The 54,252-nt window shown below is 69.2% G+C and carries 56 protein-coding genes (2 of these 56 only partly in view); 37 read left to right on the top strand and 19 right to left on the bottom strand.

The genetic code is table 11. The annotated features are described in order from the left end of the window. From hypB to DD542_RS11865, 17 genes are all read left to right on the top strand, one after another. Positions 1-702: the 3' portion of a hydrogenase nickel incorporation protein HypB gene (gene hypB / locus DD542_RS11945; protein ID WP_127805822.1), read on the top strand. 288 nt of this gene lie to the left of the window's left edge; 702 of the gene's 990 nt are visible here — the last part of the coding sequence; the start codon falls outside the window, past its left edge; its stop codon occupies positions 700-702. A 12-nt stretch (positions 703-714) separates the two neighbouring features. Continuing rightward, on the top strand, positions 715-1,854 hold the full coding sequence (locus DD542_RS11940) for a carbamoyltransferase HypF (RefSeq protein ID WP_127805821.1): 1,140 nt from the start codon (positions 715-717) through the stop codon (positions 1,852-1,854). Continuing rightward, complete coding sequence (locus tag DD542_RS11935) at positions 1,845-2,084, top strand: HypC/HybG/HupF family hydrogenase formation chaperone (protein ID WP_079366475.1); 240 nt, start codon at positions 1,845-1,847, stop codon at positions 2,082-2,084. Before DD542_RS11940 ends, DD542_RS11935 begins: the two co-directional genes overlap by 10 nt. Continuing rightward, positions 2,081-3,241 carry a hydrogenase formation protein HypD gene (gene hypD, locus DD542_RS11930; protein WP_127805820.1) on the top strand — a complete coding sequence of 387 codons (1,161 nt, stop codon included), beginning with the start codon at positions 2,081-2,083 and terminating at the stop codon, positions 3,239-3,241. The genes DD542_RS11935 and hypD overlap by 4 nt, the downstream gene beginning before the upstream one ends. Further along, complete coding sequence (hypE, locus tag DD542_RS11925) at positions 3,238-4,350, top strand: hydrogenase expression/formation protein HypE (RefSeq protein WP_277750648.1); 1,113 nt, start codon at positions 3,238-3,240, stop codon at positions 4,348-4,350. Before hypD ends, hypE begins: the two co-directional genes overlap by 4 nt. A gap of 165 nt (positions 4,351-4,515) precedes the next feature. Then, positions 4,516-5,022: a hypothetical protein gene (locus DD542_RS11920; RefSeq protein WP_066159887.1), complete on the top strand. Its 507-nt coding sequence runs from the start codon at positions 4,516-4,518 to the stop codon at positions 5,020-5,022. A 19-nt stretch (positions 5,023-5,041) separates the two neighbouring features. Further along, positions 5,042-6,850, top strand: a complete 1,809-nt coding sequence (locus DD542_RS11915) for an enoyl-CoA hydratase-related protein (protein WP_127805819.1) — start codon at positions 5,042-5,044, stop codon at positions 6,848-6,850. Next, the gene (locus DD542_RS11910; RefSeq protein WP_127805818.1) at positions 6,847-8,307 is read left to right on the top strand and encodes a sigma-54 dependent transcriptional regulator; all 1,461 of its coding nucleotides are present in this window, start codon (positions 6,847-6,849) and stop codon (positions 8,305-8,307) included. Before DD542_RS11915 ends, DD542_RS11910 begins: the two co-directional genes overlap by 4 nt. After that, entirely contained in the window at positions 8,304-10,133 is a 1,830-nt protein-coding gene (locus DD542_RS11905; protein WP_127805817.1) for an NAD(P)H-dependent oxidoreductase subunit E, read from the top strand. The genes DD542_RS11910 and DD542_RS11905 overlap by 4 nt, the downstream gene beginning before the upstream one ends. Further along, positions 10,130-10,813: a 2Fe-2S iron-sulfur cluster-binding protein gene (locus tag DD542_RS11900; protein WP_127805816.1), complete on the top strand. Its 684-nt coding sequence runs from the start codon at positions 10,130-10,132 to the stop codon at positions 10,811-10,813. Before DD542_RS11905 ends, DD542_RS11900 begins: the two co-directional genes overlap by 4 nt. Next, a complete protein-coding gene (locus tag DD542_RS11895; RefSeq protein WP_127805815.1) occupies positions 10,810-11,340 on the top strand; it encodes an NADP oxidoreductase in 531 nt (176 codons plus the stop codon). The genes DD542_RS11900 and DD542_RS11895 overlap by 4 nt, the downstream gene beginning before the upstream one ends. After that, positions 11,333-12,859, top strand: coding sequence for a Ni/Fe hydrogenase subunit alpha (locus DD542_RS11890; RefSeq protein WP_127805814.1), 1,527 nt, complete (start codon positions 11,333-11,335; stop codon positions 12,857-12,859). Before DD542_RS11895 ends, DD542_RS11890 begins: the two co-directional genes overlap by 8 nt. Further along, the gene (locus DD542_RS11885; RefSeq protein WP_127805813.1) at positions 12,856-13,347 is read left to right on the top strand and encodes a hydrogenase maturation protease; all 492 of its coding nucleotides are present in this window, start codon (positions 12,856-12,858) and stop codon (positions 13,345-13,347) included. Before DD542_RS11890 ends, DD542_RS11885 begins: the two co-directional genes overlap by 4 nt. After that, positions 13,344-14,339, top strand: a complete 996-nt coding sequence (locus tag DD542_RS11880; RefSeq protein WP_127805812.1) for a HupU protein — start codon at positions 13,344-13,346, stop codon at positions 14,337-14,339. The genes DD542_RS11885 and DD542_RS11880 overlap by 4 nt, the downstream gene beginning before the upstream one ends. Next, a complete protein-coding gene (locus tag DD542_RS11875; RefSeq protein WP_127805811.1) occupies positions 14,336-15,796 on the top strand; it encodes a nickel-dependent hydrogenase large subunit in 1,461 nt (486 codons plus the stop codon). The genes DD542_RS11880 and DD542_RS11875 overlap by 4 nt, the downstream gene beginning before the upstream one ends. A 1-nt stretch (position 15,797) precedes the next feature. Further along, positions 15,798-17,144, top strand: a complete 1,347-nt coding sequence (locus DD542_RS11870; RefSeq protein WP_127805810.1) for an ATP-binding protein — start codon at positions 15,798-15,800, stop codon at positions 17,142-17,144. Positions 17,145-17,169: 25 nt separating this feature from the next. Further along, on the top strand, positions 17,170-17,928 hold the full coding sequence (locus DD542_RS11865) for a TSUP family transporter (protein ID WP_066159918.1): 759 nt from the start codon (positions 17,170-17,172) through the stop codon (positions 17,926-17,928). Positions 17,929-17,932: 4 nt separating this feature from the next. Here the strand turns inward: DD542_RS11865 and mrdA are convergent, their stop codons facing one another. The 4 genes from mrdA to DD542_RS11845 are packed head-to-tail and all read right to left on the bottom strand — an operon-like array spanning position 17,933 to position 22,444. Further along, complete coding sequence (gene mrdA / locus DD542_RS11860) at positions 17,933-19,882, bottom strand: penicillin-binding protein 2 (RefSeq protein WP_127805809.1); 1,950 nt, start codon at positions 19,880-19,882, stop codon at positions 17,933-17,935. A 1-nt stretch (position 19,883) separates the two neighbouring features. Further along, the gene (gene mreD / locus DD542_RS11855; protein WP_066159924.1) at positions 19,884-20,414 is read right to left on the bottom strand and encodes a rod shape-determining protein MreD; all 531 of its coding nucleotides are present in this window, start codon (positions 20,412-20,414) and stop codon (positions 19,884-19,886) included. Beyond that, the gene (gene mreC, locus DD542_RS11850; RefSeq protein WP_066159927.1) at positions 20,411-21,358 is read right to left on the bottom strand and encodes a rod shape-determining protein MreC; all 948 of its coding nucleotides are present in this window, start codon (positions 21,356-21,358) and stop codon (positions 20,411-20,413) included. Before mreC ends, mreD begins: the two co-directional genes overlap by 4 nt. A gap of 42 nt (positions 21,359-21,400) precedes the next feature. Further along, positions 21,401-22,444, bottom strand: a complete 1,044-nt coding sequence (locus DD542_RS11845) for a rod shape-determining protein (protein ID WP_066159930.1) — start codon at positions 22,442-22,444, stop codon at positions 21,401-21,403. A 266-nt stretch (positions 22,445-22,710) separates the two neighbouring features. Here DD542_RS11845 and gatC point away from each other — a divergent pair, with 266 nt between their 5' ends. The 3 genes from gatC to gatB are packed head-to-tail and all read left to right on the top strand — an operon-like array spanning position 22,711 to position 25,966. Then, positions 22,711-23,010, top strand: coding sequence for an Asp-tRNA(Asn)/Glu-tRNA(Gln) amidotransferase subunit GatC (gene gatC, locus DD542_RS11840; protein ID WP_127805808.1), 300 nt, complete (start codon positions 22,711-22,713; stop codon positions 23,008-23,010). Beyond that, entirely contained in the window at positions 23,007-24,503 is a 1,497-nt protein-coding gene (gene gatA / locus DD542_RS11835) for an Asp-tRNA(Asn)/Glu-tRNA(Gln) amidotransferase subunit GatA (RefSeq protein WP_127805807.1), read from the top strand. The genes gatC and gatA overlap by 4 nt, the downstream gene beginning before the upstream one ends. A gap of 2 nt (positions 24,504-24,505) precedes the next feature. Then, on the top strand, positions 24,506-25,966 hold the full coding sequence (gene gatB, locus DD542_RS11830) for an Asp-tRNA(Asn)/Glu-tRNA(Gln) amidotransferase subunit GatB (RefSeq protein ID WP_127805806.1): 1,461 nt from the start codon (positions 24,506-24,508) through the stop codon (positions 25,964-25,966). Between the two features lie 136 nt (positions 25,967-26,102). Here the strand turns inward: gatB and DD542_RS11825 are convergent, their stop codons facing one another. Together DD542_RS11825 and pyrE are read right to left on the bottom strand one after the other, a co-directional pair. Further along, positions 26,103-26,708, bottom strand: a complete 606-nt coding sequence (locus tag DD542_RS11825; protein WP_066159942.1) for a hypothetical protein — start codon at positions 26,706-26,708, stop codon at positions 26,103-26,105. A 69-nt stretch (positions 26,709-26,777) separates the two neighbouring features. Then, entirely contained in the window at positions 26,778-27,494 is a 717-nt protein-coding gene (gene pyrE, locus DD542_RS11820) for an orotate phosphoribosyltransferase (protein ID WP_127805805.1), read from the bottom strand. Positions 27,495-27,504: 10 nt separating this feature from the next. On the opposite strand from pyrE, the gene DD542_RS11815 reads away from it, so the two are divergent. The 3 genes from DD542_RS11815 (at position 27,505) to DD542_RS11805 (ending at position 30,144) form a co-directional block, all read left to right on the top strand. Next, complete coding sequence (locus tag DD542_RS11815; protein WP_127805804.1) at positions 27,505-28,296, top strand: exodeoxyribonuclease III; 792 nt, start codon at positions 27,505-27,507, stop codon at positions 28,294-28,296. 203 nt (positions 28,297-28,499) lie between these two features. Beyond that, the gene (locus tag DD542_RS11810; protein ID WP_127805803.1) at positions 28,500-29,441 is read left to right on the top strand and encodes a LysR substrate-binding domain-containing protein; all 942 of its coding nucleotides are present in this window, start codon (positions 28,500-28,502) and stop codon (positions 29,439-29,441) included. A gap of 64 nt (positions 29,442-29,505) precedes the next feature. Further along, positions 29,506-30,144 carry an MBL fold metallo-hydrolase gene (locus DD542_RS11805; protein ID WP_127805802.1) on the top strand — a complete coding sequence of 213 codons (639 nt, stop codon included), beginning with the start codon at positions 29,506-29,508 and terminating at the stop codon, positions 30,142-30,144. A 24-nt stretch (positions 30,145-30,168) separates the two neighbouring features. Here DD542_RS11805 and DD542_RS11800 read toward each other — a convergent pair whose 3' ends face one another. Together DD542_RS11800 and DD542_RS11795 are read right to left on the bottom strand one after the other, a co-directional pair. Continuing rightward, on the bottom strand, positions 30,169-30,405 hold the full coding sequence (locus tag DD542_RS11800; protein WP_127805801.1) for a hypothetical protein: 237 nt from the start codon (positions 30,403-30,405) through the stop codon (positions 30,169-30,171). Positions 30,406-30,452: 47 nt separating this feature from the next. Beyond that, on the bottom strand, positions 30,453-31,307 hold the full coding sequence (locus tag DD542_RS11795) for a M48 family metallopeptidase (protein ID WP_127805800.1): 855 nt from the start codon (positions 31,305-31,307) through the stop codon (positions 30,453-30,455). Positions 31,308-31,377: 70 nt separating this feature from the next. On the opposite strand from DD542_RS11795, the gene DD542_RS11790 reads away from it, so the two are divergent. Beyond that, positions 31,378-32,793 carry an MFS transporter gene (locus DD542_RS11790; RefSeq protein ID WP_127805799.1) on the top strand — a complete coding sequence of 472 codons (1,416 nt, stop codon included), beginning with the start codon at positions 31,378-31,380 and terminating at the stop codon, positions 32,791-32,793. On the opposite strand, the gene DD542_RS11785 is transcribed toward DD542_RS11790, so the two are convergent. Beyond that, positions 32,759-34,306 carry an AMP-binding protein gene (locus DD542_RS11785; RefSeq protein WP_127805798.1) on the bottom strand — a complete coding sequence of 516 codons (1,548 nt, stop codon included), beginning with the start codon at positions 34,304-34,306 and terminating at the stop codon, positions 32,759-32,761. The genes DD542_RS11790 and DD542_RS11785 overlap by 35 nt on opposite strands. An 80-nt stretch (positions 34,307-34,386) precedes the next feature. On the opposite strand from DD542_RS11785, the gene DD542_RS11780 reads away from it, so the two are divergent. Both DD542_RS11780 and DD542_RS11775 read left to right on the top strand, forming a co-directional pair. Beyond that, positions 34,387-35,118 carry a response regulator transcription factor gene (locus DD542_RS11780; protein WP_066159968.1) on the top strand — a complete coding sequence of 244 codons (732 nt, stop codon included), beginning with the start codon at positions 34,387-34,389 and terminating at the stop codon, positions 35,116-35,118. Beyond that, the gene (locus DD542_RS11775; protein ID WP_206610663.1) at positions 35,118-36,371 is read left to right on the top strand and encodes an ATP-binding protein; all 1,254 of its coding nucleotides are present in this window, start codon (positions 35,118-35,120) and stop codon (positions 36,369-36,371) included. The genes DD542_RS11780 and DD542_RS11775 overlap by 1 nt, the downstream gene beginning before the upstream one ends. 312 nt (positions 36,372-36,683) lie before the next feature. Here DD542_RS11775 and DD542_RS11770 read toward each other — a convergent pair whose 3' ends face one another. The 5 genes from DD542_RS11770 to radA form a co-directional block, all read right to left on the bottom strand. Then, a complete protein-coding gene (locus DD542_RS11770; protein WP_127805797.1) occupies positions 36,684-37,514 on the bottom strand; it encodes a glycosyltransferase in 831 nt (276 codons plus the stop codon). 2 nt (positions 37,515-37,516) lie between these two features. Then, complete coding sequence (locus DD542_RS11765; RefSeq protein WP_079366497.1) at positions 37,517-37,726, bottom strand: zinc-finger domain-containing protein; 210 nt, start codon at positions 37,724-37,726, stop codon at positions 37,517-37,519. Positions 37,727-37,736: 10 nt separating this feature from the next. Then, entirely contained in the window at positions 37,737-38,678 is a 942-nt protein-coding gene (locus DD542_RS11760) for a branched-chain amino acid transaminase (RefSeq protein ID WP_127805796.1), read from the bottom strand. A gap of 95 nt (positions 38,679-38,773) precedes the next feature. Beyond that, entirely contained in the window at positions 38,774-39,172 is a 399-nt protein-coding gene (locus DD542_RS11755) for a glycerate kinase (RefSeq protein WP_127805795.1), read from the bottom strand. Between the two features lie 60 nt (positions 39,173-39,232). Beyond that, entirely contained in the window at positions 39,233-40,609 is a 1,377-nt protein-coding gene (gene radA / locus DD542_RS11750; RefSeq protein WP_127805794.1) for a DNA repair protein RadA, read from the bottom strand. Between the two features lie 66 nt (positions 40,610-40,675). Between radA and DD542_RS23575 the strand changes: the two genes are divergently transcribed. After that, a complete protein-coding gene (locus DD542_RS23575; RefSeq protein ID WP_164868386.1) occupies positions 40,676-41,827 on the top strand; it encodes a hypothetical protein in 1,152 nt (383 codons plus the stop codon). On the opposite strand, the gene DD542_RS11740 is transcribed toward DD542_RS23575, so the two are convergent. Next, a complete protein-coding gene (locus DD542_RS11740; RefSeq protein ID WP_127805793.1) occupies positions 41,818-42,123 on the bottom strand; it encodes an antibiotic biosynthesis monooxygenase in 306 nt (101 codons plus the stop codon). The genes DD542_RS23575 and DD542_RS11740 overlap by 10 nt on opposite strands. 2 nt (positions 42,124-42,125) lie before the next feature. Beyond that, a complete protein-coding gene (locus tag DD542_RS11735) occupies positions 42,126-43,166 on the bottom strand; it encodes a nitronate monooxygenase (protein WP_127805792.1) in 1,041 nt (346 codons plus the stop codon). A gap of 96 nt (positions 43,167-43,262) precedes the next feature. Between DD542_RS11735 and hpaR the strand changes: the two genes are divergently transcribed. The 10 genes from hpaR to hpaI all read left to right on the top strand — a co-directional run bounded on the left by hpaR (position 43,263) and on the right by hpaI (position 51,823). Beyond that, positions 43,263-43,751 (top strand): homoprotocatechuate degradation operon regulator HpaR, encoded by a 489-nt coding sequence (hpaR, locus tag DD542_RS11730; protein WP_127805791.1) that lies wholly within the window; start codon positions 43,263-43,265, stop codon positions 43,749-43,751. A 4-nt stretch (positions 43,752-43,755) separates the two neighbouring features. Continuing rightward, on the top strand, positions 43,756-44,400 hold the full coding sequence (locus DD542_RS11725) for a fumarylacetoacetate hydrolase family protein (protein ID WP_127805790.1): 645 nt from the start codon (positions 43,756-43,758) through the stop codon (positions 44,398-44,400). Continuing rightward, positions 44,397-45,170 carry a fumarylacetoacetate hydrolase family protein gene (locus DD542_RS11720; protein WP_127805789.1) on the top strand — a complete coding sequence of 258 codons (774 nt, stop codon included), beginning with the start codon at positions 44,397-44,399 and terminating at the stop codon, positions 45,168-45,170. The genes DD542_RS11725 and DD542_RS11720 overlap by 4 nt, the downstream gene beginning before the upstream one ends. After that, positions 45,167-46,642: a 5-carboxymethyl-2-hydroxymuconate semialdehyde dehydrogenase gene (gene hpaE / locus DD542_RS11715; RefSeq protein ID WP_127805788.1), complete on the top strand. Its 1,476-nt coding sequence runs from the start codon at positions 45,167-45,169 to the stop codon at positions 46,640-46,642. The genes DD542_RS11720 and hpaE overlap by 4 nt, the downstream gene beginning before the upstream one ends. Positions 46,643-46,984: 342 nt before the next feature. Then, entirely contained in the window at positions 46,985-47,911 is a 927-nt protein-coding gene (hpaD, locus tag DD542_RS11710) for a 3,4-dihydroxyphenylacetate 2,3-dioxygenase (protein ID WP_127805787.1), read from the top strand. A gap of 13 nt (positions 47,912-47,924) precedes the next feature. Beyond that, on the top strand, positions 47,925-48,371 hold the full coding sequence (locus DD542_RS11705; RefSeq protein ID WP_127805786.1) for a 5-carboxymethyl-2-hydroxymuconate Delta-isomerase: 447 nt from the start codon (positions 47,925-47,927) through the stop codon (positions 48,369-48,371). Between the two features lie 7 nt (positions 48,372-48,378). Then, a complete protein-coding gene (hpaH, locus tag DD542_RS11700; RefSeq protein ID WP_127805785.1) occupies positions 48,379-49,206 on the top strand; it encodes a 2-oxo-hept-4-ene-1,7-dioate hydratase in 828 nt (275 codons plus the stop codon). 18 nt (positions 49,207-49,224) lie between these two features. Beyond that, positions 49,225-49,986 (top strand): class II aldolase/adducin family protein, encoded by a 762-nt coding sequence (locus DD542_RS11695; RefSeq protein ID WP_127805784.1) that lies wholly within the window; start codon positions 49,225-49,227, stop codon positions 49,984-49,986. Continuing rightward, positions 49,983-51,017, top strand: a complete 1,035-nt coding sequence (locus DD542_RS11690) for a 2-dehydropantoate 2-reductase (protein WP_127805783.1) — start codon at positions 49,983-49,985, stop codon at positions 51,015-51,017. The genes DD542_RS11695 and DD542_RS11690 overlap by 4 nt, the downstream gene beginning before the upstream one ends. Next, a complete protein-coding gene (hpaI, locus tag DD542_RS11685; protein WP_127805782.1) occupies positions 51,014-51,823 on the top strand; it encodes a 4-hydroxy-2-oxoheptanedioate aldolase in 810 nt (269 codons plus the stop codon). Before DD542_RS11690 ends, hpaI begins: the two co-directional genes overlap by 4 nt. 74 nt (positions 51,824-51,897) lie before the next feature. On the opposite strand, the gene DD542_RS11680 is transcribed toward hpaI, so the two are convergent. The 3 genes in view from DD542_RS11680 to DD542_RS11670 are tightly spaced (at most 17 nt apart) and all read right to left on the bottom strand, a layout consistent with a single transcriptional unit that may run on beyond the window. Beyond that, the gene (locus tag DD542_RS11680) at positions 51,898-52,932 is read right to left on the bottom strand and encodes a TRAP transporter substrate-binding protein (RefSeq protein ID WP_127805781.1); all 1,035 of its coding nucleotides are present in this window, start codon (positions 52,930-52,932) and stop codon (positions 51,898-51,900) included. 17 nt (positions 52,933-52,949) lie between these two features. Further along, on the bottom strand, positions 52,950-53,636 hold the full coding sequence (locus DD542_RS11675) for a class II aldolase/adducin family protein (RefSeq protein WP_127805780.1): 687 nt from the start codon (positions 53,634-53,636) through the stop codon (positions 52,950-52,952). Then, a protein-coding gene (locus DD542_RS11670; protein WP_127805779.1) for a VOC family protein crosses the window boundary here: on the bottom strand, positions 53,636-54,252 show its 3' portion. Its footprint extends 244 nt past the window's final position; the window shows 617 of its 861 coding nt (coding positions 245-861); its start codon lies off the right edge, out of view; the stop codon is at positions 53,636-53,638. Before DD542_RS11670 ends, DD542_RS11675 begins: the two co-directional genes overlap by 1 nt.

The following is a 54,252-nucleotide window of genomic DNA, read 5'->3' as shown; positions in this document are numbered from 1 at the left end:
AAGACCACGCTGCTGTGCGCCACCATCGAGGCGCTCAAGGCGCGCAAGCCCGGCCTGCACGTGGCCGTGATCGAGGGCGACCAGCAGACCAGCTTCGACGCCGACCGCATCCGCGCCACCGGCGCGCCCGCGATCCAGGTCAACACCGGCAAGGGCTGCCACCTCGACGCGCCCATGGTGGCCGAGGCGTTTGCGCAGCTGCACACACACCACCACTCGCACGACCACACCCACGGTCACGATCACGGGCATCACCACCACCACCACGGCGACGACCACAGCCTGCTGTTCATCGAGAACGTGGGCAACCTGGTCTGCCCCGCCGTGTGGGACCTGGGCGAGGCCGCCAAGGTGGCCATCCTCTCGGTGACCGAGGGCGAGGACAAGCCGCTGAAGTACCCCGACATGTTCGCGGCCTCGCAGCTGATGATCCTGAACAAGACCGACCTGCTGCCGCACGTGAAGTTCGACGTCGCGCGCTGCATCGACCTGGCGCGGCGCGTGAACCCGGCCATCGAGGTGATCCAGCTGTCCGCCACCACCGGCGAGGGCATGGACGCCTGGCTGCACTGGCTGGAGCACGCCATGGGTCATGACCATCACCACCACGAAGCTCCGGATGCCGAAGCTGCGCTGCGTCAGCGCGTGCAGCAGCTGGAGGCCGAACTGGCCCGCGCCAAAGCTGCCTTGTCGGCCAACTGACGGACTGGCGCCATGTCCACCTCCGTGCTCGCCGTCGGCGCCTGGCTCAAGAACGCGGCCTGCCTCGTGCTGGACGGCCGCGCGCACTGGTCGCCGGTGCATGGCGACCTCAGCGACCCGGCGGCCTGCGACGCGCTGGAGCGCTCGGTGCAGGCGCTGGCGCGGCAGGCGGAAGCCGCCGGTGCGCCGGTGCAGGCCATCGCACACGACCTGCACCCCGACTTCTTCAGCACCCAGCTGGCCATCGCCACCGCCGATGCGCTGGGCGTGCCGGCCATCGGCGTGCAGCATCACCACGCGCACCTCGCGGCGGTGGTCGCCGAACACGGCATCGAAGGCCAGGTGGTCGGGCTCGCGCTGGATGGTGTCGGCCTGGGAACGGACGGCATGCCCTGGGGCGGCGAACTGCTGTGGCTCGACGGGCCGCGCTGGCAGCGCCTGGGCCATTTGCAGCCGCTGGCGCTGCCTGGCGGCGACCGGGCGGCGCGCGAGCCCTGGCGCATGGCCGCGAGCGCGCTGCATGCGCTGGGCCGTGCCGACGAGATCGTGCCGCGCTTCGCACCGGTGGTGGGCGAGGCCGTGGCGGCGGGCGTGCGCCAGATGCTGGACAAGCACCTGAACTGCCCGCTGACCAGCAGCGCCGGCCGCTGGTTCGACGCCGTCGCGGGTGCGCTCGGCCTGTGTCACCACCAGCAGGACGAAGCCCAGGCGGCCATCGCGCTGGAGCAGGCCGCGACCCGCGCCATCTCGGCGCTGCCCGATCTGCCGCCGCTGGCCGGTGCGGTGCGCCACGACGACGGCCGCATCGACCTGCGCGCCGTGCTGGCGCAACTGTTCGACGCACCCGATGCCGACGCGGCCGCCGCGGGCTTCCACCTGGCCTTGGCCGACGCGTTGGCCGAGGCACTGATCACTGCCGCGCGCGGGCGCGGCGCCCGCACCGCCGCCCTGGGCGGTGGCTGCTTCTTCAACCGCATCCTGCGCGAGCGCACGGTGCAGCGCCTGCAGGCCGCCGGCCTGCGGGTGTGCCAGCCCGGCGACAAGGGCTGTGGCGACGCCGGGCTGGCCATCGGCCAGGCCTGGGTGGCGGCGCAGCAGCTTCAGACATCACAGACAACATTCCCCGTTGAGGAGAGCACCCCATGTGCCTAGCCATTCCCGCGCGCCTCGTCGAGAAGCGCGACCACGACCAGGCGGTGGTCGACCTGGGCGGCATCCGCAAGCCCATTTCCATCGCCCTGGTGCCCGAGGCCGAGGTCGGCGACTACGTGATCGTGCACGTGGGCCACGCCATCGGCATGATCGACCCGGAGGAAGCGGAGAAGACCCTCGCCTTGTTCGCCGAGATGCAGGCCATGACCGGCGCGGAGGTGCAGTCGTGAAATACATCGACGAGTTCCGCGATGGCGAACTGGCCCAGCAGATCGGCGCACGCATCCGCGCAGAGGCCGACCCGCAGCGGTCGTACAGCTTCATGGAGTTCTGCGGCGGCCACACCCACGCCATCAGCCGCTACGGCGTGCTGGAGTTGCTGCCGTCCAACGTGCGCATGGTCCACGGCCCGGGCTGCCCGGTGTGTGTGCTGCCCATTGGCCGCATCGACCTGGCGATCCGCCTGGCGCTGGAGCGCGACGCCATCGTCTGCACCTACGGCGACACCATGCGCGTGCCGGCCAGCGACAGCCTCTCGCTGATCAAGGCCAAGGCGCGCGGCGGTGACATCCGCATGGTCTATTCGGCCGCCGACGCGCTGGCCATCGCCCGCGCGAACCCGCAGCGCGAGGTGGTGTTCTTCGCCATCGGCTTCGAGACCACCACGCCGCCCACGGCACTGGCCATCCGCGACGCGCAGCGCGAAGGCCTGAGCAACTTCAGCGTCCTGTGCTGCCACGTGCTCACGCCCTCGGCCATCACCCACATCCTCGAATCGCCCGAGGTGCGCCAGTTCGGCACCGTGCCCATCGACGGCTTCGTCGGCCCCGCCCACGTCAGCATCGTGATCGGCTCCGCGCCCTACGACCATTTCGCCGAGGAGTACCGCAAGCCGGTGGTCATCGCCGGCTTCGAACCGCTGGATGTGATGCAGGCCATCCTGATGCTGGTGCGCCAGGTCAACCGCGGCGCCGCCCATGTGGAAAACGAATTCACCCGCGCCGTCACGCCCGAGGGCAACCTGCGCGCGCAGGCCCTGGTGTCCGAGGTGTTCGAGCTGCGGCCCAGCTTTGAGTGGCGCGGCCTGGGCGAGGTGCCCTACAGCGCGCTCAAGATCCGCGAGGCCTTCGCGGCCTTCGACGCCGAGCGCCGCTTCGACCTGGCCTACCAGTCGGTGCCCGACAACAAGGCCTGCGAGTGCGGCGCCATCCTGCGTGGCGTGAAGCGGCCGACCGACTGCAAGATCTTCGGCACCGTCTGCACGCCCGAGAACCCGGTCGGCTCCTGCATGGTGTCCAGCGAAGGCGCCTGTGCCGCGCACTACACCTACGGGCGCTTCCGCGACATCCCCATCGTGCCGGCACCCGTTGAGGAGACCACGCCATGAGAACCGAACACGACCAGGCCGGCGCCGGCGAGGCGCCCGCCCCCAAGCCCGTGAAGAAAAACTACATCCGCCCGCTGGACATCAAACACGGCCGCATCGACATGGGCCACGGCGCGGGCGGCAAGGCCGCAGCGCAGCTGATCGAGGAGCTGTTCCTGGCCGCTTTTGACAATGAGTTCCTGCGCCAGGGCGACGACGGCGCGGTGCTGGCGCTGCCGGCCTTCGACCCCGTCGAGGGGCGGCTGGTAATGGCGACCGACGGCCACGTGATCTCGCCGCTGTTCTTCCCCGGTGGTGACATCGGCTGCCTGTCGGTGCACGGCACGGTCAACGACGTGGCCATGTCGGGCGCGCGGCCGCTGTACCTGAGCGCCAGCTTCATCATCGAAGAAGGCTTCCCGCTGATCGACCTGCAGCGCATCGTGAAGTCCATGGCCGCGGCATCTCGCGAGGCCGGCGTGCCGGTGGTCACCGGCGACACCAAGGTGGTGGAGCAGGGCAAGGGCGACGGCGTGTTCATCAGCACCACCGGCGTCGGCGTGCTGCCGCCGGGCGTGTCCATCAGCGGCCGCAACGCCCGGCCGGGCGACGTGGTGCTGGTCTCGGGCAGCATCGGCGACCACGGCGTGGCCGTGCTCTCGCAGCGCGAGTCGCTGGCCTTCGAGACCACGATCGAAAGCGACACCGCTGCGCTGCACACCCTGGTGGCCGCCATGCTCGCGGCCGCGCCGGGCGCGGTGCGCGTGCTGCGCGACCCGACGCGCGGTGGCCTGGCGACCACGCTCAACGAGGTCGCGCGCCAGTCGGGCGTGGGCATGCTGCTGCAGGAGGCCGCCATCCCGGTCAAGCCGCAGGTGGACGCCGCCTGCGAGCTGCTGGGCCTGGACCCGCTCTACGTGGCCAACGAGGGCAAGCTGATCGCAGTGGTCGCGCCCGAGGCGGCCGAGGCCGTGCTGGCCGCCATGCGCGCCCACCCGCTGGGGCAGGACGCGGCCCGCATCGGCGAGGTCACCACCGACCCGCACCACTTCGTGCAGATGGCCACGCGCTTCGGCGGGCGGCGGGTGGTGGACTGGCTGAGTGGGGAGCAGCTGCCGAGGATTTGTTGACACCCCCCTGCGCCGCTGCGCGGCTTCCCCCCGCTCTGGCGCGCCTTCGGCGCTGGGCAGGGGGACGGCACCTGAGGCCCGGCGGAGCCGGTTCCTCGGTGCCCCTCGAAGGGGCACCTCGCTCGGGGCGGGGTCTGATGAAAACAAGAGACGAGGAGACGTGGGATGTCGAGTCTGGTGTTTCGCAAGACCGAAAGCGGCAAGGCCGAGATCGCGCAGCGGCAGGCCGGGCTGGCGCCGGCCACGCGGCAGCTGCTGATCCTGGTGAACGGCGTGGACAGTGTGCAGGCCCTGCTGGCCAAGGGGTTGGGCGATGTGCGCGGGCACCTGGACACGCTGCTGTCATTGCGCCTGATCGAGCCGGTGCCTGCAGCGCCCAGGGTCGCTCCATCACCACCACCTGCCGCGGCGGCACCCGTCCCATCAACTGATCCGTCGCCCGCCCCCGTGGTCGAAGCGGACGACCCGCAGCGCCTGCTGGCCCTGCAGCGCCGCGCCTGGCAGACCTTGCAGCCGCACTTCGGCCCCGACACGCCCACCGTGGCGCAGGACCTGCTGGCCGCGCGCAGCATCGCGCAGTACCTCGCGTCGCTGGACGGCATCCAGGCCAAGCTGGCCATTTACATGGGACGCAAGCAGGCCGAGCGCGAGATCGACGCCCTGCGCCGCTGAACACACGCACCACCACACCATGTCCCTGCGCATCCTGCTGCTCTGCCACAGCTTCAACAGCCTCAGCCAGCGCCTGTACGCCGAGCTGCGCGCGCGCGGCCACCAGCTCAGTGTCGAGCTGGACATCGCCGACAGCGTGACCGAGGAGGCCGTGGCGATGGCCCAGCCCGACCTGGTGCTGGCGCCGTTCCTCAAGCGCCGCATCCCGGCCTCGGTCTGGCAGCGCGTGCCCTGTTTCGTGGTGCACCCCGGCCCGCCCGGCGACCAGGGGCCGAGCGCGCTGGACTGGGCGGTGCGCGACCGCCAGCCGCACTGGGGCGTGACCGTGCTGCAGGCCGACGGTGAGTTCGACGCCGGCCCGGTCTGGGCCCACGCGTCGTTCGACATGCGCCCGGCCACCAAGGGCAGCCTGTACCGGCGCGAGGTCACGCGCGCCGCGCTGCAGGCCACGCTGGCCGCGGTGGATCGCTTCGCGGGCGGCGAGCGTGAGGCGCCCGCAGAACGATTCGCCGCCGGGCCGCCCCAAGGCGAATCAGCCCCCTCGGGGGGCAGCGACCCGCGCAGCGGCGGAGCGTGGGGGCGTGGCTGGAAGCCCTTGATGAAGCAAGCCGACCGAGCGGTGGATTGGTCGCGCGACGATACCGCGACCGTGCTGGCGAAGCTGCGCTGCGCGGACGGCCAGCCCGGCGTGCTGGACGCGCTCTGGGGCCAGGCCTGTTACCTCGGCGATGCCCACGCCGCCAGCGCCGCGACCCTGGCCGAATTCGCCGGCCGCGCACCCGGCGATCTGCTGGCGGTGCGCGACGGCGCGCTGCTGCGCCGCACGGTGGATGGCGGCGTGTGGATCGGCCAGGCCCGGCTCGCCGACCCGCCCGGCACCGCGCCGGGCCAGGGCCATTTCAAACAGGCGGCGGCCGAGCTGTTCGCCACCGAAGCGGCGGCGCTGCCGCAGCGCCCCGCGCCGCTGGTGCGGCCCGACGACGAATGGGCCGAGCTGCGCTACACCGAGCACGGCCCCGAGGGCGCGCGCGTGGGCTGCCTGAGCTTCGACTTCTGCAACGGCGCCATGGGCACCGAGCGCTGCGAGCGCCTGCGCGCGGCCCTGCTGGATGTGCGCGAGCGCCCGACGCAGGTGCTGCTGCTGATGGGCGGCGAGGGCTTCTTCAGCAACGGCATCGACCTCAACCGCATCGAGGCCGCCGCGCACCGCCCTGGCGACAGCGCGGCCGACGAATCCTGGCGCAACATCCAGGCCATGGACGACGTGGCGCTGGCCGTGCTGGAGACCACCGACCGCCTCACGGTCAGCGTGATGCGCGGCAACGCGGGCGCGGGTGGCGTGTTCCTCGCACTCGCGGCCGACCAGGTCTGGGCGCACGAGGGCGTGGTGCTCAACCCGCACTACAAGAACATGGGCAACCTCTACGGCTCGGAGTACTGGACCTACCTGCTGCCGCGCCGCCTGGGCGAGGCCGGCGCGCGCGAGCTGATGGCGGGCCGCCTGCCGCTGCGCGCCGCCGACGCGTTGCGCATCGGCCTCATCGACGCCTGCGACGAAGGCCCGCGCGAGGGCTATGAAAACCGCGCCATTCAACGCGCGCTGGCGCTGGCCGGCTCCTACAATCATCGCGAACAGGTGGCGGCCAAACAGGCCCGGCGCGCCGCCGACGAGGTGCACTGCCCGCTGGCCCGCTACCGCGAACAGGAACTGGCGCGCATGCACCGCAACTTCTACGGCTTCGACCCGAGCTACCACGTGGCCCGGCACCACTTCGTGCACAAGCTGCCGCACGCCTGGACACCGCGCCACCTCGCCACCCACCGATGACCCCACCCCCGTTCCACGACCTCTTGCCCACCGTTCTGGTGGTCGACGACGAGGTGCGTTCGCAGGACGCGCTGCGCCGCACGCTGGACGAGGACTTCACCGTGTTCACCGCCAGCAGCGCCGACGAGGCGCGCGGCCTGCTGCAGCGCCAGCCGGTCAGCGTGATCCTGTGCGACCAGCGCATGCCCGGCATGACCGGCGTGAACTTCCTCAAGGAAGTGCGCGAGCAGTGGCCCGACATCGTGCGCATCGTCCTCTCGGGCTACACCGACAGCGAAGACATCATCGCCGGCATCAACGAGGCCGGCATCTACCAGTACATCCTCAAGCCCTGGTCGCCCGACCACCTGCTCGACGCGGTGCGCAACGCGGTGGAGGCCCAGGTGCTGCAGCAGCAGACCAGCCGGCTCGACCTGGAGCTGCGCACCAGCACCCGCGTGCTGCGCCAGCGCACCGCGAGCCAGATGGCGCAGGCCAAGAGCCATTTCGGGTTCGAGCGCATCGTGCGCGCGCCGGGCAGCCCGCTGGACCTGCTCTGCCGCATGGCCGAACGCGCGGCGCGCTACGACATCCCGGTGCTGGTGCTGGGCGAGTCGGGCACCGGCAAGGAGCTGTTGGCGCGCGCCATCCACTACGCCAGCCCGCGGCTGACCGGCCCCTTCGTGGTGGAGAACTGCGCCGCCATCCCCGACACCCTGCTCGAATCCGAACTGTTCGGCCACAAGCGCGGCGCCTTCACCGGGGCCTTTGAAGACCACGCCGGCCTGTTCCAACGCGCCGACGGCGGCACCGTCTTCCTCGACGAAATCGGCGAGACATCGCCGGCCTTCCAGGTCAAGCTGCTGCGCGTGCTGCAGGAGGGCGAGGTGCGGCCCGTGGGCGCGGCGCGGCCGGTGCCGGTGGACGTGCGCATCATCGCCGCCACCCACCGCAACCTCGAACAGCGGGTGCGCGAGGGCCTGTTCCGCGAAGACCTCTACTACCGGCTCTCGGCCGTGACGCTCACGGTGCCGCCGCTGCGCGAGCGCGTGGCCGACATCCCGCCCATCGCACGCCAGATCGTGCAGGACGTGGCGGGCGAACTCGGCCACCCGGGCGCCGCACTCACCGACGAGACCCTGGCCTGCCTGCTGGCCTACCCCTGGCCCGGCAACATCCGCGAGCTGCGCAACGAGATCGGCCGCGCGCTGGCGCTGCACGAGGGCACCGAGCTGCCGCCCGAGGCGTTCTCGCCGCGCGTGCTGCAGGGCCGTGCGGCCGGCGGCGGTGGTGATCTCACCGCGGCCCTGCCGGCCAGCGGCAGCCTGACCGAGCGCCTGGACGTGATCGAGGCCATGGTGCTGCGCGAGACACTGTTGCGCCACCGCTGGAACAAGACGAAGGCGGCGGCAGAGCTGGGCCTCTCCCGCGTGGGCCTGCGGGCCAAGATGCAACGCTTCGGCCTGGACAAACCATGACCGTCTTTGACCAACCCGGCAGCTTCCACGTCGCCGACGCGGTGCTGGCGCGCTGGCACCACGACCCGCACGCGCTGGTGCAGGTGCTGCGCGAGACCCAGGCGCAGACCCACTGGCTGCCGCGCGAACTGCTGGCCCACATCGGGCGCGCGCTGGGCCTGACCCTGGCCCATGTCGAAGGCGTGGCCAGCTTCTACCGCTTCTTCCACCTGCGGCCCGTGGGTCGCGTGCGCGTGCTGTTCTCGGACAACATCACCGACCGCATGGCGGGCAGCGACGCGCTGATGCAGCGGCTGTGCGAGCGCCTGGGCGTGGCGCCCGGCCAGGTCGATGCGCAGGGCCGCTTCAGCGTCGACCGCTGTTCCTGCACCGGCCTGTGCGACCAGGGGCCGGCCCTGCTGGTCAACCACCACCAGGTGGTGACGCGGCTGGACGCCGGGCGCATGGACCAGCTGGCCGAGCGGCTGCTGGCCGGCGTGCCGCCCGAGGACTGGCCGGTCGACTGGTTCGCGGTGGAAGACCACGTCCGGCGCGCCGACGTGCTGCTGCAGGGCCTGCCCGCCGATGCCCCGTCGCTGCCCGCCGTGTTGTCCCGCACACCCGCCGAACTGCTGGCCGAGGTCGAACGTTCGGGCCTGCGTGGCCGCGGTGGCGCCGGTTTCCCGACCGCGCGCAAGTGGCGCGCCTGTGCCGAGGCCGATGCGCCCGACGGCCAGCGCTGCGTGGTCTGCAACGCCGACGAGGGCGAGCCCGGCACCTTCAAGGACCGCGTGCTGCTGAGCCGCCACGCCGACGAACTGTTCGACGGCATGACGCTGGCCGCGCGCGCCATCGGCGCGCAGACCGGTCTGGTCTACCTGCGCGGCGAGTACCGCTTCCTGCTGCCGCAGCTCGAAGCCGTGCTGCAGCGCCGCCGTGCGAACGGCCTGCTGGGGCGCAATGCCGGTGGTGTGGCCGGGTTCGATTTCGACATCGCCATCCACCTCGGCGCGGGCGCCTACGTCTGCGGCGAGGAGTCGGCGCTGATCGAATCGCTCGAAGGCCAACGTGGCACGCCGCGCATCCGCCCGCCCTTCCCGGTGCAGCATGGCTACCTCGGCCGACCGACCGTGGTCAACAACGTCGAGACCCTGGTGGCGGTGGCCCACATCGCGCGCCGCGGCGGCGCCTGGTGGGCCGGGCTCGGCACACCGGCCTCCACCGGTACCAAGATCCATTCGGTCTCGGGCGACTGCGAGCGCCCCGGCCTCTACGAATATCCGCTGGGCACGCCGCTGGCGCAGATCCTGGCCGACTGCGGCGCGCGCGACCCGCAGGCGGTGCAGGTGGGTGGTCCCTCGGGCAGCTGCGTGCCGGCCAGCGGCTTCGGTCGCGTCATCGGGTTTGAAGACCTGCCCAGCGCCGGTGCCCTGATGGTGTTCGACCACACCCGCGACCTTTTCGAGGTAGCGCGGCACTTCGCGCGCTTCTTCGCCCACGAAAGCTGCGGCCTGTGCACGCCGTGCCGCGTCGGCACCGAGCTGGTGGTGCGCCGGCTCGACAAGCTGGCCCACGAACGCGGAGCCGGCCGCGGCTCGGCCTTCGACGTCGCGCGTCTGCACGAACTGGACGCGCTGCTGCACAGCGGCACCCACTGCGGCCTGGGCGTCTCGGCCTGCAACCCGCTGCGCGATACCCTGGCCCACTTCGGCCAGGCTTATGCGCAGCGCAGCATGGCGGCGCAGTTCCAGCCCGAGATCGACCTCGACGCCGAGCTCTCATCGGCCCGCCGCGCGACCGGGCGGACCGACCCGGGCGCGCACCTTTCCACGGACCATTCGGTATGAGCAGCACCTTCGACTTCGACGGCCAGCCCGTCCCGCTGCAACCCGGCGACACCATCCTCCAGGCCGCGCAGCGCGCCGGCCACGAGGTGCCGCGCCTGTGCTGGCACGAAGGCGTGTCGGCCAGCGCTTCGTGCCGGCTGTGCACCGTGGTGGCCGACGGCCGGCCCGTGGCCGCCTGCGTCACGCCCGCGGTGGCGGGGCAGCGGGTGGAGTGCCACACCGAAGCCCTGAAGGCGCGGCGCCTGCACCTGCTGCAGATGCTGTTCGTCGAGGGCAACCACTTCTGCCCCGGCTGCGAAAAAAGCGGCAACTGCCAGCTGCAGCACCAGGCCGAACGCGCCGGCATGACCGACCTGCACTACGAGCCGCTGCACCCCGAGCGCCCGGTGGACGCCAGCCACCCCGACGTCTGGTTCGAGCCCAACCGCTGCATCCTGTGCCAGCTCTGCGTGCGCGCCAGCGACGAACTCGATGGCAAGCGCGTGTTCGCCATCGGCGGCCACGGCATCGGTGCGAAGCTGCTGATCGACAGTGAGAGTGGCCGGCTCGGCGACAGCCAGTTGTCGGTGGAGGACCGCGCGGCCCACATCTGCCCGGTGGGCGCGCTGCTGCCCAAGCGCGTCGGCTTTGCCCAGCCCTACGGACAGCGGACCTTCGACGATGCGGAGACGCGCGGATGAACACCGACAGCACCCCCCGCAAGTGGCGCGTGGCCACGGTCTCGCTGGCCGGCTGCTTCGGTTGCCACATGTCCTTTCTCGACATCGACGAACGCCTGTTCGGGCTGATCGAGCATGTGGAATTCGACCGCTCGCCACTGACCGACATCAAGACCGTCGGCCCCTGTGACATCGGCCTGATCGAAGGCGGCCTGTGCAACGCCGAGAACGTGGAGGTGCTGCGCGCCTTCCGCGACCAGTGCCGGGTGCTGGTGGCCGTGGGCGCCTGCGCCATCACCGGTGGCCTGCCGGCGCTGCGCAACCACCTGGACGTGGGCGAGATGATGAAGGCGGTCTACGGTGAGGTGCCCAACGACCCCGAGCTGCCGCTGCCGCTCAACCGCGTGCGGCCGATCCACGAAGTCGTGCAGATCGACCACGCGCTGCCCGGCTGCCCGCCGCCGGCCGATGCCTTCTGGCAGCTGCTGCAGGATCTGATGGCCGGGCGCGAACCTGCATTGAAAAAAGGCCTGATCCGTTATGACTGACGCCGCCCGCCCGCTCGAAACCGCGGCCGATCCGCAGAGCCTGCGCCGCATCGTCATCGACCCGGTCTCGCGCGTCGAAGGCCATGGCAAGGTCACGCTGCTGCTCGACGACCAGCAGCGTTTGCAGCAGGTGCGCCTGCACATCGTCGAGTTCCGCGGCTTCGAGCAGTTCATCGTCGGCAGGCCCTACTGGGAGGTGCCGGTGATGGTGCAGCGCCTGTGCGGCATCTGCCCGGTCTCGCACCACCTGGCCGCGTCCAAGGCGCTGGACCGCGTGGTCGGCGGCTGGCCGGTGCCCGAGGCTGCCGACCGCATCCGCCGGCTGATGCATTACGGCCAGATCGTTCAGAGCCACGCGCTGCACTTCTTCCACCTGTCCTCGCCCGACCTGCTGTTCGGCTTTGGTGCCGACGTCGCGCAGCGCAACATCGTCGGCGTGGCGGTGGCCCACCCCGAGGCCGCGCGCCAGGGCGTGATGCTGCGCAAGTTCGGCCAGGAGGTGATCCGCATCACCTCGGGCAAGCGGGTGCACGGCACCGGCTCGGTGCCCGGCGGCATGAACCGCGCGGTGGCGCGCGAAGACCGCGACCTGCTGCGCGCGCAATTGCCTGAGGTGCTGGCCTGGGCCGAGGCGGCGGTGGACCTGGCGCAGCGCCTGCACACCGGCCTGCCACCCGCCTACGAGCACTTCGGCGAAACGCCCGCGGCCATGATGTCGCTCATCGGCCCCGGCGGCGCGATGGAGCTGTACGACGGCGCGCTGCGCTTGCGCGAGGCCGATGGCCGCATCGCGGTGGACGGCTTCGAGGACCAGCGCTACCGCGAGCTGATCGACGAGGCCGTCAAGCCCTGGACCTACATGAAGTTCCCCTACCGCCGCGCGCTCGGGCCCGAGGCCGGCTGGTACCGCGTCGGCCCGCTGGCGCGGCTGCAGAACTGCGACCACATCCCCACGCCGCGCGCCGAAGCGCGGCGTCAGGCCTTTGTGGCCGCGCACGGCGGTCGGCCGGTGCACGCGGTGCTGGCCACGCACTGGGCGCGCATGATCGAGCTGCTGCACGGCGTGGAGGTGATTGCGCAGCTGCTGGACGACCCGGTCATCCTCGGCGGGCCGCTGCAGGCCACGGGCGATCGCCAGCGCAGCGGCGTCGGCATCATCGAGGCGCCACGAGGCACGCTGCTCCACGAATACGAAGTGGGCGACGACGACCTGGTGACGCGCTGCAACCTGATCGTCTCGACCACACACAACAACCAGGCGATGAACGAAGCGGTGCGTTCGGTCGCGCTGCAGTACCTCGACGGCCAGACCATCACCGAGCCGCTGCTCAACCACCTCGAAGTCGCCATCCGCGCCTACGACCCCTGCCTGTCCTGCGCCACCCACGCGCTGGGCCAGATGCCGCTGTCGGTGACGCTGCGCGATGCGAAAGGTGAGGTGCTGGACCACGTGCTGCGCTCGTCCAGCGGCGAGACGCAGCGCGGCGCCACGCCGCACCCGATGGAGCGCGCGCAATGAACGAGCCGGTGGCGCCGCTGCTGGTGCTGGCCTGGGGCAACCCCAGCCGCGGCGACGACGCGCTCGGGCCGCTGCTGGCCGAACGCCTGCTGGCCCATGCCGAGGCGGCTTCTCTCGCCGGCCGCGTCGAGGTGCTGACCGATTTCCAGTTGCAGGTGGAGCACGCGCTGGACCTGGTGGGCCGGGAGCGCGTGCTGTTCGTCGATGCCGCGCTGGACCTCGCAGAGCCGTTCACCGTGCGCCCGCTGCAGGCCGCGCGCGGCGGCGGCATCGGCAGCCATGCGCTCGCGCCCGAGGCGGTGCTGCAGGTGTACGAGGACCTGCATGGCCACGCGCCACCGGCCTCGACCCTGCTGGCCATTCGCGCGTCCGCTTTTGAACTGGGTGCCGCGCCGAGCGTCCAAGCGTTGAAGGACCTGGACCAGGCCGTCGCCTGGGTCTGCCGCTGGCTGACTGGCGAACTCGTTACGGAAGAGGTCCCCGCATGAACGTCCTGTGGTTGCAATCCGGTGGCTGCGGCGGCTGCAGCATGTCGCTGCTGTGCGCCGACACGACCGACTTCCAGGGCCACCTGCGCGACGCGGGCATCCACATGCTCTGGCACCCCTCGCTCTCGCTGGCCAGCGGTGAGGACGTGCTGGCGCTGCTGCAGTCGGTCATGGACGGGGGCACGCGGCTGGACGCGCTCTGCGTCGAAGGCTCGCTGCTGCGCGGCCCCAACGGCACCGGCCGCTTCCACATGCTCGCCGGCACCGGCCTGCCCATGATCCACTGGGTGCGCGAGCTGGCGGCGAAGGCGCGCCACGTGCTGGCGGTGGGCAGCTGCGCAGCCTGGGGCGGCGTCACGGCCGGCGGTGACAACCCCACCGACGCCTGCGGCCTGCAGTACGAGGACGACCGCCCCGGCGGTCTGCTGGGGGCGGATTTCCGCAGTGGCAGCGGCCTGCCGGTGATCAACATCGCCGGCTGCCCCACGCACCCGAGCTGGGTCATCGACACGCTGATGGCGCTGGCGTCCGACGCCTTCAACGCCGACGACCTCGATCCGCTGGCTCGCCCGCGCTTCTACGCCGACCAGCTGGTGCACCACGGCTGCACGCGCAACGAGTACTACGAGTTCAAGGCCAGCGCCGAGAAGCCGTCCGACCTGGGCTGCATGATGGAGCACATGGGCTGCAAGGGCACGCAGGTGCACGCCGACTGCAACATCCGGCCCTGGAACGGCGAGGGCAGCTGCACCCGCGGCGGCTACGCCTGCATCGCCTGCACCGAGCCGGGCTTCCAGGAGCCCGGCCACCCCTTCCACCAGACGCCCAAGATCGCCGGCATCCCGGTGGGGCTGCCGACCGACATGCCCAAGGCCTGGTTCGTGGCGCTGGCCTCGCTGTCCAAGAGCGCCACGCCGAAGCGGGTGAAACACAACGCCACCGCGGACCACCTGGTGGAAAAGCCCGCCATCCGGAGAACCCGTCTCAAATGAGCTCCCGCCTGCTCGTCGGCCCCTTCAACCGCGTCGAGGGTGATCTCGAAGTCGCGCTCACCATCGAGGGCGGGCGCGTGCGCGAGGCGCGCGTCAACGCCACCATGTACCGCGGCTTCGAGCAGATCCTGCAGGGCAAGGCGCCGCACGACGCGTTGGTCTACGTGCCGCGCATCTGCGGCATCTGCTCGGTCTCGCAGTCGGTCGCGTCGGCGCGTGCGCTGGCCGACCTCGGGGGCATCGTGATGCCACCCAACGGGCAGCACGCGACCAACCTGATCCTGGCGACCGAGAACCTGGCCGACCACCTGACCCACTTCTACCTGTTCTTCATGCCCGACTTCGTGCGCCCGGTGTACGCCGACCGGCCCTGGCACGCCGAGGCGGTGCGCCGCTTCGCGCCCGACACGGGGGAACAGGTGCGCGCGGCGACGGCGGCGCGCCAGCGCTGGTTCACGCTGCTGGGCACGCTGGGCGGCAAGTGGCCGCACACGCAGTCGGTCGAGCCGGGCGGCTCCACTCGCCCGATCGACGCGGCCGAGCGCGTGCGCCTGCTGGCCAAGCTGCGCGAGTTTCGCGGCTTCCTGGAACGGCAGCTGATCGGCGACGCGCTCGAAACCTTCACCGCGCTGGACAGCGAAGACGCGCTCTGGGCCTGGCATGCGCGCGATCCGCTGGGCAGCGACCTGCGCTTCTTCCTCACCCTGGTGCAGGACCTGTCGCTGCAGACGCTGGGCCCGGGGCCGGGGCGCTACCTCAGCTACGGCGCCTACGTGCAGCCGGATGGCTCCCATGCGCTGGCGCAAGGTCTGTGGCGCGGCGATGCGCAGCGCCTGGACCCGGTGGACGCGCACGCCATCACCGAAGACGCCACGCACGCCTGGCTGGCGCAGCCGCGCGAACCGCTGCATCCCCTGCACGGTCTCACCCGGCCCGAGCCCGACAAGGCCGGCGCCTACACCTGGAACAAGGCGCCGCGACTGGGCGGAGAGGTGGTCGAGACGGGGGCCATCGCGCGCCAGCTCGCCAGCGGCCACCCGCTGCTGCGCGATGCGGTGGCGCGCCACGGCGGCACCGTGTTCACGCGCGTGCTGGCGCGCGTGCTCGAACTCGCGCGCGTGCTGCCGATGATGGAAGACTGGCTGCAGGCCATCCGTCCGACAGAGGCCTTCTGTGTGCCGACCGAGCTGCCCGACGAAGGCCACGGTGTCGGCCTGTCCGAGGCCGCGCGCGGCGCGCTGGGCCACTGGCTGGTGGTGCGCGGCGGGCGCCTCGCGAATTACCAGATCGTCGCGCCCACGAGCTGGAACTTTTCGCCCCGCGACGCGCAGGGCACACCCGGCGCGCTGGAGCAGGCGCTGGTGGATGCGCCGGTGCGCGAGGGCGAAAAGACGCCGGTGGCGGTCCAGCACATCGTCCGCTCCTTCGACCCCTGCATGGTTTGTACTGTTCATTGAGATGAGCAAGGCCCGCGCCCCCAGCCCGCTGCCCACCGCGCCCATGGAGGGGGTGGACGAAACGACCTGGCTGGACGTGATCCAGAAGATGGACGAGGTCTACACCCGGCTCATCGACGACGAGGTCGAGCTGGAGAAAAAGAACAGCGAACTGGAGCAGTCGCAGCAGTTCATCTTCAGCGTGCTCAGCGCCATGTCGGACGTGCTCATCGTCTGCGACGAGCGCGGCCTGATCGAGCAGACCAACGCCGCGCTGTGCGAGCTGGTGGGCCGGCGCGAGGAGCAGCTGCGCGGCAGCGGCCTGGCCGATCTGCTGGCCGATGAGGCCAGCGTGCAGGCGGCGCGCGCCGCCATGGACCGCGGCGAGGCGCCGCACGGCGGCCAGGGCATCGAGCTCAACCTGCTGGACCGCCAGGGCCAGCCGGTGCCGGTGGATGCGAACTGCACGCCGCGCATCGGCGCCAACGGCAAGCGCCTGGGCACGGTCTGGGTCGGGCGGCCGACGGCCGAGCTCAAACGCGCTTACCACGAGATGCGCGCCGCGCACGAGGCCCTCAAGCGCACGCAGCAGCAGCTGCTGCATTCGGAAAAGATGGCCTCGCTGGGCCAGCTGGTGGCGGGCGTGGCACACGAGCTGAACAACCCGATCAGCTTCGTGCTGGGCAACGTGCATGCGCTCAACAAGTACAGCCAGCGCCTGCGCAGCTACATCGCCGCCTTTCACGCCCACGAGCCCGAAGCCGTGCTGCGGCAGCAGCGCGAGAAGCTGCGCATCGACCACCTGCTGGCCGACCTGCCGTCGCTGATCGACGGCACGCTCGAAGGCGCGCAGCGCACCGCCGACATCGTGCACGGGCTCAAGCGCTTCTCGGCCATGGACCCGGAGGAGCGCAAGCCGGTGAACCTGGTCGAAGTGATCGAGCGCGCTATCCACTGGGTGCAGAAGGGCCGTGCGGTGCCCGTGCCGGTGCGCTGGGCACCGCTGCAGGCCTGCACCGTGCTGGGCAGCGCCGGCCAGTTGCAGCAGGTGATGATGAACCTGCTGCAGAACGCCTTCGACGCGCTGTCGTCGGTGCCCGAGCCCATGGTCCGGGTGGAGATGGGTTGCCCCGGCGAAGCGGACCCGCCCACGGTGCGGGTGACGGTGCGCGACAACGGCCCTGGCATCCCGCCCGAGCACCTGCTGCGCATCTTCGACCCCTTCTTCACCACCAAGCCGGTGGGCAAGGGCACCGGTCTGGGCCTGTCGATCAGCTACGGCATCGTCGAGCAGCACGGCGGGAGCCTGACCGCGCGCAACGCCGAGGGCGGCGGGGCCGAGTTCGTGCTCGAGTTGCCGCGGGCCTGATCGGACCGGCGGCGACAATCGCCGCATGGAGATCTTTCTTGTTTCGCTGGCCTCGCTGTTCGCCGGCTTCGTCGATTCGATCGTGGGCGGTGGTGGCCTGATCCTCACGCCCACTCTGTTCGCGATCTTTCCCACCACCCACCCGGCCACGCTGTTCGGCGTCAACAAGAGCGCGTCGATCTGGGGCACGGCGGCCGCCGCCGCGCAGTACGCGCAGCGCGTGCAGATGCCCTGGCATGCGCTGCTGCCCGCGGTGGCCGTGTGTTTTGCCGGGGCCATGGCGGGCGCCTGGACGGTGACGGTGATCTCGCCGGAGTTCCTGCGCAAGGCGCTGCCGCTGATCCTGCTGCTGGTGCTGGGCTACACCCTGATGCGCAAGGACCTGGGGCGTCACCACACGCCGCGCTTCACGGCGCGCGGCGAGATGCTGGCGGCCTGTACGCTGGGCCTGCTGATCGGTTTCTACGATGGCTTCTTCGGCCCGGGCACCGGCAGCTTCTTCGTCTTCCTGTTCGTGCGCTGGCTGGGCTACGACTTCCTGCACGCCAGCGCCAGCGCCAAGCTGCTCAACACCGCGTCCAACCTCGCGGCGCTGATCCTGTTCTCGCTCAAGGGCCACATCTGGTGGCACTACGTGCTGCCGCTGGCGGCGGCCAACGTGATCGGCAGCCTGCTGGGCACGCGGCTGGCGCTCAAGCACGGCAGCGGCTTCGTGCGCGTGGCCTTCATCGTGGTGGTCAGCGCGCTGATCCTCAAGACCAGCTACGACGCCTGGCTCCGCTGAAGCCTCAGGGGCTGTCCCAGGGCACCTCGCTGGCCTTGAGCGGCGTGCCGATGGGCGGGCCGGCTTCTCCCTTCTGCACCGCGGCCAGGTCCTGCGGGTTCGGGTACTGGTCCATCAGCAGGTAGTCGAACACGCGCCGCGCGATCGGCGCCGCAGCGGCCGCGCCGAAGCCTGCGTTCTCGACCACCACGGCCAGCGCCACGGTGGGGTTCTCCAGGGGCGCGAAGGCCAGGTAGAGCGAGTGGTCGCGCTGGTGTTCTTCGAGTTTGCGGGCGTCGTAGCGGTCCTTCTGGCCAATGGTCACCGCCTGGGCCGTGCCGGTCTTGCCACCGCTGAGGTAGCCGGCACCGGCGAACACCCGCGTCGACGTGCCTTCGACAGTGACACCGTGCATGGCGCGCAGCACGGTGTCGATGTTCTGGCGCTTGAACCCCAGGTTGACTTCGGCGGGCGTGGGCAGGGGCGTGCGCTCGCGCGTCAGCACGTTCTCGGTGGCCAGCGTCAGGTGGGGCGTGCGCTTGATGCCGCCGCCCGCCAGCGTGGCCATGGCGTGGGCCAGCTGCAGCATGGTGAAGTTGTTGTAGCCCTGGCCGATGCCCAGCGAGATGGTTTCGCCCGGGTACCACTTCTGCTGCTCGGGCCGCTTGTAGGTCTTGCGCTTCCACTCCTGGTTGGGCAGCACGCCGCGCACCTCGCCCTTGAGGTCGATGCCGGTGATCTGGCCGAAGCCCAGCGGCGCCATGAAGTCGTGCATGGCCTCCACGCCCATCTCGTTGGCCAGCGAGTAGTAGTAGACGTTGCTTGATTTGACGATGCTGCGGTGCATGTCGACCGCGCCCAGGCCGCCGTCGCCGTGGCTGCGGAAGCGGTGGTTGCCGAACATCCAGTAGCCCGGGTCGTTGATGACGGAGCTCGCGCTGCGGGTGCCGGTTTCCAGAGCGCCCAGGGCCATGAAGGGCTTGTAGGTGGAGCCGGGCGGGTAGGTGCCGCGCAGGGCGCGGTTGAGCAGGGGCTTGTCCAGCGACTCGTTGAGCGCTTTCCAGCTTTCCGAGTCGATGCCTTCGACGAACAGGTTGGGGTCGAAGGTCGGTTTGGAGACGAAGGCCAGCACCTCGCCGTTGCGCGGGTCGATGGCCACCAGCGCGCCACGGCGCTCGCCGAACATGTCCTCCACCAGCTTCTGCAGCTTGATGTCGATCGACAGGACCACAGTGTTGCCCGGGGTGGCCGGCGTGTTGGCCAGCGAGCGCACCGCGCGGCCCCCGGCCGAGGTCTCGACGCGGTCGAAACCGGTGACGCCGTGCAGCTCGCGCTCGTACTGCTGCTCGGTGCCCAGCTTGCCGATGTGGTCGGTGCCGCGGTAGTTGGCCTGGTCCTCTTCCGGCCATTCATCGATGCTTTCCTTCTCCCGCTGGTTGATGCGGCCGATGTAGCCGATCACATGGCTGGCGACCTCGCCATGGGGGTAGTGGCGGATCAGGCGAGCGCGCACATCCACCCCGGGAAAACGGTAGCGCTGTGCGGTGAAGCGGGCGACCTCGTCGTCGGTCAGGCGGGTGCGGATGGGCAGCGAATCGAAGCGCCGCGATTCTTCGAGCAGCTTGCGGAAGCGCCGCTTGTCGCGCGGCTGGATGTCGACCAGCTCGCCCAGCGCCTCGATCGTGCTGTCCAGGTCCTCGACCTTGGAAGGGGTGATCTCCAGTGTGTAGGCCGAGAAGTTGGTGGCCAGCACGCGGCCGTGCCGGTCCAGGATTTGCCCGCGGTTGGGCACCACCGGCAGCACCGCGGTGCGGTTGCTCTCGGCCTGGGCGTCGAGCTCGTCGTGGCGCAGCACCTGCAGGTAGACCATGCGCGCGGCCAGCAGGCCGAACGCAAACAGCACCGCCAGCCCCGCCACCACCACCCGGGTGCGGAACTGCGCCAGGTCGGCTTCGACATTGCGAAGTTCGGTCATGTCAGAGGGGGCGGTTATCGTCCGGGTCCGGTGCGCGGCGCTGTGGCGCCAGCAGCAGCACCGAGGCCACTGGCCACAGCGCGGCTTCGATCACCGGCGCCAGCAGGTGGCTCCAGCTCGGAAAGCCGTCGCCGGCGATCAGCCGCACCAGCCACTCCAGCGCGTGCACCGCGAAGAACAGCGGCAGCACCTGCACCGCCTGCGTCGGCACGTCGAACCACAGCAGGCGCCGGTGCATGAACACCGCGAAGTAGCCGAGCACGGTGTAGGCCAGGGCGTGCTGGCCCAGCAGGGCGCCCTGGTGCACGTCGATCACCAGACCGAAGAAGAAGGCCGTGCCCACACCGATGCGCAGCGGCTGGTGCACGCTCCAGAACACCAGGGCCACGACCAGCAGGTCCGGCGTCCAGGCGGCGCGGCCCCACAGGCCCATGTTCATGAGGATGTTGATCAGCAGCGCACCGATCAGGCTGCTCCAGATGAACACCGGGTTGGCCGGCAGCAGCAGCTGCTGCCCGGGGCGCATGATCATGGCGACCTCCCGCGGTCGGATGGGGTGGCCGCGACCGGGGGCGCTCCCTTGCCGGCAGCGGCCGGGCCTGCTGGCGGCGCGGGCAGCGACTGCCCCACGGGCGTGAGCACCAGCACATGCAGCACCCCCTGCATGCGGGCCACCGGCGCGCAGTTGATGCGGGTGAACGAGGACTCGGCGCGGCGTTCGACCTTGGTGATGCGCCCCACCGGCAGGCCCGCCGGGTAGACCCCGTCGACGCCGCTGGTGGTCAGGAGGTCGCCCTCGTTGATGTCGGCGTTGGCCAGCGTGTAGCGCAGCTCCAGCCCATCGCCGTCTTCGCCGGGCTGACCATAGACCACACTGCGCACACCAGTGCGGGTGTTGAGCACCGGGATGGCCTGGTCGCGGTCGATCAGCATCGTGACCTCGGACACCAGGGGGTACACACGTGTGACCTGGCCCAGCACGCCGCTGTCGTCGATCACGGGCGAGCCCGGCACGATGCCATGGGTCTGGCCGCGGTCGATGACCACCTTGCGCGAATAGGGGTCGGCGGCGTCGTAGAGCACCTGTGCGCCGGTGGCGGGCGTGGTGATGCGCTCGCGCATCACCAGCAGTTCGCGCAGGCGCTGGTTCTCCAGGGTCAGTTGCTCGACCTGCAGCGCTCGCTCGGCCTGGGTCGCGAGTTGCGTGCGCGCGTCGGACGCCACCTGCTCGGCGGCGTGCAGGCTGGTGAAGTAGCCGCCGGCCTGGCGGGCGGCGTCCACCGGCTGCATCACCAGCCACTGCACCGGGTACAGGGCCGTGGCGAGCGCCGCGCGCAGCGGCATGGTGATCTGGAAACGGGTGTCCGCGACCATCAGGAACAGCGCGACCGCGCTGAACACCATGAGCTTGGACAGGGCCGACGGCCCCTGTTTGAAAAACGGGGGCGGGGTGCGGTCCAGGGTGCCCAGTGGCATGGCGGTATGGGCTCTCGATGGGGCCGGTGATCCGGCGCGCGCTTATTCGCTAGTGAAGATGGTGCCCAGGCGCTCCATGCGCTCCAGCGCCATGCCGCAGCCGCGCACCACGCAGGTCAGCGGCTCTTCGGCCACCAGCACCGGCAGGCCGGTTTCTTCGGCCAGCAGGCGGTCCAGGTCGCGCAGCAGGGCGCCACCGCCGGTGAGCATCATGCCGCGCTCGGCGATGTCGGCGCCGAGCTCGGGGGGGGTCTGCTCCAGGCCCATCTTGACCGCCGAGACGATGTTGTTGAGCGGGTCGGTCAGTGCTTCGAGGATTTCGTTGCTGGAGATGGTGAAGCTGCGCGGCACGCCCTCGGAGAGGTTGCGGCCCTTGACTTCCATTTCCTTGACTTCGCTGCCCGGGAAGGCCGAGCCGATGTTTTTCTTGATCGCTTCGGCGGTGGGTTCGCCGATCAGCATGCCGTAGTTGCGGCGGATGTAGGCGATGATGGCGTCGTCGAAGCGGTCACCGCCCACGCGCACGCTGCCCTTGTAGACCATGCCGCCCAGCGAGATCACGCCGACTTCGGTGGTGCCGCCGCCGATGTCGACCACCATGGAGCCCGAAGCGTCGGAGACCGGCAGGCCGGCGCCGATGGCCGCGGCCATGGGTTCTTCGATCAGGTAGACCTCGGAGGCACCGGCACCCAGGGCGGATTCGCGGATGGCGCGGCGCTCAACCTGGGTCGAACCACAGGGCACGCAGATGATGATGCGCGGGCTCGGCTTGAACATCGAGCGTGGGTGCACCATCTTGATGAACTGCTTGAGCATCTGCTCGGTGACGGTGAAGTCGGCGATCACGCCGTCCTTCATCGGGCGGATGGCCTCGATGTTGCCGGGCACCTTGCCCAGCATGGCCTTGGCTTCGTGGCCCACGGCCTGGATGGTCTTCTTGCCCTGGGGGCCGCCTTCGTGGCGGATCGAGACCACAGAAGGTTCGTCAAGGACGATGCCCTTGCCGCGAACGTAGATCAGGGTGTTGGCGGTGCCAAGGTCAATGGCCAGGTCGGTCGAGAAACTCCGACGGAACGCTTCAAACATGGTGCGAAAAATCCTGTGGGGCGCGACCGCCGCTTCGTGTGGCCGCCGCCGGGTGCGGGTCGGAGGAAATCCGGTTAAGTCCTTGATTCAGCGACAAAAACGGCCCGATGGGCGGTCGGGGTCGCCAAACCTTGGATAATACCGTATCCCCTGTGCATAACTGCGCGCAACGGGGGCGAAATCATCTCCTTTACAGGCCGTTTCAGCCGCCTTGCGGTTCGCCCGGGCCTGATTTCTTTCGACTGACCGTCCCGGAATTCCCCGTCATGTCCCTGACCCTGACCGACATCGGCCGCATCGCCAACCTGGCCCGGCTGGAAATGCCCCCGGCCCAGGCCGAGCGCATGCTCACCCAGCTCAACGGCTTCTTCGACATCGTCGAGCAGATGAAGGCGGTGGACACCACCGGCGTCGAGCCGCTGGCCCACCCGACCGCCGTCATCGACCACGTCAGCCTGCGTCTGCGGCCCGACGTGGCCAGCGAACCCAACAACCGCGAGGCCAACCAGCAAAGCGCGCCCGCCGTCGAGCGCGGCCTGTTCCTCGTGCCCAAGGTGATCGAATGAGCTCGAAGCAGATCCACGAGATGGGCGTGGCCGAACTGGCCGCTGCCATCGCCGACAAGAAGACTTCCGCCGTTGAAGCCGCGCAGACCCTGCTGGCGCGCGCGAAACAGCATGAGAACCTGGGGGCCTACCTGGCTTTCAACGAAGACCTGACCCTGTCACAGGCCAAAGCCGCCGACGCGCGCATCGCAGCCGGCGAACGCGGCCCGCTGCTGGGCGTGCCGCTGGCGCACAAGGACATCTTCGTCACACAGGGCTTCCCCAGCACCGCGGGCAGCAAGATGCTGGAGGGCTACCAGAGCCCCTTCGACGCCACCGTGGTTGCCAACCTCGCCAAGGCCGGCGCCGTGACCCTGGGCAAGCTCAACTGCGACGAGTTCGCCATGGGTGGCAGCAACGAGAACTCCGCCTACGGCGTGGCCCGCAATCCCTGGGACACCGCGCGTGTGCCCGGTGGCTCATCCGGTGGTTCGGCCGTGGCCGTGGCCGCGCGCCTGGCGCCCGCTGTCACCGGCACCGACACCGGCGGCTCCATCCGCCAGCCTGCGAGCTTCTGCAACGTCACCGGCATCAAGCCCACCTATGGGCGCTGCTCGCGCTACGGCATGATCGCCTTCGCCTCCAGCCTGGACCAGGCCGGCCCGATGGCGCGCAGTGCCGCCGACTGCGCCACGCTGCTGACGGCCATGGCCGGTCCGGACATCGACCGCGATTCCACCAGCCTGGACCACCCGGCCGAGGACTACACGCGCCTGCTGGGCACCCCGCGCGAAGGGGCCAGCGCCGCCCAGCCGCTCAAGGGCCTGCGCATCGGTCTGCCCAAGGAGTTTTTCGGCGAAGGCTGTGCGCCCGATGTGGTGGCCGCCGTGCGTGCCGCGCTGAGCGAGTACGAGAAGCTCGGCGCCACGCTGGTGGACATCTCGCTGCCGCGCACCGAACTGTCGATCCCGGTCTACTACATCATCGCGCCGGCCGAGGCCTCGTCCAACCTCAGCCGTTTCGACGGCGTGAAGTTCGGCCACCGCGCTGCGCAGTACGACGACCTGATCGACATGTACAAGAAGTCGCGCAGCGAGGGCTTCGGTCCCGAGGTGCAGCGGCGCATCATGATCGGCACCTACGTGCTGAGCCACGGCTACTACGATGCCTATTACCTCAAGGCGCAACAGATCCGTCGCCTGATCGCGCAGGACTTCCAGAACGCCTTCACCCAATGCGACGTGATCGCCGGCCCGGCCGCGCCCACCACCGCCTGGAAGATCGGCGAGAAAAGCGACGACCCGGTCGCCAACTACCTGGCCGACATCTTCACGCTGCCGGCCTCGCTGGCCGGCCTGCCCGGCATGAGCGTGCCGGCGGGCTTCGGTTCGGGCCAACTGCCTGTGGGCCTGCAGCTGATCGGCAACTACTTCCAGGAAGCCGCGCTACTGCAAACCGCGCACGCTTTCCAGGAGGCCACCGACTGGCACACGAAAACGCCGGAGGGCTTCTGAACATGAGCAACCAGAAACAAGCTTCCCTGCTGGTGCAAGGTTACGAAGTCGTGATCGGCTTCGAGACCCACGCCCAGCTGGCCACGAACAGCAAGATCTTCAGCCGCGCGCCCACGGCCTTCGGTGCCGAGCCGAACACCCAGGCCTGCGCGGTGGACCTGGCGCTGCCGGGCACGCTGCCGGTGATGAACCGCGAAGCGGTGGCACACGCCATCCGCCTCGGTCTGGCGCTGGGCTCGCACATCGCCGAACAGAGCGTGTTCGCGCGCAAGAACTACTTCTACCCCGACCTGCCCAAGGGCTACCAGATCAGCCAGTTCGAGATCCCGGTGGTGCAGGGTGGCGAGGTGAGTTTTTTCCTCGGCGACGAGAAGAAGACCGTGCGCCTGGTGCGCGCCCACCTGGAAGAGGACGCGGGCAAGAGCCTGCACGAGGACTTCATCGGCCAGTCGGGCATCGACCTCAACCGCGCCGGCACGCCGCTGCTGGAGATCGTGACCGAGCCCGACATCCGCTCCAGCGCCGAGGCTGTGGCCTACGCCAAGGAGCTGCACAAGATCGTGACCTGGATCGGCATCTGCGACGGCAACATGCAGGAAGGTTCGTTCCGCTGCGACGCCAACGTCTCGGTGCGCAAGCCGGGCGCGCCGCTGGGCACGCGCCGCGAGATCAAGAACCTGAACTCGTTCAAGTTCATGCAGCAGGCCATCGACTACGAGGTGCGCTGGCAGATCGAGCAGATCGAGGATGGCCACGCCATCCAGCAGGCCACGGTGCTGTTCGATCCCGACACGGGCGAAACCCGCGCCATGCGCACCAAGGAAGACGCGGCGGACTACCGCTACTTTCCTGACCCCGACCTGCCGCCGCTGGTGATCGCGCGTTCGTGGGTCGATGAGGTGAAGGCCAGCATGCCAGAGCTGCCGCGCCAGATGGCCGAGCGCCTGGTGGCCGACTACGGCCTGCCGGAATACGACGCCACCACGCTGACGCAGAGCCCGGCGATGGCGGCGTATTTCGAGACCGCGGCCAAGGCATCCGGTCAGGCCAAGATGGCGAGCAACTGGATCATGGGCGAGGTCTCGCGCCGGCTGAACAACGAAGAGAAGGACATCGCCCAGGTGCCGGTGAGCGCCGACACGCTGGCCGCGCTGCTCAAACGCATCGCCGATGGCACGGTGTCGAACAACGCCGCCAAGCAGGTGATGGACGCGTTGTGGGCAGGCGAAGGCCAGGACGTGGACACCGTCATCGAAGCCAAGGGCCTCAAGCAGATGAACGACTCTGGCGCGCTGGAGAAGATCATCGACGAGGTGATGGCCGCCAACGCCCCCATGGTCGAGCAGTTCCGCGCCGGCAAGGACAAGGCCTTCAACGCGCTGGTGGGCCTGGTCATGAAGGCCAGCAAGGGCAAGGCCAACCCGCAGCAGGCCAACGAGCTGCTCAAGCAAAAGCTGGGTTGAGCGGGTCAACGCGTCCCGACCGGATGGTGCGCGTCCGCAGCGCGTGCCTGCTTCAAGTGAACGCCGTGGAACCGGCTTCGCCGGGCCACAGGCGTTGTCCCCTCAGGGGGGAAGCCGCTTCAGCGGCGCAGGGGGGTTATCGTTTCACCCAGAGCGTGCGCAGCTTGGCGAGCTCTTCGTCGAACCGGGCGTTGATTCGCTGCTTCTCCAGGTTCTGGTCGCTCAGGAAGCGGTTCTGCACCTGCACCTGCTGGGCGTTGTCTTCCAGTTTGCGCTGCAGCCAGGGCGGCGCCTTCTTGGGGTCGCCCTGATAGAACTCCAGCTCTTGGTCGATCTCCTGGCGCTGCCTGCCCAGTTCGGTCACGCGCTTTTTCACCGCTTCGATGACCTCGTCGATCTGCTTGAGCGCTTCGGCGCGCTCCTTGTCGTGCATGGCCTGGTTGGGGTAGCGGATCAGCAGGGCCCGCTCGCGCCGCCGCTCTTCGGCGATCCGCGAGCGCTCCAGTTCTTCCGCACGGCGCTGTTCTTCGAGTCGGGCTCTCTCTTCGGCCGTGTAGCTGGGCGGCACGACCCGCCGGACCGTGCCCGAGGCGCCCAGTTCCTTCTGTTCCCGGTCCAGGCAGTCAACGATGGGGCGGTCCGAGGTGAGGCGTCGTCCTTTGCTGTCCACACAGCTGTAGATGCCGCCGCTGTTCTTTTCCTGGGCCACGGCCAGCGGGGCCGTCAGGGCCAGCAACAGCATGCCCGTACCGGCCAGGCAGTGGCAACAAGTGGTGGCGGCGGTGGGCACAGATCGGATCAAGGCGTTTCCTCAGGCAACGCCGTAGCGTTCGCGGTAGGCCAGCACGCGGTCCCGGTGCTGGTTCAGTTCGGCACCTGTATGGCCCGTCAGATACTGCAGCAAATCCTCCAACCTCGCAATGGCACAGACCTTGAGACCGAGAGCGTTCTGCACATACTGCACGGCGCTGTGGTCCACATCCCGCACCGTGCCGTCGGCGGCTTTTTCGGTGGCCTTTTCCTGCCGGTCCAGTGCGATGGCCACGGCGTGGGCGGTGGCGCCGGCGGCCTGGATCAGGGCGATCGACTCGCGCGCGGCGGTGCCGGCGCTCATCACGTCGTCGACAATCAGCACCCGCCCCTTGAGCGGCGCACCGACCAGCGTGCCACCCTCGCCGTGGTCCTTGGCTTCCTTGCGGTTGTAGGCAAACGGCACATTGCGACCCAGGCGGGCCAGCTCGATGGCCACGGCGGCGCCCAGCGGAATGCCCTTGTAGGCGGGGCCGAAGATCATGTCGAACTCAATGCCACTGGCGATCAGGGCCTGTGCATAGAATTGCGCGAGCCGGCCGAGCTTGGCACCGTCGTCGAACAGTCCGGCGTTGAAGAAGTAGGGCGACAGGCGGCCGGCCTTGGTCTTGAACTCGCCAAAGCGCAACACGCCCGAGTCCACGCAGAACTGCACGAAGTCCTGCGCCAGCGAATCCTTTTTTGCACCGGCGCCCACGGCGCCCGCATCCAACGACATGGGGAAATCCTTGTTCAAACTGACCAGCCTCAACCTCAACGGCATCCGTTCGGCCAGCAACAAAGGGCTGGAAACCTGGCTCGCCGGGCATTCGCCGGATTGTATTTGTGTGCAGGAAGTCAAGGCCCAGGCTGCCGACGTGGCCGGTCGGTTCGAGGAGATGGTCGGCCTCAAGGGCCATTTCCATTTCGCGGAAAAGAAGGGCTACTCCGGCGTGGCGGTCTACACCCGGCACGAGCCCAGCGACGTGGTCATCGGCTTTGACGGCGGCGAATTCGACGCCGAGGGGCGCTGGGCCGAGCTGCGCTTCGACACGCCCAAGCGCAAGTTCTCGGTCATCAGCGTGTACTTTCCCAGCGGCTCGTCCGGTCCCGAGCGGCAGGAGGCCAAGTACCGCTTCCTGGACCTGATGTACCCGCACCTGATGGCGCTGAAGCAGACGCGCGACTTCGTGATCTGCAGCGATGTCAACATCGCCCACCAGGAAAAAGACCTGAAGAACTGGCGCAGCAACCAGAAGAACAGCGGCTTTCTGCCTGAAGAGCGCGCCTGGATGACGAAACTGCTGAACGAAGGCGGGCTGATCGACGTCTACCGCCGGCTTCAGCCAGACACCACGGACACCTGCTACACATGGTGGAGCAACCGGGGCCAGGCCTATGCCAACAACGTGGGGTGGCGGCTGGACTACCACCTGGCAACCCCGGCGTTCGCCGAGACCGCGCGCAGCGAGGCGATCTACAAGGGCGAGAAGTTCAGCGACCACGCCCCGATCACCATCGAATACGACTTCCAACTCTGAGCCGCTGCTCAAAACCCTGGGCCACACCGCCGGTGAGCGGTGCTGCGGACGACCGTGCCGGCCTGGTGGGGCGCTGACTGACCGCTTGTGGCGGGCAGGACGGTGGTCCGCTGGGGTGGGTGTATTGAACGCGGGCCAGGGTCATCTGTCCAATACAGAGCATTCACACTACCATCTCGAAAACAGATGGATTGGTGCTTGCGATGGAACTCAGACAGTTGCGCTATTTCGTGGCGATCGCCGACAGTGGCAGCGTCACCAAGGCGGCCGAGCGCGTGTTCGTGGCGCAGTCGGCGCTGAGCCACCAGCTCGCGCAGCTGGAGGCGGAGCTTGGTGTCAGCCTGTTCGAGCGCTCGCGCCGCGGGGTCGGCCTGACCGAGGCCGGGCAGCGGTTCTTTCCGCACGCCGTGTCGATCCTTCGTCAGGCCGAGGAAGCCGTGGCCAGTGCCCGCAGCACCCGCCAGGAGCCGGAAGGCCCGGTGGTGTTCGGCCTGCCGCACAGCGCCTCCAGCGCCTTGGCGCTGCCGCTGATGCGCGAGGTGAGGCAACGCTTTCCCCGGGTGACGCTGGAGCTGACGGAGGAGCTGACCGGGAACCTGTCGCGCCAGCTGCGCACCGGCCAGATCCAGCTGGCGGTGCTGTTTGACGATGGCCAGCTCGGCGGCTTTTCGGTCACCCCTGTGCTGAGCGAGCAGCTCTGCCTGATCGAGCCGGCCAGTGCGCCCAGGACGGGGCGCCGCGGTCGCACGCTGACCCTCCAGCAGGCCCTGGCGCAACCGCTGATCCTGCCGGCCAGCCCGCACGGTGTGCGCCCGATCATCGAGGCCGCGGCGGCTGCCGCAGGCTTGCCACCACCGCGGGTCGAGGCGGACATCAGCTCGATCAGCATCCTGCGCACCACGCTGCTGGCCGGCCTGGGCCGCACGCTGCTGCCGGTCATGCCCCTGCAAGCCGACATCGACTCGGGTCTGCTGCGCGCCACGCCGGTGGACCATCCGCCCCTGGAGCGGGTGCTGGCGGTGTGCAGCTCGGCGCACATTCCCCGCTCCACCGCTTGCCAGGCGGTGGCAGCGCTGGCGGTGGAGACGATGCAGCAGCTTTGCCGTCAGGGGCACTGGGTGGGTGCGCGTTCCCTGGTTGGCTGACCAGGGTGGTGGAGAATCCGGGGGCTGGCCACCGCCCCACCGACTTTCGCGATGCCGACACACCATGTTCCGCTACCAGATCATCCCCGTCACCGCCTTTGCCCAGAACTGCTCCATCGTCTGGTGCGATGAAACCCGCGACGCCGCCGTGATCGACCCGGGCGGCGACCTGGACCGGCTGATCGATGCGGCGAAGCAGCTGGGTGTGCAGCTCAAGGCCATCTGGCTGACCCACGCCCACATCGACCACGCGGGCGGCACGGCCGAACTGGCCGAGCGGCTGGGCCTGCCCATCGTCGGCCCGCACCCGGGGGACCAGTTCTGGATCGACGGCCTGCCGCAGCAGAGCCGGATGTTCGGCTTTCCGCCGGCGGGCCACTTCACGCCGACCCGCTGGCTGGCCGACGGCGACACGGTGCAGATCGGGCGCTGCACGCTCCACGTGCGGCACTGCCCGGGCCACACGCCGGGCCACGTGGTGTTCCACTCGCCCGAGGCGCAGCGGGTCTTCGTCGGCGATGTGCTGTTTGCCGGCAGCATTGGCCGCACCGATTTCCCGCAGGGCAATCACGCGCAGCTGATCGCCAGCATCAGGGACCGGCTCTGGCCCATGGGGGATGACACGGTGTTCATCCCCGGGCACGGGCCGGAGGGCACGCTGGGCGAGGAGCGGCGTTTCAACCCGTACGTCAAGGCGGCCTGAACGGCCGGCCCGGACACCGCCCGCTCAGAGGCCGAGCAGCTTCTTCGCGTCGCCGAGGGCCTTCATGGACTCGTCGTGCTTGCCTTCCTTGTGCATCTTTTCTCCTTGCTCGCGCAAGGACTTCACCTTGTCCATGTCGGCCGCGGACAGGCTCGGGCTGGTGCCGAGCTTGGCATCGATCGCCTTCATTTCGTTGGGACAGTTGTGGGCAAAGGCCGCCGAGCAGAACAGCAGGGCGGACGCGGTCACCAAGGCTTTCATGGCGTGTCTCCTTCGGGTGGACGTCGGCAGTCGCCGACGGGCGGATGCTAGCTGCGCCGGGCCTGCTCGTACAGCCCTTGCACCTTCGGCACATTCGCCTGCAGCTGCTTGATCCGCTCCGGTCCGCTGGGGTGGGTGGAGAGGAAGGCGATGCCGTTGCCGCCGCCGGCCTTGGCCATCTTCTGCCAGAGGCTGACGCTGGCATTGGGCTGGTAGGCGCCGCGCGCCGCCAGCTCCAGGCCGACCAGATCGGCCTCGCTCTCGTCTTCGCGGCTGAACTTGAGCGTCAGCAGCTGCGAACCCATGTCGGCGGCGACCGCGCCCAGGTTGCCCAGACCCAGCAGTTCGGCGCCCAGGCGCAGGCCGAGGTTGGTGGCGCTGCTTTTGGCCAGGCGTTCTCGCGCGTGTTCGCGCAGCGCATGGGCCATTTCGTGGCCCATGATCATTGCGGTCTCGTCGTCGCTGAGCTGCAGCTTGTTCAGGATGCCGGTGTAGAAGGCGATCTTGCCGCCGGGCAGGCAGAAGGCGTTGATCTGGTCGCTGTTGATCAGCGCCACCTGCCACTGCCAGTCCTTCGCCCGCGGGTTCCAGGCGGCGGTGAACGGAATGATCTTCTTCGCGATGGCGTGCAGGCGCTTGGTCTGCGGGTGGTCCACGGGCATCAGCGCGTTCTGCTTCTTCGCCTCCTGGACCGTGGCCACAAACTGCTGGGCACCGGCTTTTTCAATCGTTTCGGCGGGCACCAGCTTGCGCATGCCCGACGCCTTGCCGACGTCGACCTGGGCCATGGCCGGTGCGGCCGCCGCCGCGGACGCGGCGAGCAGGAAGGCCCGCCGGGCCTGCCAGGGACCGGCGGCCGGGGCATCGGGGGAGCGCTGTTTGAGGTCGCAGAGAAAGCACATGGGCCAATAATAGGCAAAGCCCCCGTCGCCTGCCACGGGTCCGCCGCTTGGCCTCGCGCCCACCCTGTTCATGAACCAGCCATCCGTCACGCCAGCGTCGCCCGACACCCACGCCACCACCCCCCGCCCCAGCTGGGGCGAAACCCTCAAGGCCTATCTGGAACCGGCCAGCCTGCGCATGTTCGCGCTCGGGTTTTCGGCTGGTCTGCCGCTGCTGCTGGTGCTGGGCACGCTGAGCTTCCGCCTGCGCGAGGCGGGGCTGGACCGCACCACCATCGGTTACCTGAGCTGGGTCGGACTTGCATACGGTTTCAAATGGGTCTGGTCGCCGCTGGTCGACCGGCTGCCGATCCCGCTGCTGACCCGCGCCATGGGCCGCCGCCGCAGCTGGCTGCTGTTGTCGCAACTCGCGATCATGGTGGCGCTGACGGGCATGGCGTTCGCTGATCCGCGCGCCCACCTGGACACGGTGGTCTGGTGCGCGCTCGCGGTGGCCTTCGCCTCGGCCACGCAGGACATCGCACTGGACGCCTACCGCATCGAGTCGGCCGACGCCGCCCACCAGGGCGCGCTGGCAGCGACCTACCAGACCGGCTACCGGCTGGCCATGATCTGGGCCGGTGCCGGCGTGCTCTGGCTGGCGGCGCGGGCCGAGGTGGCGCCTGCGGCGGCTGCGGTGGCGGGGGCTGTCGAAGCCGCCAAACCGACGCCCGGCGCGCTCTACCAGAACGCCGCCTGGACCACTGCCTACCTCGTCATGGCGGCGAGCATGCTGGTGGGGGTGGTCACGGTGCTGTTCTCGCGCGAGCCGGCGCAGGTCGCGTTGCCGCCCAGCCGCAACGCGGCCGAGTGGTTCCGCGGCGCCTTTGTCGAGCCGTTCGCCGATTTCCTGAAGCGCTACGGCACGCACGCGCTGCTGATCCTGGCGCTGATCGGCGTCTACCGCATCAGCGACGTGGTGATGGGCATCATGGCCAACCCGTTCTATGTGGACATGGGCTACACCAAGGACGAGGTGGCGGCGGTCACCAAGGTCTACGGCGTGATCATGACCCTGGTGGGCGCCTTTGTCGGCGGTGCGCTCTCGCTGCGGCTGGGCGTGATGCGGGTGCTGATGCTCGGCGCCATTCTCTCGGCCGCCAGCAACCTGCTGTTCGCCTGGCTGGCCGGGCACGGGCACGACGTGACCGCGCTGATTGCCGTGGTCTCCGCCGACAACCTGAGCGCGGGCGTGGCCTCGGCGGCCTTCATCGCCTACCTGTCGAGCCTGACCAACGTCAGCTACTCGGCCACGCAGTACGCTCTCTTCAGTTCCATGATGCTGCTCGCGCCGAAGTGGCTGGCGGGCTACTCCGGCGCCTTCGTCGACGCCTACGACTACCCGACCTTCTTCACCGCCACGGCCTTTCTCGGGCTGCCGGTGCTGGTGCTGATCTGGCTGGCGACGCGGGTCAGTTCGCCGGCGGCGTCTCCAGCAACGCCTTGAGCGCGGCCTTCTGGACCTTGCCCAGCGCGGTGCGCGGCAGGGTCTCCAGCCGCACCCAGCGGCGCGGCCACTTGTAGCGCGCCAGCCGGCCGTCGATGAAGGCGCGCAGCGGTGCGTCCCAGCCCTCCGCAGCGGCCGATGCGTCGCGCAGCACCACCACCGCCACCGCGACCTCCCCCCAGCGCGCGTCGGCCTGCCCGACCACGCTGCATTCGGCCACCGCCGGGTGGGTGGCGATCAGGTTTTCGATCTCGGCCGGGTAGATGTTCTCGCCGCCCGAAATGATCATGTCCTTGGCGCGGCCAACCACCGTGAAGCTGCCGTCCGCGGCCTGCTGCGCCAGGTCGCCGCTGTGGAAGAACCCGTCGGCGTCGAGGGCGGGCCGGTCGGGCCAGTAGGTCGCGACCACGTTGGGCGCGCGCACCGCGATCTCGCCGACCTGTCCGGCGGGCGCGGGCCGGCCGTCGAAGCCCAGCAGCCGGATGTCCACGCCCGGCGCCGGCCAGCCGCAGGAGCCGAGGTGGGTGGCGGCGTGCTCCGGCGGCAGGGCAATGGAGAACGGACCGGTCTCGGTGCTGCCGTAGACATTGCTCACCGGCACGCCGCGCGCCATGAAGGCCTTGAGCGGCTCGGGCGGCAGCACCGAAGACCCGGCCCAGACCGTGCGCAGGCATGAGAGGTCGGTGGCGGTCCAGCCGGGGTGGGCAGTCAGCGCCTGCAGGGTGGCGGGCACCTGCAGCGTCAGGCTGGGTCGTTCCTCGGCAATGGCGCGCAGCGTGGCCGTGGGGTCGAAGCGGCTGTGCAGCAGCACGGTGGCGCCGACCGAGAGCGCCGGCAGGGTCTGGATGCACAGGCCGCCCACGTGGAACAGCGGAAGCACGGTGAGCACCGTGTCCTCGGCCGTCAGGCCCTGCACCTGCGCGGCGATGGCCATGTTCGCCAGCAGGTTGCCCTGGGTGTGCACGGCGGCCTTGGGCGTGCCGGTGGTGCCCGAGGTGTAGACCAGCAGCGCCGGGCGGTCCAGCGCCTCGGCCGGCGCTTCCGGCAGCAGGGTCGACGGCGCGCACGCGAGCAGGTGGTCGAGCGTCAGGTCGACCGGCCGACCAGGGCCATCGCAGAGGACGCCGGCGGCCTCGTTGAACGAGGTGTCGTGCACCAGCAGCTTGGGCGTGCAGTCGTCCAGCACCGCGCTCCACTCCGCCGCGGCCAGCCGCGTGTTCAGCGGCACCAGCACCGCTTCCAGACGCCCGAGCGCGAACAGCGCGGCAATCAGGGCCGGGTGGTTCAGGCCCAGCCAGGCCACGCGGTCGCCCGGGCGCACACCCAGCACCATGAAGCAGCGGGCCAGCGTGTCGGCGACCTCGTTGAGCCGGGCAAAGCTCCAGTCGCTGCGGGTGTCCGTCGCGGTGTCGAGCCAGCGGATGGCCGGAGTGTCGGGCTGGGTCTGCACCAGACCGTGCAGCAGACCAGGCAGCGAGCGGGCGGGCAGGGCAGGGGCGTCGGGCGTGAACATGGCGGCAACTTTACGTGAGCGAGACAAACGGTTCACGCGCATGGGAGACCATGCATGGTCCAGGTCTATAAACTGCCTGCATGAACGCCCCGACCCCCACCCGCCTCCTGATGATCGAAGACGATGCGCGCCTGGCGCAGATGGTCACCGAGTACCTGGCCCAGTCCGGCTACGAGGTGACCCACGCGCCCGACGGCGAAAAGGGTCTGGAACAGCTGCCGCTGCTGCAGCCCGAGCTGGTGATCCTGGACCTGATGATGCCGGGCATCGACGGCCTGGAGGTCTGCCGCCGCATCCGGGCCCTGCCCAATGGCAACGCCCGCGTGCCGGTGCTGATGCTGACGGCCAAGGGCGACCCGATGGACCGCATCATCGGCCTCGAACTCGGCGCCGACGACTACCTCCCCAAACCCTTCGAGCCGCGCGAACTGCTGGCGCGCATCCGCGCCGTGCTGCGACGCCGCGGTGAGGCGACTGCCGCCGCGGCCACGACGCGCGCCACACCGGTGCTGTGCTTCGGCTCGCTGGAGATCGACCGCGACGCTCGCACGGTGCAGGTGGCGGGCAAGGCCTGCGAGCTGACCTCCTACCAGTTCGATCTGCTGGTGGCGCTGGCCGAACGCGCCGGCCGCGTGCTCACGCGCGACCAGATCATGGAGGCGGTGCGCGGACGCGAGCTCGAAGCCTTCGACCGCAGCATCGACGTGCACATCGGCCGCATCCGCAACGCCATCGAGGCCGACAGCAAGGAGCCCAAGCGCATCCTCACGGTGCGCGGCGTGGGCTACGTGTTCGCGAAACAGCAAGACTGATGAAAAGCCTGCTCGGTCAGAAGCTCTACCTCCGCATCTGGCTGGCCATCGTGGCCGCCGTCGCGGTGCTGACCCTGGTTGTCGGCTGGCTGTGGCAGATGGCGCTGGACCGCGACCGCGAGGAGCGCGACGCGCGGATCGCGCGCGAGATCGTGTTGCGCAATGGTACTGGCGAGGTGCTCGGTGCGGCGCCGGCACAGGCGGTGCGGGTGCCCGGCCAGGGGCTGGAGTTCCAGGTGCAGATGAAGGACGGCCAGACGCTGTACATCCAGCTGCCGCGCCCGAACCGGCAGCCCGGCAGCCCCGCGCCGGGGCGGCGCAGCCTGTTCGGCCTGCAGTCGCCGATCGGCTTTGCCTGGCTGCTGGGCCTGGTCGGGCTGGCGGTGGCGCTGGGCGCCTACCCGATCGTGCGGCGCCTGACCCAGCGGCTGGAACGGCTGCAGCGCGGCGTCGAGCGCTGGGGGCAGGGCGACCTCAGCGCCCGCCTGCCGGTCAGCGGGCAGGACGAGGTGGCGTTCCTGGCCGAGCGCTTCAACGCGGCGGCCGAGCGTGTGCAGACCCTGATGCTCTCGCACAAGACCCTGCTGGCCAATGCCTCGCACGAGCTGCGCTCGCCGCTGGCCCGCATCCGCATCGGACTGGAGCTGCTGGGCAACGACCCGGCGCGCGCGCCGCAGCGGGCCGAGATCGCGCGCAACATCGACGAGCTGGACCAGCTGATCGACGAGATCCTGATGGCCAGCCGGCTGGACCTGCGCGACGCCAACGAGGCCTCGGCGCTGGGCCCGACCGAAGAGGTCGACCTGGTGGGGCTGGCGGCCGAGGAGTGCGCGCGCACCGGCGCCGACCTGGACGTGGCCGAAGGCATCTCGCCGGTGCTGGTGCAGGGCTACCCCAAGCTGCTGCGCCGACTGCTGCGCAACCTGCTGGAGAACGCACGGCGCTACGGCCACCGGCCGGAAGCGGGGGGCTCCGCCGAACCGGCCCGTCTGGGCATCGACCGGATCACGGCGCCGGGTGGCCAGGCCCTGGTGCGGGTGAGCGTCGAGGACCGTGGTCCGGGCGTGCCGGCCGAACTGCGGGAGCGCATCTTCGAGCCGTTCTACCGGTTGCCAGGAGCCAGCGAGAGCGTGGGTGGGGTGGGTCTGGGCTTGTCGCTGGTGCGGTCGATCGCCCAGCGGCACCTGGGCAGCGTGCGCTGCGAAGACCGCCCCGGAGGCGGTGCGCGCTTTGTCGTCGAATTGCCTCTGTAACTGGGTGTAAATATTGTTGGCTTCCCGGACGTGCGATTTGTCACGACATTGTGGGTTTGGCAGCATTTGGTGCTGATTTGCCGCCCAAGTTTTGAGCGAATTGCAACAAAGGTCCACAGTTCTCCCCCAAACAGGGGATGGTCGGAAGGTGTGCCGCAACGCACAATTCGCGGGTTGCTGTCACAACAAAGCGAGTGACGGCTCAATTCCAAACCCAAAACGTCGCTCGCACCGGTCTCCCAACGACGTCCTTCCAAGGACTTTCAAAGCCACCGCAAGGTGGCTTTTTTTTGGTCGGTGCGCGGGGCATCGTCAGAGCTCGACGATGCCGTGGGTCGTGGTGGTCTTGCCTTGCCGCAGCGCCTGGCGCGCCGCCTGTTTGTTGCGCACGCGTTCGTCCGGGTGGGCATAGTCGCGCCGGTGTTCCAGGTGCAGCACGGGCGCCGTGTACCGCAGGTGGACCCCCCGGATGCCCGCGTTGTTGAGGCGGAAACCCAGTTCAATGTCCTCGGCGCCGTAGCCGAAGTTCTCGTCGAATCCGTTCACCCGGATCAGGTTGATGCGCGCGGTGGAACTGTTGCCGCCGTTCCAGGTGCGGCGAACGGTGGTCAGGCGCTCGGCCAGGTGCGACGCCCAGGGTGGGTAGAGGCCGGCCTTGAGCCGGGCGCTGGTGCTGCGCAGGGCGTCGTGTGAGGTGAGCCAGGACGGCGTGAAGACCTCGCCCGAGTCGACACCCGGTGCCTGCACCGCCTCGCTGGCGGCCAGGGTGAGCCGGATCACCCCGCCGGTGCAGAAGCGCCGGGGCCGCGCCAGCGCGAGGTGGCGCGCCACGAAGTGCTCGGACGGCAGGCAGTCGCCGTCCAGGAAGACCAGGTAGTCGGCGGTCGAGCTGGCGATGGCCTTGTTAAGGATGCGGTTCTTGCGAAAGCCGCGGTCTGCCTGCCAGATGTGGCGCAACCGGGGACCCAGGCGTTGCTGCCACGCGGCGATCAGTTCAGTGGTCTGAGGCCCCGAACCGTCGTCGGCGATGCAGATCCGGAAGTCCGGCTGGCTCTGCCGCAGCAGCCCGTGCAGCACCAGGTCCAGCGCACGGGGGTGGTTGTAGGTCGAGACCACCACCTCGACGCTGCCCACCGTCCCCATGTTCAATGTCCGTGCGCCACCGCTTCGCCGGCTTTGAGGGCGTACACCGTGCCGCAATAGGGGCAGCGGGCTTCACCGGTCTTGGCCACATCCAGGTACACCCTGGGGTGGCTGTTCCAGAGCTTCATGTCGGCCTTGGGATTGGGGCAGAACACGCCGCCCTGCGGGTTCAGGTCCTTGGCGGCCAGTTCGATCTTGGAAGAAGTGCTCATGGGATGTTCCTCAGACCTTGGTGAGCCAGTGCGCGTACTTGGGATTGCGGCCACCCACGATGTCGAAGAAGGCCGACTGGATTCTCTCGGTGACCGGGCCGCGGCTGCCGCTGCCCAGCTCGATGCGGTCGAGTTCGCGGATCGGCGTCACCTCGGCGGCGGTGCCGGTGAAGAAGGCCTCGTCGGCGATGTAGACCTCGTCGCGGGTGATGCGTTTCTGCACGATCTCCAGGCCCAGGTCCTTGGCGATGTGGAAGATGGTGTTGCGGGTGATGCCGTTGAGCGCGCCGGCCGACAGGTCGGGGGTGTAGATCACGCTGTTCTTGACCACGAAGATGTTCTCGCCCGCGCCTTCGGACACGAAGCCCGAGCTGTCCAGCAGCAGGGCCTCGTCGTAGCCCTCATCGGTCACTTCCATGTTGGCCAGGATGGAGTTGGTGTAGTTGCTCACCGCCTTGGCCTGCGTCATGGTGATGTTGACGTGGTGGCGGGTGTAGCTGCTGGTCTTGACGCGGATGCCGCGCTTCATGCCCTCTTCACCCAGGTAGGCGCCCCAGGCCCAGGCCGCCACCATCAGGTGAATGGTGTTGCCTTTGGGGCTGACGCCCAGTTTCTTGTCGCCGATCCAGGTCAGCGGGCGCAGGTAGCAGCTCTCCAGCTGGTTCTCGCGCACCACGGCCTTCTGGGCCTCGTTCACCTGTTCCTTGGTGAAGGGGATGGCCATGCGCAGGATCTTGGCGCTGTTGAACAGGCGGTCGGTGTGTTCTTCCAGGCGGAAGATGGCGGTGCTGCCGTCGGCCGTCTTGTAGGCGCGCACGCCCTCGAAGGCGCCGCAGCCGTAGTGCAGCGTGTGGGTCAGCACGTGGATCTTGGCGTCGCGCCAGTCCACCATCTGGCCGTCCATCCAGATCTTGCCGTCGCGGTCGGACATCGAGGGAATCACGGGGCTCATGCGGGGTCCTTTGAAAATGGGGTGTCTCAAGCGCGGTCTTGCGCCGCAGAAACACGCATTTTAGGTGCCCGCCCCGGGCGCCGAACCGGCTGCTTTCAGCCTTCGGCCGGCGGGCGCTGCAGTTCCCAGGCGGTCACGCGACCACCCTGCAGGGTGACGGTGACGGTGGAGCCGCCGTTGTCGGTCCAGCGGTAGCGCTCGGGCTGTTCGCCCTCGGCACTGAGGCGCTCTCCCAGCGAACGGGTCATGGCGATCACGTGCATCAGGTTCACACCCGGCTTGAGCTTGGCGTTGAGCATGACCGCACTGGCGACCCAGCCGATGGGCCGGTGGGCGGCGCGCTTCATCACCGTCATCATCCGAGTCCAGTGCAGCAGCAGCCACATCACCAGGCCCCCGCCGACGGCGGCCACGCCCGCCCAGCCGTACTGGCGCCCGGCGAAGACGAGCAGACCGATGACGAGCAGGGGGACGGCGATGCGCTGGAAGTTCATGGCGAGATTGTCGGGGCAGCGGTGCATGAGGCCACTGCGGAATCTGCGTAGATCACCCCGTCAGGCCAGGCTGCGTGCGAGCTCCATGGCCTCTTCGATGCGGTCCACGCCGTGGATGGTCAGACCTTCAAAGGCCTTGTCGTTCTTCTTCGGTGCATTCGCCTTGGGCACGACCGCGACGGAGAAGCCCAGCTTGGCCGCTTCCTTCAGGCGCTCCTGGCCGCGTGGCGCGGGGCGCACCTCGCCGGCCAGGCCGACCTCGCCGAAGGCGATGAAGCCTTTGGGCAGGGCGCGGCCGCGCAGGCTGCTGGTGATGGCCAGCATGACGGCCAGGTCGGCCGCCGGCTCGCTGATGCGCACGCCGCCCACCGCGTTGACGAACACGTCCTGGTCCATGCAGGCCACGCCCGCGTGGCGGTGCAGCACGGCCAGCAGCATGGCCAGGCGGTCGCGGTCCAGGCCCACCGACAGGCGCCGCGGCGAGGGCCCGCCGCTGTCCACCAGCGCCTGGATCTCCACCAGCATGGGCCGCGTGCCCTCTAGCGTCACCATCACGCAGCTGCCGGGCACCGGCTCGCTGTGCTGGCTGAGGAAGATCGCGCTCGGGTTGCTCACGCCCTTGAGGCCCTTTTCCGTCATGGCGAACACGCCGATCTCGTTGACCGCGCCAAAGCGGTTCTTGATGGCGCGGATCAGGCGGAAGCTGCTGTGCGTGTCGCCCTCGAAATACAGCACCGTGTCGACCATGTGTTCCAGCACGCGCGGGCCGGCCAGCGCGCCTTCCTTGGTCACGTGGCCCACCAGCACGATGGCCGTGCCCGAGGCCTTGGCCGCGCGGGTGAGGTGGGCGGCGCATTCGCGCACCTGCGCCACCGAACCCGGCGCGCTGGTGAGCTGTTCGGAATACACGGTCTGGATCGAATCGATCACCGCGATGGCGGGATGGTGCGCAGACAGTGTGGCCAGGATCTTCTCCAGCTGGATCTCGGCCAGCACCTGGACCTGCGAGCCATCCAGGCCCAAGCGGCGCGAGCGCAGCGCGACCTGGGCGCCCGACTCTTCGCCCGTCACGTACAGGGTTTTCTGGCCGGCGCGCTGCAGCGCGTCCAGCGCCTGCAACAGCAGCGTCGACTTGCCGATGCCCGGGTCGCCGCCGATCAGCACCACACCGCCTTCCACGATGCCGCCGCCCAGCACGCGGTCGAGTTCGTCGTGGCCGGTGGGCGTGCGCTGCACGTCGGTGGCTTCGATGTCGGCCAGCGTGGTGACCTCGGCCGTCTTGGCCAGTGCGGCGAAGCGGTTCCTGGTGGGGGCGCCGGATTCGGCGACCGACTCGATCAGCGTGTTCCAGGCGTTGCAGTGCGGGCACTTGCCCAGCCAGCGCGGGCTGGTGCCGCCGCATTCGTTGCAGGTGTATTGGGTCTTTTCTTTGGCCATGTGGCCGGCAATATAGTCGACACCCCGACGGGCCGGTCCACGCCCGGTCCTTCGCCCGCCGCCACTGTGTCCGCCACCCGTTCCTCTTCTTCCTCGCACCGCATCGTCCCCGCCGCCGCCCTGCAGGCCCTGGCGCCGGGCGAGCAGCCGCTGTCGGCCGCGGCCCGCGCCTTCAACCTGCAGCTGACCCGGGTCGACAAGCTGCGCGCGCAGCTGGACGAACTGGACGCCCTGGGTCGTGCGCACCGGGCCGAGCGGCACCGCTGGCTCACGCCCCTGCAGCAGCAGCGGCGTCGGCAGATGCGTGCGCTCGCCCTGGCGCTGGAGGGGCATCTGCAGGGCAAGGCGCTCAGCCGCCTGCAGCAGGAGACGGCGACCGAGGCGCTGTGCGCACTGGCACAGGCGCTGGCCGAGGAGGGCGAGGCGGACATGGTCGCGCTGCACGACCGGCACAGCCGCCAGACCCTGGCGCAGAAGAAACAGGCCGCGGCCGATGCGATGCGTGCGCGCCTGGAGGCCGCGCTGGGCGAGCCGCTGGGCCGCGGGGATGAAGACCTCTCGATGGACGAGCTGGTGCGCGCCGGCATGGCGCGGCTGCGGGCGGCACGCGACGAAGAACAGGCGCGCCGCCAGGCCAAGGCGCAGGCGCGCAAGGCCCGGCAGAAGGCGGGCAGCCGGCCCGCCGAAGCAGAGGCGCAAGCGGCCGACGCCGACACCCAGCTGCGCACCCTGTTCCGCCAGCTGGCCAGCGCCCTGCACCCCGACCGCGAGCCCGACGAAACCGAACGGGTGCGCAAGACCGCGCTGATGAGCGAGGCCAACACCGCCTACGCGCGCAAGGACCTGGTGACGCTGATGCAGATCCAGCTGCGCGCCGAACTGGCCGACCCCACCGCGGTGTCGCGCCTGGCGGACGACCGGCTGGCTGCGCTGACCCTGCTGCTCAAGCAGCAGGTGGCGGGTCTGGAGCGCGAACGTGCGGCGCGGCAGGGGCAGCTGGCGACCGAGTTCGAGCTGCCGCACGCTCAGGTGGCCAACCCGAACACGCTCAGGCAGGCGCTGCTGGCGCAGGTGGCGGGGCTGGAAGCCCAGCTGGCGCAGCTGGAGCAGGACCTGGCCGCGGCGCAGGACGCGGCGGCGCTCAAGCGCTGGCTCAACCGCCAGCGCGAAGCGCCGCGCCCGGTGCGGGCGGACCGCGACCCGGACGACTACTTCTGAGTTTGTGCGGGGTGGCTGTAGCGCCGTGTGACCTCGGCGATCTCCACCGAGTAGCTGGCGTACCAGCGCTCGCGGCCCAGCTTCTGCGCCATCAGGTGGTCGGTGTGCTGCTTCCAGGCGCGGATGCTGGCCTCGTCGGGCCAGTAGGACAGGGCGATCTCCTGGTCGCCCTCGGTGACGGCGGTGAAGTCCAGGCAGCCGAACTGCGTCAGCGCGAGCTGGCGCATCTGCGCGGCCATGGCGCTGTACTCGGCATCCAGGTCGCGGGCCTTGGCGCGGAAGATCACGACGAACATGTTCAGAAGCCTTTCAAAAGATCGCGGGTGATCTCGGCCGCCGGTGCGCTGCGGCAGCCGCTGGCGTTCTGGCCGCTCCACAAGGGCGAGAAGTCGCCGCGGCCCTGTTTCTCCCAGTGCGTGCGCAGTGGCGCGATGGCGGCGGTCGCAGTGGGAAAGGCGGGCGCCGCCGGGCTGAGCGGCCCCAGCTCGCGCATCACCCGGTTGACGATGCCGCGCGCCGGCCGGCCGCTGAACAGGGTGGTCAATGCCGTGTGGCGCGCCGTTTCGCTCTGCAGTGCGGCGCGGTGGATGGGGGAGGTCAGGGCCTCGTCGCTGCACAGGTAGGCCGTGCCCACCTGCACGCCGGCCGCACCCAGCGCCAGCGCGGCGCGCACCCCGGCTGCGCCGGCGATGCCGCCTGCGGCGATCACCGGCACCTGCACGGTGGCCACGATCTGCGGCAGCAGGGCGAAGGTGCCGACCTGGGTTGTGAGGTCGTTGGTCAGGAACATGCCTCTATGGCCGCCCGCCTCAGAACCCTGCGCGATCACGGCATCGACGCCTTGGGCTTCGAGCCACAGCGCCTCGTCCACCGTCGTCGCCGACGACAGCACCACGCTGCCCCAGCCCTTCACGCGCGCCAGCAGGTCGGACGCTGGCAGGCCGAAGTGAAAGCTCACGATGGGCGGCCGGAACGGCTCGACGAGGTCGGCCACCGCGTGGCTGAAGGGCACGCGCCCCGCGCCGGCCGGCACGGCGGCGATGTCCAGTCCGGCCTCGGCGTAGAAGGGCGCCAGCGCCTCGCGCCAGCGGGCCTCGCGCGCCGCGTCGGGTGCGGGGGGCGTGTGGCAGAAGAAGTTGACGTTCCAGGGCCGGGAGGTGCCTTGCGAGAGGGTGGTCAGCTCTTGCACCAGCGCCTCGGGCGTGAGCAGGGCGGCGGGCAGGGCGCCGATGCCGCCGGCCTGGCAGACCGCCAGCGCCAGGGCCGAACCCTGCGAACCGGCCATGGGCGCCTGCAGCAGCAGGCGATCGACGTTCAGGCGTTGGGCGAGCGAGTTCATGCCGCGATTGTCGGTCGGTCCCCGGGGTTGAGGGTTAACCCCTGTTTCGAGAAGGCCGGAAAAACATTTAACATATTAAATAAATCGCACAGACCCATGGCCACCGACGACAGCACCCTTTCCTTTGCCCACCGCAACCTGCCGCGCCTGCTGCTGGAGGCGCGCGAGGCGGTCATGCAGCACACCCGTCCGAGCCTGCGCGAGCACGGCCTGTCGGACCAGCAGTGGCGCGTGCTGCGCGTGCTGGGCGAACACGCGCGCGACCCGGCCGGCGTGGAGACTGGCCGGGTGGCGCGCGAGGCGCTGCTGCTCGGCCCCAGCCTGACCGGCGTGCTCACCCGCATGGAACGCGACGGCCTGATCACCCGCAACCGCTGCCCGCAGGACGCGCGCCGCACCGTGGTGCGCGCCACGCCCGCTGGCCTGAAGCTGGTGCGCAAGCTGTCGTTGACCATCGAATCGCACTACCAGTGGATGGAAGCGCAGCTGGGCCCGCAGCGTCTGGCACAGCTCTACGACCTGCTGGACGACGTGATCGCGCTCGAAGCGCCGGGCGGCGTCGAGGTCGACGACATCGAGGAGTGACCCCATGAACCCCAATCCCTACCTGCCCGGCGGCACCGTCTACGGCACGCTGCTGAACTTCCGGCGCGAACACGCGCTCTGGGCGCCGCGCATGCACGAAGCGCCCTACAAGGCGCCGCCGGCCGCGCCGGTGCTCTACATCAAGACCGCCAACACCTTCACCCGCAGCGGCCAGGCCATCGCCCTGCCCAAGGGCGTGAGCGAAGTCGAGGTCGCGGCCAGCCTGGGGCTGGTGGCGGGCGAGGGCGGCCGCGTGGCGGGCGCCGTGCTGTTCAACGACGTGGCCATTCCGCACGAGAGCTACTACCGACCGCCGGTGAAGTTCCGCTGTGTCGACGGCTTCCTCGGCGTGGGCGATGCGATGCGGCCTTTGAACTCGCTGGCCGAACTGTCGTCGCTGGTGCTGGAGCTGCGCGTGGACGGTGTGATGCGCCAGCGCACGACGCTCGCCGACCTGGTGCGCGACGCGGCCACGCTCTGGGCCGATGTCAATGCCTTCCAGAGCATGCGGCCGGGCGACGTGCTGATGGTCGGCACCGACTGTCTGGAGGACGGCTCGCGGCCGCGCGCCAAGGCCGGCGACTCGGTCGAGATCACCGCCACCGGCTTCGCGCCGCTGGTCAACCACTTTGTGCAGGAGGCCGTATGAAGCACGCCCGCATCGCCTGGGTCGGCGCGGTCCACGACGCTGTTGAAGTTGACGGCCAGCTTGAACTCCAGACACCCGCCTTCAAAGGTCGCCGCGTCGGCTTCGACGAGGTGGTCTGGCTGCCGCCGCTCGCCCCCATCAACCGCCCGCGCACCGTGCTGGCCCTGGGCCTGAACTACGCCGACCACGCGAAAGAACTGGCCTTCAGGGCGCCCGAAGAACCGCTGGCCTTCGTCAAGGGCGAAGCCTCGCTGACGGGACACAAGGCCTTCACCGTGCGGCCCGACGGCGTGAACTTCATGCACTACGAATGCGAACTCGCGGTGGTCATCGGCCAGCCTGCGAAGCGTGTGAAGAAGGCCGACGCCTTGCACTACGTCGCCGGCTACACGGTCGCCAACGACTACGCGATCCGCGACTACCTGGAGAACTGGTACCGCCCCAACCTCAAGGTCAAGAACCGCGACACCTGCACGCCGATCGGTCCCTGGCTGGTGGACGCGGCCGATGTGCCCGATCCGCAGGCGCTGGCGCTGCGCACCACCGTGAACGGCACCGTCACGCAGCAGGGGAATACGAGGGACATGATCTTCGACGTCGCCACGCTCATCGAGTACTTCAGCGGCTTCATGACCCTGATGCCCGGCGACCTCATCCTCACCGGCACGCCCGACGGCGTCGTCGATTGCCAGCCCGGCGACGTGATCGTCACCGAAATCGACGGCATCGGCTCCCTCATCAACACGATCACTTCCGAAAGCAAGGCATGACGCAACGCATCGACCACCTCATCAACGGCAAGGCTGTTGCCGGCACCGACTACTTTGAAACCATCAACCCGGCCACGCAGGGCGTGCTGGCCGAGGTCGCCTCGGGCACCGAGGCCGAAGTGAACGCCGCGGTGCAAGCCGCCAAGGACGCCTTCCCCGCCTGGGCCGGCCTGCCGGCGACCGAGCGCGCGAAGAAGGTGCGCGCCCTGGGCGACCTGATCGCCAAGCACGTGCCCGAGATCGCGAACACCGAAACCCAGGACACCGGCCAGGTGATCGCGCAGACCGGCAAGCAGCTGATCCCGCGCGCGTCGGACAACTTCTACTACTTCGCCGAGATGTGCACCCGCGTGGACGGCCACACCTACCCCACGCCCACGCACCTGAACTACACGCTGTTCCATCCGGTCGGTGTGTGCGCGCTGATCTCGCCGTGGAACGTGCCCTTCATGACCGCCACCTGGAAGGTCGCGCCCTGCCTGGCCTTCGGCAACACGGCGGTGCTCAAGATGAGCGAGCTCTCGCCCCTGACCGCCGCGCGCCTGGGTGAGCTGGCGCTGGATGCCGGCATCCCGGCCGGCGTGCTCAACGTCGTGCACGGTTTCGGCAAGGAGGCCGGCGAGCCGCTGTGCGCCCACCCGGACGTGCGCGCGATCAGCTTCACCGGGTCGACGGCCACCGGCAACCGCATCGTCAAGACCGCGGGCCTGAAGAAGTTCAGCATGGAACTGGGCGGCAAGAGTCCTTTCGTGATCTTCGACGACGCAGATCTGGACCGCGCGCTCGATGCGGCCGTTTTCATGATCTTCAGCAACAACGGCGAGCGCTGCACGGCCGGCTCGCGCATCCTGGTGCAGCAGAGCATCTACGCCGACTTCGTGGCGAAGTTCACCGAGCGCGCCAAGCGCATCGTGGTGGGCGACCCGCTGGATGAGAAGACGACCATCGGCCCGATGATCAGCAAGGCGCACCTGGCCAAGGTGCGCAGTTACATCGAGCTGGGTCCGAAGGAGGGCGCGACGATGCTGTGCGGCGGGCTGGACCGTCCTTCGTATGCCGCCGAGCTGCCGTCGCATGTGGCGGGCGGCAACTACGTCTGGCCGACGGTGTTCGCCGACGTGGACAACCGCATGAAGATTGCGCAGGACGAGATCTTCGGCCCCGTGGCCTGCCTGATTCCGTTCAAGGACGAGGCGGACGCGATCCGCATCGCCAACGACATCCAGTACGGGCTGTCGAGCTATGTCTGGACGGAGAACATCGGCAAGGCGCACCGTGTGGCGGCCTCGATCGAGGCGGGCATGTGTTTCGTGAACTCGCAGAACGTGCGGGACCTGCGGCAGCCCTTCGGCGGCACCAAGGCGTCTGGGACCGGTCGCGAGGGCGGGACCTGGAGTTACGAGGTCTTCCTGGAGCCCAAGAACGTCGCGGTGTCCATGGGTTCGCACCACATTCCTCATTGGGGTGTTTGATTTGCTCTCTTCTTCTGTTTCGCTCGACTACCTGGGCGTGATCGGCGATCCCGGGTACCCGGCTCCGCTCATGTCCCCCGAAACGGGCTTTGCCCGTTTCTCCTCCTTTACTTCGCTGCGCCGAGTACCCAGACTCGCCGATCCAAAAACGATGTTGGCGCTCCCTGGTTCGAGCGCCGATGCGCAGCGAGAGAAGGCGAGGTGGGTGGTGTGCCGCAGCGAAGTAAAGGAGGAGGGCTGCGCGCAGCGCAGACCGGGGGACATGAGCGGAGGTACACCACCCACCTCACCTTCCACCACAAACGTCAGACAAGACAACGCACAAAACAGGAGACAAGCCAAATGGGCAAAGTAGCACTGGTCGGCAAGATCACCCACGTCCCCTCGATGTACCTCAGCGAAATCGACGGCCCCCGCAAAGGCACTCGCCAGGACGCCATCGACGGCCACAAGGAAATCGCACGCCGCTGCAAGGAACTGGGCGTAGACACCATCGTCGTCTTCGACACCCACTGGCTCGTCAACGCCACCTACCACCTCAACTGCGCCGAGCATTGGCAGGGCACCTACACCAGCAACGAGCTGCCCCACTTCATCAGCAACATGGGCTACGCCATCCCCGGCAACCCCGAGCTGGGCCAGTTGCTCGCCAAGGTTGCGAACGAACACGGCGTCGAGACCCTGGCGCACCACGCCACCACCCTGCAGCCCGAATACGGCACCCTCGTGCCCATGCGCTACATGAATGCTGACCAGCACTTCAAGGCCGTCTCGGTCTCGGCGCTGTGCACCTCGCACTACCTCAACGACAGCGCGCGCCTGGGCTGGGCCATGCGCAAGGCGGTCGAAGGCCACTACGACGGCACCGTCGCATTCCTCGCCAGCGGCTCGCTCAGCCACCGCTTCGCGCAGAACGGCCTGGCGCCCGAATTCGCGTTCAAGGTCTGGAGCCCTTTCCTGCAGCACCTGGACGACGAAGTGGTGCGCATGTGGAAGGCCGGCGAGTGGAAGGACTTCTGCGAGATGCTGCCCGAGTACGCCGCCAAAGGCCACGGCGAAGGCTTCATGCACGACACGGCCATGATGCTGGGCGTGCTGGGCTGGAGCGAATACACCGGCCAGGCCGAGATCGTCACGCCGTATTTCGGCGCCAGCGGCACCGGCCAGATCAACGCGCTGTTCCCGGTGCTGCCGGTCAGCGGCGCGGCCATCCCGCAGCCCGTGGCCTCGCGCGCCGACGGCTTCTCCACCATCGCCACGCGCCTGTGAACCGGAGCACCCCATGCCCCACCTCGTCATCCTCTACACCCCCAACCTCGACAAGCCCGCCTCGCAGGGCGGCGTCGACATGAGTGGCCTGTGCCGCGCGCTGGCCGACGCCATGCTCGCCGTGCGCGACGAACAGGACAAACAGGTCTTCCCCACCGGCGGCACGCGCGTGCTGGCCTACCCCGCGGCGCACAGTGCCATCTCCGACGGCGGCGCGGCCGGCATAGCGGCCGGGCTGGGCGGCGACTACGCCTTCGTCTACATGAACGTGCGCATGGCCAAAGGCCGCAGCGCCGCCGTGCACCAGCGCGTCGGTGATGCGCTCAACGCCGTGGTGAAAGAACGCTTCGCCGAACAACTGGCCAGGCGCCCCATCGGCATCACCGTGCAGGTGGACGAAGGCATCGAAGTCTTCGATGCCAAGAACAGTTCCTTGCACCCGCTTTTCAACAGGACATAAAGAAGCCATGTTCGACGACGCCCTCGTTCAGCAGCTCGCCGCCGAGCTGCAGCAGTCCCAGCAGACCCGCACGCAGGTCGAGCACTTCTCCAAACGCCACCCCGGCATGAGCGTCGAAGACGGCTACCGCATCGGCCGCGCCTGGGTCGAGCTGGAGAAGGCCGCCGGCAAGAAGGTCATCGGCCACAAGATCGGCCTGACCAGCCGCGCCATGCAGATCAGCAGCCAGATCGACGAGCCCGACTACGGCACCCTGCTGGACAACATGCTCTACACCGCCCAGGCCGGCGAGGTGCTGGAGATTCCGGTGAAGAACTTCATCGCCCCGCGCGTCGAGGTCGAACTGGCCTTCGTGCTCAAGGCGCCGCTGGCCGGCCCGAACGTGACGGTGGACGACGTGCTGGCCGCCACCGACCACATCACGCCCGCCATCGAGATCATCGACGCGCGCATCGAGCAGTTCGACCGCCACACCAAGGTGATGCGCAAGGTCTACGACACCATCAGCGACAACGCGGCCAATGCCGGCATCGTCATCGGCGCGGGCGACCCGGCCTTCCGTGCCGACCCGCACACCACCAACCGCCCCTGGTGCGGCGCCATCCTGCGGCAGAACGGCGCGGTCGAAGAGACCGGTCTGGCCGCCGGCGTGCAGGGCGACCCGGCCATCGGCATCGCCTGGCTGGCCAACAAGCTCGCGCCCTGGGGTGAGACGCTGCAGGCCGGCGAGATCGTGCTCGCCGGCAGCTTCACGCGGCCCGTGGCGGCCAAGGCGGGCGACCTGTTCGAGGCCGACTACGGCCCGCTGGGCTGCCTCAAGTTCAAGTTCATCTGATCGACCAAAGGAGACACCATGGCCGACGCTTTCCTCAAACCCGCCCGCTTCAGCGACGCCGAATGGCAGGCCCGCGTGCAGCTGGCCGCCTGCTACCGCATCTTTGCCCACCTGGGCTGGGCCGAGCTGATCTACAACCACATCTCGCTGCGCGTGCCGGGGCCGGACGACCACTTCCTCATCAACCCCTTCGGCCTGCACTACACCGAAGTCACCGCGTCCAACCTGGTCAAGGTCGATGTGGACGGCCACATCATCGGCAACGACGACTGGCCCATCAACCCGGCCGGCTTCACCTTCCACGGCGCCATCCACGCCACCCTGCCCGACGCGCACTGCGTGATGCACGTGCACACCACACCGACCATGGCCGTGTGCTGCAGCGAAGAGGGCCTGAGCTACACCAACTTCTACGCTGCGCAGCTGCACGGCCAGGTGGCGTACCACGACTTCGAGGGCATCACGGTGCACCGCGAAGAGGGCGCGCGCATCCTCGCTTCAGCCAATGGCAAACGCGTGCTGCTGCTGCGCAACCACGGTCCGGTGGTCATCGGCCACACGCTGCCGCAGGCCTTCAACCTGATGTGGCTGGTGCAGCGCGCCTGCGAGATCCAGGTGGCCTCGGCCACGCTCGGCCAGCTGCGGCAGATTCCGGTGCCGGTGCTCGAAGGCTGCGTGCGCGACTCGCTCAACTTCAATCCCAAGTACGGCGCCGGCGAAGACTCCTTCGCCGCCATGCAGCGCCTGATCGACCGCATCGACCCGGGGTACCGCGCATGAGTGATTCGACCAGCTTCAAGAAGATCGCCATCGTCGGCGTCGGCGCCATCGGCGGCCTGTTCGCCGGCTGGCTCGGTTCGCGCCTGCCGGCCGGGCAGGTGCAGCTCTCGGCGGTGGCGCGCGGTGAGACCTTGCGCACCTTGCGGGGCCAAGGCCTCACATGGGTCGATGCCGAAGGCGCCGAACACCGCGTGCCGCTGAACGCCAGCGACGACGCGGCGAGCCTGGGCGTGCAGGACCTGGTCATCGTTTCCGTCAAAGGCCCGGCCATGCCGCAGGTCGCACCCGCCGTGCGCGCGCTCATGGGCCCGCACACCACGGTGCTGGTCGCCATGAACGGTGTGCCCTGGTGGTTCTTCGACGGTCTGCCGGGCGAGGCCGCGGGCCTGCAGCTCAAGGCGGTGGACCCGCTGGGCCTGACGGCGCAGCACATCCCCACGGCGCAGGTCATCGGCTGCGTGGTGCACGCCAGCGCCGCCGCGCCACAGCCGGCGCGCATCGAGCGCATCAAGAACAACCAGCTCATCCTCGGCGAGCCCGCGGGCGGAACGTCTGCTCGTGTGCAGGCGCTGGGCGAACTGCTCACGCAGGCGGGCTTCGGCGTCACCGTGTCCGAGCGCATCCAGCGCGACATCTGGTTCAAGCTCTGGGGCAACATGACCATGAACCCGGTCTCGGCCATCACCGGTGCGCCCTGCGACCGCATCCTGGACGACGAACTCGTGCGCGGCTTCTGCAGCGCCGTGATGCGCGAGGCGCAGGCCATCGGCGCGCGCATCGGCATCCCCATCGACCAGAACCCCGAAGACCGCCACGCTGTCACGCGCAAGCTCGGCTCGTTCAAGACCTCGATGCTGCAGGACGTGGAAGCCGGCCGCCCCATCGAACTCGACGCGCTGGTGGGCGCCGTGCGCGAGATCGGGCGGCACCTGGGCGAAGCCACGCCCAACATGGACGCGCTCATGGGCCTCACCAGATTGATGGGCCAGATGCGCGGCCTCTACCCAGAACCGACGAAGACACCGCAATGAAGACCCCCCAGAACACCTTCCGCGATGCCCTGAAAGCCGGCAAGCCGCAGATCGGCTGCTGGGTCGGCTTCGCCTCGCCCGATGTGGCCGAGGCCCTGGCCGGCTGCGGCTTCGACTGGCTGCTCATCGACGGTGAACACGCGCCCAACGACCCGCGCACCGCGCTCGACCAGCTGCGCGCGGTCGCCCCTTACACCAAGACCCACGCCGTCGTGCGCGCGGTGCAGGCCGACGTGGCCCTCGTCAAGCAGTACCTCGACATCGGCGCACAGACCCTGCTGATCCCGATGATCGACACCGCCGAGCAGGCCGCGCTCATGGTCCAGGCCATGCGCTACCCGCCCGAAGGCATCCGCGGCATGGGCGCGGCGCTGGCGCGCGCCTCGCGCTGGAACCAGGTGGACGACTACCTGAACCAGGCCAACGGCCAGATGTGCCTGCTGGTGCAGGCCGAGACCGTGACCGCGGTGAACAACCTCCAAGCCATCGCCGAAACCGAAGGCGTGGACGGCGTGTTCTTCGGCCCGGCCGATCTGTCGGCCAGCATGGGCCACCGCGGCCAGCCATCACACCCCGAGGTGCAGAAAGTGATCATGGACGGCATCGCCACCGTGCGCGCCGCCGGCAAGGCAGCCGGCATCCTCGCCACCGACCCGGCGCTGGCGCAGCAATACCTCGACGCGGGCGCGCTGTTCGTGGCGGTGGGGGTGGACACGACGCTGCTGGTGAAGGCGGCGACGGGGTTGGTGCAGCGCTTTGGGGGTGGGGCGCCAAAGGCCAGGGTGGCGCCGTCCGGCGGATACTGAACAAAAAAACTGGCGCGAATTGCGCCAGTTCATGCGGTTTCCATGTCTGCGCCCGCGAAGGGCGCACGACCCGGTCACTTGGATTTTTCGATCAGCTCTTTCGCGGTCTTCAACAGCGCGGCACCGTTGAGACCACGCTTGTTGATTTCCGCCACCAGCTCTTCATCCAGCTGGTCCGTGGCCTTCTTCCAGTTCTGCAGCTCGCTCACGGGCAGCGTGTGGATGGTGTTGTTGGCCTGCTGGACCAGCTTGCGTCCGGGCGCGTCGGCCTCGTGAATCATCTTGCCGATCCAGGCCGACAGGTCGGCACCACTGTTGACATCGATGACCTTCTTCAGCTCGGGCGACATGGCGTCGTACTTGGCCTTGTTCATGGCCAGAACGAACACCTGGGCGTACACCGCGTTGAACTTGGGATCGCTCTCGGTGGTGAACTTGGTCAGCTCGTGCATCCGGGTGGATTGAACGACCTCGTAGGGTGTCAGGGCGCCATCGATCACGCCCTTGGACAGCGCTTCCGGCACCGCTGGCAATGCCATGCCGACGGGTGTGGCGCCCAGGGCCGACAGCATCCGGGTCGTCTGCCGCGTGGCACCGCGCATTTTCAGGCCCTTGAAGTCGGCCAGCGACTGGATGGGCTTGCTCCTGGTGTAGAAGTTGCCGGGCCCGTTCATGTGGAAGGCCAGCGGCTTCACCTCCTTGTATTCGGCCGCGTTGTGCTTGGTCTGGAACTCCCAGAGTGCGCGGCTGGTGGCCTCGGGCGTGTTCATCATGAACGGCAGTTCGAACAGCTCCGTCACGAGGAACCGGCCGGGCGTGTACCCCGGGATGGTCCAGATCATGTCCACCACGCCGTCTTTGGCCTGGTCATAGAGCTGCGGGGCCGAGCCGCCGAGCTGCATCGACGGAAAGATCTTGCACTTGATCTGGTTGGCCGATTCCTTGGTGACCTTCTGGCACCACGGCTCCAGCACCTTGGCCTGGATCGGTGCGCCGGCGGGCAGGAAGTGGTGGATGCGCAGCGTCACTTCTTCGGCCTGGGAGGCGGTGGCGAACGCCAGGCCAGCGGCGAGCGCTGCGAGCGTGCGCAGGGAAAAACGTGGGGTCATGGATGTCTCCTTTGTGGTTAGAAAGCAAGGGGTTCGGGGTCGTTCCTGAGCAGGAACTCCCACACACGTTCGGCGATGCGGCCGTTCCAGGTCGCGCGCTCGGCCGCCACATCGCCCGCCAGCACGGGGCCGGTGTCGGCCAGCCCGGCGGACAGGGCGGCGAGCTCCACGCGCGCGGCGTCTTCCAGAAACCAGGCCAGGGCCACGGCGCGCTCGGGCGTTTCGGCCACGGTGACGGCGCCGTTCACGTTCAGGACCAGGGCCGGGTGCGGCCCCAGCAAGGCGGCCACCTGTTCGGCCGCGGTGTCGTTGCGCACCAGCGCGGCGTCTGGCCACAGGGGAACGCCGGCCTGGAAGTAGCTGCCGAAACCGTGGCGCGCGCGCGGCACGCGGCCCAGCGCGGCGAGCGCGGTGATCTGCGGCGGTATGAAGCGGCAGATGGCCTGCACGTCGGGCCGGCGCCGGTAGATCTGCTGGTGCAACCGCACCTCGCCCAACACACCGGCCGGCAGCGCGCCCTTCAACGGCACCACCGTGCCGGCTTCGCCCACGCCGACCATGGCCATGGGGCGGGCGGCGCACACCAGCAAGTGGTCAGTGTCCACCCGCACGCTGCAGTGACCGAACGGCCCGGACAGGCCGTTGTTGCCCAGCGCGCGCGCCATGCGGCGCACGGTCAGCTCGGCGGCTTGCGGCGCGGCCATCAATCGCGGAACTCCGCGATGTCGGGCTTGGAGCCCCACATGCAGAACGACGTGGGGTGCAGCGGGAACTGGCGGGGGCGGTAGTTCGACAGGTCGCCGACGATGTTCCGGTCGCTGTTGGAGTACTCGAAGATGACCTCGTCGTGGCCCTCGAAGTAGACGAAGTTGCCGCCTGAGGTGGGATGGCGGCCTGGCCCGAAGACGATGCGGACGTCCTGGCTTTTCAGGAAGTACCACGCCTTCATGATGTCGTCGATCTCGGCGACCTGGAAGTTGATGTGCTGGATGCCTTTGCGCTGCGATGCAAACAGCGCCATCTGGTGGTGGCGCGGGTTGACCCGCAGCAGGGGGCAGGGGCCGATCCAGTCACTGATCATGGTGTTGAAGTGACTCATCCAGAAGTTCTGGTCGCGGGCGGGATCGGTGGTGCACAGCCCCACGTGTCCGAAGCCGATCAGGCCCGCATCGCGCGAAGGGAAGAAGCGCTTGCCCGCGTCGTGGGGACGGGCGACGATTTCGATGCGGTTGCCAGTGGGGTCGTTGAACCAGATGAAGGCCTCCACATGCCGGTCGGCCGCCTCTGCGGTGGTGCCCGCGCCGCAAGGCACACCCGCCG

Origin of the sequence: Hydrogenophaga sp. NH-16 (genome assembly GCF_004006415.1) — a bacterium.
In the GTDB taxonomy this organism is placed as follows: domain Bacteria; phylum Pseudomonadota; class Gammaproteobacteria; order Burkholderiales; family Burkholderiaceae_C; genus Hydrogenophaga; species Hydrogenophaga pseudoflava.
This window is presented reverse-complemented; position numbering and strand designations above follow the sequence as displayed.

Bases quoted from the DNA above. Each gene is read 5' to 3' on its own strand.
- DD542_RS11940 (WP_127805821.1), top strand. From the start codon at position 715: ATGTCCACCTCCGTGCTCGCCGTCGGCGCCTGGCTCAAGAACGCGGCC.
- DD542_RS11935 (WP_079366475.1), top strand. From the start codon at position 1,845: ATGTGCCTAGCCATTCCCGCGCGCCTCGTCGAGAAGCGCGACCACGAC.
- hypE (WP_277750648.1), top strand. From the start codon at position 3,238: ATGAGAACCGAACACGACCAGGCCGGCGCCGGCGAGGCGCCCGCCCCC.
- DD542_RS11920 (WP_066159887.1), top strand. From the start codon at position 4,516: ATGTCGAGTCTGGTGTTTCGCAAGACCGAAAGCGGCAAGGCCGAGATC.
- DD542_RS11915 (WP_127805819.1), top strand. From the start codon at position 5,042: ATGTCCCTGCGCATCCTGCTGCTCTGCCACAGCTTCAACAGCCTCAGC.
- DD542_RS11910 (WP_127805818.1), top strand. From the start codon at position 6,847: ATGACCCCACCCCCGTTCCACGACCTCTTGCCCACCGTTCTGGTGGTC.
- DD542_RS11905 (WP_127805817.1), top strand. From the start codon at position 8,304: ATGACCGTCTTTGACCAACCCGGCAGCTTCCACGTCGCCGACGCGGTG.
- DD542_RS11900 (WP_127805816.1), top strand. From the start codon at position 10,130: ATGAGCAGCACCTTCGACTTCGACGGCCAGCCCGTCCCGCTGCAACCC.
- DD542_RS11895 (WP_127805815.1), top strand. From the start codon at position 10,810: ATGAACACCGACAGCACCCCCCGCAAGTGGCGCGTGGCCACGGTCTCG.
- DD542_RS11890 (WP_127805814.1), top strand. From the start codon at position 11,333: ATGACTGACGCCGCCCGCCCGCTCGAAACCGCGGCCGATCCGCAGAGC.
- DD542_RS11885 (WP_127805813.1), top strand. From the start codon at position 12,856: ATGAACGAGCCGGTGGCGCCGCTGCTGGTGCTGGCCTGGGGCAACCCC.
- DD542_RS11880 (WP_127805812.1), top strand. From the start codon at position 13,344: ATGAACGTCCTGTGGTTGCAATCCGGTGGCTGCGGCGGCTGCAGCATG.
- DD542_RS11875 (WP_127805811.1), top strand. From the start codon at position 14,336: ATGAGCTCCCGCCTGCTCGTCGGCCCCTTCAACCGCGTCGAGGGTGAT.
- DD542_RS11870 (WP_127805810.1), top strand. From the start codon at position 15,798: ATGAGCAAGGCCCGCGCCCCCAGCCCGCTGCCCACCGCGCCCATGGAG.
- DD542_RS11865 (WP_066159918.1), top strand. From the start codon at position 17,170: ATGGAGATCTTTCTTGTTTCGCTGGCCTCGCTGTTCGCCGGCTTCGTC.
- mrdA (WP_127805809.1), bottom strand. From the start codon at position 19,882: ATGACCGAACTTCGCAATGTCGAAGCCGACCTGGCGCAGTTCCGCACC.
- mreD (WP_066159924.1), bottom strand. From the start codon at position 20,414: ATGATCATGCGCCCCGGGCAGCAGCTGCTGCTGCCGGCCAACCCGGTG.
- mreC (WP_066159927.1), bottom strand. From the start codon at position 21,358: ATGCCACTGGGCACCCTGGACCGCACCCCGCCCCCGTTTTTCAAACAG.
- DD542_RS11845 (WP_066159930.1), bottom strand. From the start codon at position 22,444: ATGTTTGAAGCGTTCCGTCGGAGTTTCTCGACCGACCTGGCCATTGAC.
- gatC (WP_127805808.1), top strand. From the start codon at position 22,711: ATGTCCCTGACCCTGACCGACATCGGCCGCATCGCCAACCTGGCCCGG.
- gatA (WP_127805807.1), top strand. From the start codon at position 23,007: ATGAGCTCGAAGCAGATCCACGAGATGGGCGTGGCCGAACTGGCCGCT.
- gatB (WP_127805806.1), top strand. From the start codon at position 24,506: ATGAGCAACCAGAAACAAGCTTCCCTGCTGGTGCAAGGTTACGAAGTC.
- DD542_RS11825 (WP_066159942.1), bottom strand. From the start codon at position 26,708: ATGCTGTTGCTGGCCCTGACGGCCCCGCTGGCCGTGGCCCAGGAAAAG.
- pyrE (WP_127805805.1), bottom strand. From the start codon at position 27,494: ATGTCGTTGGATGCGGGCGCCGTGGGCGCCGGTGCAAAAAAGGATTCG.
- DD542_RS11810 (WP_127805803.1), top strand. From the start codon at position 28,500: ATGGAACTCAGACAGTTGCGCTATTTCGTGGCGATCGCCGACAGTGGC.
- DD542_RS11805 (WP_127805802.1), top strand. From the start codon at position 29,506: ATGTTCCGCTACCAGATCATCCCCGTCACCGCCTTTGCCCAGAACTGC.
- DD542_RS11800 (WP_127805801.1), bottom strand. From the start codon at position 30,405: ATGAAAGCCTTGGTGACCGCGTCCGCCCTGCTGTTCTGCTCGGCGGCC.
- DD542_RS11795 (WP_127805800.1), bottom strand. From the start codon at position 31,307: ATGTGCTTTCTCTGCGACCTCAAACAGCGCTCCCCCGATGCCCCGGCC.
- DD542_RS11790 (WP_127805799.1), top strand. From the start codon at position 31,378: ATGAACCAGCCATCCGTCACGCCAGCGTCGCCCGACACCCACGCCACC.
- DD542_RS11785 (WP_127805798.1), bottom strand. From the start codon at position 34,306: ATGTTCACGCCCGACGCCCCTGCCCTGCCCGCCCGCTCGCTGCCTGGT.
- DD542_RS11780 (WP_066159968.1), top strand. From the start codon at position 34,387: ATGAACGCCCCGACCCCCACCCGCCTCCTGATGATCGAAGACGATGCG.
- DD542_RS11775 (WP_206610663.1), top strand. From the start codon at position 35,118: ATGAAAAGCCTGCTCGGTCAGAAGCTCTACCTCCGCATCTGGCTGGCC.
- DD542_RS11770 (WP_127805797.1), bottom strand. From the start codon at position 37,514: ATGGGGACGGTGGGCAGCGTCGAGGTGGTGGTCTCGACCTACAACCAC.
- DD542_RS11765 (WP_079366497.1), bottom strand. From the start codon at position 37,726: ATGAGCACTTCTTCCAAGATCGAACTGGCCGCCAAGGACCTGAACCCG.
- DD542_RS11760 (WP_127805796.1), bottom strand. From the start codon at position 38,678: ATGAGCCCCGTGATTCCCTCGATGTCCGACCGCGACGGCAAGATCTGG.
- DD542_RS11755 (WP_127805795.1), bottom strand. From the start codon at position 39,172: ATGAACTTCCAGCGCATCGCCGTCCCCCTGCTCGTCATCGGTCTGCTC.
- radA (WP_127805794.1), bottom strand. From the start codon at position 40,609: ATGGCCAAAGAAAAGACCCAATACACCTGCAACGAATGCGGCGGCACC.
- DD542_RS11740 (WP_127805793.1), bottom strand. From the start codon at position 42,123: ATGTTCGTCGTGATCTTCCGCGCCAAGGCCCGCGACCTGGATGCCGAG.
- DD542_RS11735 (WP_127805792.1), bottom strand. From the start codon at position 43,166: ATGAACTCGCTCGCCCAACGCCTGAACGTCGATCGCCTGCTGCTGCAG.
- hpaR (WP_127805791.1), top strand. From the start codon at position 43,263: ATGGCCACCGACGACAGCACCCTTTCCTTTGCCCACCGCAACCTGCCG.
- DD542_RS11725 (WP_127805790.1), top strand. From the start codon at position 43,756: ATGAACCCCAATCCCTACCTGCCCGGCGGCACCGTCTACGGCACGCTG.
- DD542_RS11720 (WP_127805789.1), top strand. From the start codon at position 44,397: ATGAAGCACGCCCGCATCGCCTGGGTCGGCGCGGTCCACGACGCTGTT.
- hpaE (WP_127805788.1), top strand. From the start codon at position 45,167: ATGACGCAACGCATCGACCACCTCATCAACGGCAAGGCTGTTGCCGGC.
- hpaD (WP_127805787.1), top strand. From the start codon at position 46,985: ATGGGCAAAGTAGCACTGGTCGGCAAGATCACCCACGTCCCCTCGATG.
- DD542_RS11705 (WP_127805786.1), top strand. From the start codon at position 47,925: ATGCCCCACCTCGTCATCCTCTACACCCCCAACCTCGACAAGCCCGCC.
- hpaH (WP_127805785.1), top strand. From the start codon at position 48,379: ATGTTCGACGACGCCCTCGTTCAGCAGCTCGCCGCCGAGCTGCAGCAG.
- DD542_RS11695 (WP_127805784.1), top strand. From the start codon at position 49,225: ATGGCCGACGCTTTCCTCAAACCCGCCCGCTTCAGCGACGCCGAATGG.
- DD542_RS11690 (WP_127805783.1), top strand. From the start codon at position 49,983: ATGAGTGATTCGACCAGCTTCAAGAAGATCGCCATCGTCGGCGTCGGC.
- hpaI (WP_127805782.1), top strand. From the start codon at position 51,014: ATGAAGACCCCCCAGAACACCTTCCGCGATGCCCTGAAAGCCGGCAAG.
- DD542_RS11680 (WP_127805781.1), bottom strand. From the start codon at position 52,932: ATGACCCCACGTTTTTCCCTGCGCACGCTCGCAGCGCTCGCCGCTGGC.
- DD542_RS11675 (WP_127805780.1), bottom strand. From the start codon at position 53,636: ATGGCCGCGCCGCAAGCCGCCGAGCTGACCGTGCGCCGCATGGCGCGC.